The 57,671-nt window shown below is 61.4% G+C and carries 47 protein-coding genes (2 of these 47 cut by a window edge); 18 read left to right on the forward strand and 29 right to left on the reverse strand.

Going from position 1 to position 57,671, the window contains the following annotated elements:
- Nucleotides 1–604: the 5' portion of a DUF1826 domain-containing protein gene (locus A0U94_RS00260; protein WP_077802059.1), read on the reverse strand. The gene continues 2 nt to the left of window position 1, outside the view; the window shows 604 of its 606 coding nt (coding positions 1–604); it begins with the start codon at nucleotides 602–604; its stop codon straddles the left edge of the window (only 1 of its three bases is visible, at nucleotide 1).
- A 92-nt stretch (nucleotides 605–696) separates the two neighbouring features.
- Here A0U94_RS00260 and zigA point away from each other — a divergent pair, with 92 nt between their 5' ends.
- A complete protein-coding gene (gene zigA / locus A0U94_RS00265; protein WP_077802060.1) occupies nucleotides 697–1,899 on the forward strand; it encodes a zinc metallochaperone GTPase ZigA in 1,203 nt (400 codons plus the stop codon).
- On the opposite strand, the gene A0U94_RS00270 is transcribed toward zigA, so the two are convergent.
- Genes A0U94_RS00270 through A0U94_RS00285 form a run of 4 tightly spaced genes read right to left on the reverse strand, consistent with a single transcriptional unit; the run spans nucleotide 1,847 to nucleotide 7,076 of the window.
- On the reverse strand, nucleotides 1,847–2,506 hold the full coding sequence (locus A0U94_RS00270; RefSeq protein ID WP_077802061.1) for a sarcosine oxidase subunit gamma: 660 nt from the start codon (nucleotides 2,504–2,506) through the stop codon (nucleotides 1,847–1,849). The genes zigA and A0U94_RS00270 overlap by 53 nt on opposite strands.
- Entirely contained in the window at nucleotides 2,499–5,546 is a 3,048-nt protein-coding gene (locus A0U94_RS00275; protein WP_077802062.1) for a sarcosine oxidase subunit alpha family protein, read from the reverse strand. The genes A0U94_RS00270 and A0U94_RS00275 overlap by 8 nt, the downstream gene beginning before the upstream one ends.
- Complete coding sequence (locus A0U94_RS00280) at nucleotides 5,543–5,806, reverse strand: sarcosine oxidase subunit delta (RefSeq protein ID WP_062032322.1); 264 nt, start codon at nucleotides 5,804–5,806, stop codon at nucleotides 5,543–5,545. The genes A0U94_RS00275 and A0U94_RS00280 overlap by 4 nt, the downstream gene beginning before the upstream one ends.
- Nucleotides 5,807–5,816: 10 nt before the next feature.
- Entirely contained in the window at nucleotides 5,817–7,076 is a 1,260-nt protein-coding gene (locus A0U94_RS00285) for a sarcosine oxidase subunit beta family protein (protein WP_077802064.1), read from the reverse strand.
- 80 nt (nucleotides 7,077–7,156) lie between these two features.
- On the opposite strand from A0U94_RS00285, the gene A0U94_RS00290 reads away from it, so the two are divergent.
- Nucleotides 7,157–8,110, forward strand: a complete 954-nt coding sequence (locus tag A0U94_RS00290) for a LysR family transcriptional regulator (RefSeq protein ID WP_244178030.1) — start codon at nucleotides 7,157–7,159, stop codon at nucleotides 8,108–8,110.
- A gap of 13 nt (nucleotides 8,111–8,123) precedes the next feature.
- On the opposite strand, the gene A0U94_RS00295 is transcribed toward A0U94_RS00290, so the two are convergent.
- The gene (locus A0U94_RS00295; RefSeq protein WP_167369327.1) at nucleotides 8,124–9,425 is read right to left on the reverse strand and encodes an MFS transporter; all 1,302 of its coding nucleotides are present in this window, start codon (nucleotides 9,423–9,425) and stop codon (nucleotides 8,124–8,126) included.
- A 101-nt stretch (nucleotides 9,426–9,526) separates the two neighbouring features.
- Here A0U94_RS00295 and A0U94_RS00300 point away from each other — a divergent pair, with 101 nt between their 5' ends.
- The gene (locus A0U94_RS00300) at nucleotides 9,527–10,225 is read left to right on the forward strand and encodes an SDR family NAD(P)-dependent oxidoreductase (RefSeq protein WP_077802066.1); all 699 of its coding nucleotides are present in this window, start codon (nucleotides 9,527–9,529) and stop codon (nucleotides 10,223–10,225) included.
- 16 nt (nucleotides 10,226–10,241) lie between these two features.
- Here the strand turns inward: A0U94_RS00300 and A0U94_RS00305 are convergent, their stop codons facing one another.
- The 8 genes from A0U94_RS00305 to A0U94_RS00340 are packed head-to-tail and all read right to left on the reverse strand — an operon-like array spanning nucleotide 10,242 to nucleotide 20,639.
- Nucleotides 10,242–11,909, reverse strand: a complete 1,668-nt coding sequence (locus A0U94_RS00305; RefSeq protein ID WP_077802067.1) for a peptide ABC transporter substrate-binding protein — start codon at nucleotides 11,907–11,909, stop codon at nucleotides 10,242–10,244.
- 3 nt (nucleotides 11,910–11,912) lie between these two features.
- Entirely contained in the window at nucleotides 11,913–13,238 is a 1,326-nt protein-coding gene (locus tag A0U94_RS00310; RefSeq protein WP_077802068.1) for an NAD(P)/FAD-dependent oxidoreductase, read from the reverse strand.
- A 28-nt stretch (nucleotides 13,239–13,266) separates the two neighbouring features.
- Complete coding sequence (locus A0U94_RS00315; protein ID WP_062108281.1) at nucleotides 13,267–14,223, reverse strand: oligopeptide/dipeptide ABC transporter ATP-binding protein; 957 nt, start codon at nucleotides 14,221–14,223, stop codon at nucleotides 13,267–13,269.
- The gene (locus tag A0U94_RS00320; protein WP_077802069.1) at nucleotides 14,220–15,236 is read right to left on the reverse strand and encodes an ABC transporter ATP-binding protein; all 1,017 of its coding nucleotides are present in this window, start codon (nucleotides 15,234–15,236) and stop codon (nucleotides 14,220–14,222) included. The genes A0U94_RS00315 and A0U94_RS00320 overlap by 4 nt, the downstream gene beginning before the upstream one ends.
- Nucleotides 15,233–16,081 carry an ABC transporter permease gene (locus A0U94_RS00325; RefSeq protein ID WP_077802070.1) on the reverse strand — a complete coding sequence of 283 codons (849 nt, stop codon included), beginning with the start codon at nucleotides 16,079–16,081 and terminating at the stop codon, nucleotides 15,233–15,235. The genes A0U94_RS00320 and A0U94_RS00325 overlap by 4 nt, the downstream gene beginning before the upstream one ends.
- Nucleotides 16,078–17,037 (reverse strand): ABC transporter permease, encoded by a 960-nt coding sequence (locus A0U94_RS00330; protein ID WP_077802071.1) that lies wholly within the window; start codon nucleotides 17,035–17,037, stop codon nucleotides 16,078–16,080. Before A0U94_RS00330 ends, A0U94_RS00325 begins: the two co-directional genes overlap by 4 nt.
- Nucleotides 17,030–18,205, reverse strand: coding sequence for an NAD(P)/FAD-dependent oxidoreductase (locus A0U94_RS00335; protein WP_077802072.1), 1,176 nt, complete (start codon nucleotides 18,203–18,205; stop codon nucleotides 17,030–17,032). Before A0U94_RS00335 ends, A0U94_RS00330 begins: the two co-directional genes overlap by 8 nt.
- 25 nt (nucleotides 18,206–18,230) lie before the next feature.
- Nucleotides 18,231–20,639 (reverse strand): TonB-dependent receptor plug domain-containing protein, encoded by a 2,409-nt coding sequence (locus A0U94_RS00340; protein WP_077803748.1) that lies wholly within the window; start codon nucleotides 20,637–20,639, stop codon nucleotides 18,231–18,233.
- 210 nt (nucleotides 20,640–20,849) lie between these two features.
- On the opposite strand from A0U94_RS00340, the gene A0U94_RS00345 reads away from it, so the two are divergent.
- On the forward strand, nucleotides 20,850–21,575 hold the full coding sequence (locus tag A0U94_RS00345) for a helix-turn-helix domain-containing protein (RefSeq protein WP_158093543.1): 726 nt from the start codon (nucleotides 20,850–20,852) through the stop codon (nucleotides 21,573–21,575).
- A gap of 47 nt (nucleotides 21,576–21,622) precedes the next feature.
- The gene (locus A0U94_RS00350) at nucleotides 21,623–22,549 is read left to right on the forward strand and encodes a LysR substrate-binding domain-containing protein (RefSeq protein ID WP_062032537.1); all 927 of its coding nucleotides are present in this window, start codon (nucleotides 21,623–21,625) and stop codon (nucleotides 22,547–22,549) included.
- A gap of 12 nt (nucleotides 22,550–22,561) precedes the next feature.
- On the opposite strand, the gene A0U94_RS00355 is transcribed toward A0U94_RS00350, so the two are convergent.
- Nucleotides 22,562–23,293, reverse strand: a complete 732-nt coding sequence (locus A0U94_RS00355) for a class II aldolase and adducin N-terminal domain-containing protein (RefSeq protein WP_077802073.1) — start codon at nucleotides 23,291–23,293, stop codon at nucleotides 22,562–22,564.
- Nucleotides 23,294–23,554: 261 nt separating this feature from the next.
- Here A0U94_RS00355 and A0U94_RS00360 point away from each other — a divergent pair, with 261 nt between their 5' ends.
- The 3 genes from A0U94_RS00360 to A0U94_RS00370 are packed head-to-tail and all read left to right on the forward strand — an operon-like array spanning nucleotide 23,555 to nucleotide 26,707.
- Nucleotides 23,555–24,796 carry a flavin-containing monooxygenase gene (locus A0U94_RS00360; protein WP_077803749.1) on the forward strand — a complete coding sequence of 414 codons (1,242 nt, stop codon included), beginning with the start codon at nucleotides 23,555–23,557 and terminating at the stop codon, nucleotides 24,794–24,796.
- A gap of 15 nt (nucleotides 24,797–24,811) precedes the next feature.
- Nucleotides 24,812–25,990 carry an acetylornithine deacetylase gene (argE, locus tag A0U94_RS00365; protein ID WP_077802074.1) on the forward strand — a complete coding sequence of 393 codons (1,179 nt, stop codon included), beginning with the start codon at nucleotides 24,812–24,814 and terminating at the stop codon, nucleotides 25,988–25,990.
- Nucleotides 25,991–26,029: 39 nt separating this feature from the next.
- Complete coding sequence (locus A0U94_RS00370; protein WP_077802075.1) at nucleotides 26,030–26,707, forward strand: DUF1028 domain-containing protein; 678 nt, start codon at nucleotides 26,030–26,032, stop codon at nucleotides 26,705–26,707.
- 15 nt (nucleotides 26,708–26,722) lie between these two features.
- Here A0U94_RS00370 and A0U94_RS00375 read toward each other — a convergent pair whose 3' ends face one another.
- The 8 genes from A0U94_RS00375 to A0U94_RS00410 all read right to left on the reverse strand — a co-directional run bounded on the left by A0U94_RS00375 (nucleotide 26,723) and on the right by A0U94_RS00410 (nucleotide 37,260).
- Nucleotides 26,723–28,336 carry a GMC family oxidoreductase gene (locus A0U94_RS00375; RefSeq protein ID WP_077802076.1) on the reverse strand — a complete coding sequence of 538 codons (1,614 nt, stop codon included), beginning with the start codon at nucleotides 28,334–28,336 and terminating at the stop codon, nucleotides 26,723–26,725.
- A 5-nt stretch (nucleotides 28,337–28,341) separates the two neighbouring features.
- Entirely contained in the window at nucleotides 28,342–30,699 is a 2,358-nt protein-coding gene (locus tag A0U94_RS00380; protein WP_077802077.1) for a TonB-dependent receptor, read from the reverse strand.
- 71 nt (nucleotides 30,700–30,770) lie between these two features.
- A complete protein-coding gene (locus tag A0U94_RS00385) occupies nucleotides 30,771–31,184 on the reverse strand; it encodes a RidA family protein (RefSeq protein WP_062032396.1) in 414 nt (137 codons plus the stop codon).
- A gap of 147 nt (nucleotides 31,185–31,331) precedes the next feature.
- Nucleotides 31,332–32,723 (reverse strand): purine-cytosine permease family protein, encoded by a 1,392-nt coding sequence (locus A0U94_RS00390; protein ID WP_077802078.1) that lies wholly within the window; start codon nucleotides 32,721–32,723, stop codon nucleotides 31,332–31,334.
- 28 nt (nucleotides 32,724–32,751) lie between these two features.
- Complete coding sequence (locus A0U94_RS00395) at nucleotides 32,752–34,113, reverse strand: hypothetical protein (RefSeq protein ID WP_077802079.1); 1,362 nt, start codon at nucleotides 34,111–34,113, stop codon at nucleotides 32,752–32,754.
- Nucleotides 34,110–35,438 carry a histidinol dehydrogenase gene (gene hisD / locus A0U94_RS00400; protein ID WP_077802080.1) on the reverse strand — a complete coding sequence of 443 codons (1,329 nt, stop codon included), beginning with the start codon at nucleotides 35,436–35,438 and terminating at the stop codon, nucleotides 34,110–34,112. Before hisD ends, A0U94_RS00395 begins: the two co-directional genes overlap by 4 nt.
- Before the next feature lie 35 nt (nucleotides 35,439–35,473).
- Nucleotides 35,474–36,241, reverse strand: coding sequence for an SDR family NAD(P)-dependent oxidoreductase (locus tag A0U94_RS00405; protein ID WP_077802081.1), 768 nt, complete (start codon nucleotides 36,239–36,241; stop codon nucleotides 35,474–35,476).
- Entirely contained in the window at nucleotides 36,235–37,260 is a 1,026-nt protein-coding gene (locus tag A0U94_RS00410) for a zinc-dependent alcohol dehydrogenase (protein WP_077802082.1), read from the reverse strand. The genes A0U94_RS00405 and A0U94_RS00410 overlap by 7 nt, the downstream gene beginning before the upstream one ends.
- 265 nt (nucleotides 37,261–37,525) lie before the next feature.
- On the opposite strand from A0U94_RS00410, the gene A0U94_RS00415 reads away from it, so the two are divergent.
- The 5 genes from A0U94_RS00415 to A0U94_RS00435 are packed head-to-tail and all read left to right on the forward strand — an operon-like array spanning nucleotide 37,526 to nucleotide 44,176.
- Complete coding sequence (locus tag A0U94_RS00415; protein ID WP_077802083.1) at nucleotides 37,526–38,911, forward strand: purine-cytosine permease family protein; 1,386 nt, start codon at nucleotides 37,526–37,528, stop codon at nucleotides 38,909–38,911.
- Nucleotides 38,908–40,515, forward strand: coding sequence for an amidohydrolase (locus A0U94_RS00420; RefSeq protein WP_077802084.1), 1,608 nt, complete (start codon nucleotides 38,908–38,910; stop codon nucleotides 40,513–40,515). The genes A0U94_RS00415 and A0U94_RS00420 overlap by 4 nt, the downstream gene beginning before the upstream one ends.
- Nucleotides 40,502–41,650, forward strand: coding sequence for an alpha-hydroxy acid oxidase (locus A0U94_RS00425; RefSeq protein ID WP_077802085.1), 1,149 nt, complete (start codon nucleotides 40,502–40,504; stop codon nucleotides 41,648–41,650). The genes A0U94_RS00420 and A0U94_RS00425 overlap by 14 nt, the downstream gene beginning before the upstream one ends.
- Before the next feature lie 60 nt (nucleotides 41,651–41,710).
- The gene (locus A0U94_RS00430) at nucleotides 41,711–43,195 is read left to right on the forward strand and encodes an aldehyde dehydrogenase (RefSeq protein WP_077802086.1); all 1,485 of its coding nucleotides are present in this window, start codon (nucleotides 41,711–41,713) and stop codon (nucleotides 43,193–43,195) included.
- A 39-nt stretch (nucleotides 43,196–43,234) separates the two neighbouring features.
- A complete protein-coding gene (locus A0U94_RS00435; RefSeq protein ID WP_077802087.1) occupies nucleotides 43,235–44,176 on the forward strand; it encodes a 2-hydroxyacid dehydrogenase in 942 nt (313 codons plus the stop codon).
- Between the two features lie 12 nt (nucleotides 44,177–44,188).
- Here A0U94_RS00435 and A0U94_RS00440 read toward each other — a convergent pair whose 3' ends face one another.
- On the reverse strand, nucleotides 44,189–45,562 hold the full coding sequence (locus A0U94_RS00440; RefSeq protein WP_077803750.1) for an aminotransferase class III-fold pyridoxal phosphate-dependent enzyme: 1,374 nt from the start codon (nucleotides 45,560–45,562) through the stop codon (nucleotides 44,189–44,191).
- A gap of 105 nt (nucleotides 45,563–45,667) precedes the next feature.
- On the opposite strand from A0U94_RS00440, the gene A0U94_RS00445 reads away from it, so the two are divergent.
- A complete protein-coding gene (locus tag A0U94_RS00445) occupies nucleotides 45,668–46,462 on the forward strand; it encodes a LuxR C-terminal-related transcriptional regulator (RefSeq protein ID WP_062108238.1) in 795 nt (264 codons plus the stop codon).
- Nucleotides 46,463–46,470: 8 nt separating this feature from the next.
- Here the strand turns inward: A0U94_RS00445 and A0U94_RS00450 are convergent, their stop codons facing one another.
- The gene (locus tag A0U94_RS00450) at nucleotides 46,471–47,478 is read right to left on the reverse strand and encodes a 2OG-Fe(II) oxygenase (RefSeq protein WP_167369328.1); all 1,008 of its coding nucleotides are present in this window, start codon (nucleotides 47,476–47,478) and stop codon (nucleotides 46,471–46,473) included.
- 449 nt (nucleotides 47,479–47,927) lie between these two features.
- On the opposite strand from A0U94_RS00450, the gene A0U94_RS00455 reads away from it, so the two are divergent.
- The 3 genes from A0U94_RS00455 to A0U94_RS00465 all read left to right on the forward strand — a co-directional run bounded on the left by A0U94_RS00455 (nucleotide 47,928) and on the right by A0U94_RS00465 (nucleotide 53,331).
- A complete protein-coding gene (locus tag A0U94_RS00455) occupies nucleotides 47,928–50,318 on the forward strand; it encodes a TonB-dependent receptor (RefSeq protein WP_077802090.1) in 2,391 nt (796 codons plus the stop codon).
- A gap of 65 nt (nucleotides 50,319–50,383) precedes the next feature.
- On the forward strand, nucleotides 50,384–52,060 hold the full coding sequence (hutU, locus tag A0U94_RS00460; protein WP_149026782.1) for a urocanate hydratase: 1,677 nt from the start codon (nucleotides 50,384–50,386) through the stop codon (nucleotides 52,058–52,060).
- A 68-nt stretch (nucleotides 52,061–52,128) separates the two neighbouring features.
- Entirely contained in the window at nucleotides 52,129–53,331 is a 1,203-nt protein-coding gene (locus A0U94_RS00465; RefSeq protein WP_077802092.1) for an MFS transporter, read from the forward strand.
- Here A0U94_RS00465 and A0U94_RS00470 read toward each other — a convergent pair.
- Together A0U94_RS00470 and hutC are read right to left on the reverse strand one after the other, a co-directional pair.
- Nucleotides 53,270–54,778: an HAL/PAL/TAL family ammonia-lyase gene (locus A0U94_RS00470; protein WP_077802093.1), complete on the reverse strand. Its 1,509-nt coding sequence runs from the start codon at nucleotides 54,776–54,778 to the stop codon at nucleotides 53,270–53,272. The two genes, A0U94_RS00465 and A0U94_RS00470, sit on opposite strands and share 62 nt — an antisense overlap.
- Before the next feature lie 93 nt (nucleotides 54,779–54,871).
- Nucleotides 54,872–55,597, reverse strand: coding sequence for a histidine utilization repressor (gene hutC / locus A0U94_RS00475; protein WP_062032547.1), 726 nt, complete (start codon nucleotides 55,595–55,597; stop codon nucleotides 54,872–54,874).
- Between the two features lie 124 nt (nucleotides 55,598–55,721).
- On the opposite strand from hutC, the gene A0U94_RS00480 reads away from it, so the two are divergent.
- Nucleotides 55,722–56,306, forward strand: a complete 585-nt coding sequence (locus A0U94_RS00480) for a HutD/Ves family protein (protein ID WP_167369329.1) — start codon at nucleotides 55,722–55,724, stop codon at nucleotides 56,304–56,306.
- Nucleotides 56,307–56,309: 3 nt separating this feature from the next.
- Here A0U94_RS00480 and hutG read toward each other — a convergent pair whose 3' ends face one another.
- Both hutG and A0U94_RS00490 read right to left on the reverse strand, forming a co-directional pair.
- Nucleotides 56,310–57,113 (reverse strand): N-formylglutamate deformylase, encoded by an 804-nt coding sequence (gene hutG, locus A0U94_RS00485; protein ID WP_208611658.1) that lies wholly within the window; start codon nucleotides 57,111–57,113, stop codon nucleotides 56,310–56,312.
- A 19-nt stretch (nucleotides 57,114–57,132) separates the two neighbouring features.
- Nucleotides 57,133–57,671, reverse strand: the end of a protein-coding gene (locus A0U94_RS00490) for a formimidoylglutamate deiminase (RefSeq protein WP_077802098.1). Its footprint extends 832 nt past the window's final position; the window shows 539 of its 1,371 coding nt (coding positions 833–1,371); the start codon falls outside the window, past its right edge — the gene reads right to left on this strand; its stop codon occupies nucleotides 57,133–57,135.

Consider the following 57,671-nt stretch of genomic DNA (forward strand, 5'->3'; position numbering starts at 1 on the left):
AGGCAACCATATCGAACGCGGCATCCCCACAGGCATTCGCTTCGTCGATTGTCAGAAGCAGCCGGACACGCTCCGGCACCGGTCGACATAAGAGAGGGGGCGAGCGATGGAGAATTTTTTCCGCCTCGTCCCAGCCCGGAAAATGCTTTCCCTTCAGGAAAACAACAGCACCTGTCGGAGCCTCCTGCACAGTCTGCCCCTCGTCAGCAGTCCACTGAACGCCCGGCCCGACATAAGCGCGAAGCAGCCGCAGATCCACACAGTCCACGTGGAATTTCCGGCAACTGTCCGTGGTGATTTTCTCCAGCCGGACACGCAGGTTCCGGTGTCCGGACACCGCGCTGTAAACTTCCGCAAGCTCAAGCATGTCCGGAATCAAAAGCCGCGCAGACTCCGGGCAATGCGGAGTAAGCTGTGCGGCCATTTCCGACAGAGCCCCCTTTGCCATGAGCAGACGCGGCCCCGTCACAAGATAGGCTGACGCTGCCGCCCTCAGGCCTGGTGACACGTCCATCCGGTGCATCTCAAGGCTGCGATGCGCAGACAGGATGCCACCGAACGGCAACTGGCGCTCCAGACGGCGGCGTGTCGGACAGACAGACATCGCAGACAATTTCCCTTATCATTGATATGTTATATCATATCAAATAATGAGGGCGGATCAACCCGCTGCAACGTCCCAAGGATCTCCTCTACATGTCGGATACCCGATTGCCCGTGACTGTCCTTTCCGGTTTTCTGGGGGCCGGCAAGACAACGCTTCTCAATCATGTCCTCAATAACCGTGCAGGGCTGAAAGTTGCCGTCATCGTCAATGACATGAGCGATGTGAATATTGATGCGGATCTCGTTCGCAATGGGGGCAGCAACCTCTCGCGAACAGACGAAAAACTGGTCGAAATGACCAACGGATGCATCTGCTGCACCCTGCGCGACGACCTTCTGACGGAAGTGGACCGGCTGGCGCAGGAAAAGCGGTTTGATTATCTCCTGATCGAGTCCACTGGCATTGCCGAGCCTCTCCCTGTGGCCGCAACCTTCGAATTCCGCGACGAGGACGGGCGCAGCCTGAGCGACATCGCGCGCCTCGATACGATGGTGACGGTCGTGGATGCAGTGAACCTGCTCCGGGACTATGGCTCGACCGATTTTCTGCGGGACAGGGGTGAAGTAGCGGGAGAGGACGACGAACGCGCGCTCGTGGATCTCTTCGTCGATCAGATCGAGTTTGCGGATGTCATCATCCTCAACAAGATGGATACGGCCTCGCCTGAACAGGCAGAGGCGGCCCGACTGATCATCCGCTCCCTGAACGCAGATGCGAAGCTCATCGAAACACGCCAGAGCCAGGTTGCGCCGGACCAGATCCTGAATACGGGTCTTTTCGACTTCGACCGCGCGCACCAGCACCCGACCTGGTTCCGGGAACTGCACGGTCATGCCGAACATCGCCCCGAGACTGAGGAATATGGCATCACCAGTTTCGTCTACCGGGCCAAACGCCCCTTCAATCCGGAAGCTTTCGCCGCTTTCATCGAACAGTCATGGGAGGGTGTCGTCCGGGTCAAAGGCTATTTCTGGCTCGCAACACGACCGGACTGGGTTGGCGACCTGAGCATCGCAGGCGCTCTGGCCCGCCATCAGGCTGCCGGACGCTGGTGGGCCAGCGTTCCCCATCAGAACTGGCCGGACGACGCGGCATGGCGCGCCACACTCGCAGGCTACTGGGACGACATTTACGGAGACCGCCGTCAGGAACTCGTCTTCATAGGCGCCGGAATGGACGAAGCGGGCATCCGCGCGGCTCTGGACGACTGCCTTGTCCCGCCCTCACAGGACGAGGTGTTCATGCCCTGGCATTACGATCATCTCGCGGATCCATTTCCCCACTGGGAATAAAGTAATCCCTTTTGTCTGCACGGCTGCAGACAGGGTCAGAACCCGGAATCCCGCCCTTCATGGCGATATGAATATCGTCGAACAGGCTCTGCGCGAGACTCCGGGGCACCAGAAATTCGTATTCCAGCAACGCCTCCCGGCAGGTCAGAATGACCGGGATGTGCCCTGCAAGCGTCAGGGCAACGTAACTTTTGCCGAAAGCGGACGCCCGAAGATCCACGGGCACGAGCTTTGCCGCAATGGCCGCCGCACCAGGGCCACACAGGGAGAATCTGACCCGACTGTCGCTCTGATCCGTGACTGCTGCCCGGCCTTCACAAAGCGCCACCAGTCGCGCCTCCAGCATCCCGCCTTCCGGTCCGCGACAGAACCACTGACTGTGTCCCGCCCTGAAAACAGCATAGCCTTCCGGACTGTCCTGTTCCTGAAAACCGCTGGACAGACTGACGCCCAAAGCGGCTTTTACCGTGGCACTCACGGCGTCAGCCTGCCCCCGAAAAGGGCCGATACTGACCAGATCCTTCTGCGGCAGGAGGGCAAGACCCAGATCGCCAATCGTAACGCGCGCCTGTTTCACCGGAGACGCCGGGCGTAAAATGTCAGCCATGAAGGCGCTCTCCCTGCGGATCGACAAAAACGGGTGAAACGACAACGGCCTCCGTCACCGTTCCGGCAAGCGGGTTATGAACCGCCACAACGTCCCCCAGACGGGCCGGACCGTTCTGCAGAAAGCCGAGCCCAATCCACGCCCCCACGGTTGGCGACCACGCCGAAGAGGCAATCCACCCCTGATCGGAAGCCGCCGTCGCGGCTGCCCCTCTCGGCAGGAGATGCGCCCCGCAAACCAGTGGCGCATCCGCCCGCAGCGGCTTCAACCCGACCAATGTGGGACGCGCAGGATCGCGCAGCGCCGCACGGTCCGCCATACGTCGTCCGATGAAATCCTTTCTGCCGGACAGCAGACGCCCCATTCCCAGATCATGCGCCGTGGTCTGTCCGTTCAGTTCCGCACCAGCCGGATGACCCTTTTCAATCCGCATCACCCCCAGGGCTTCCGTGCCGTAAGGAGCAATTCCATAAGGCGCGCCTGCCTGCATCAGCCTGCGCGCCAGAGCATCTCCATACCGGGCGGGAACAGCGATTTCGTAAGCCAGCTCGCCGGAAAATGACAGCCGGAACAGACGCGCGCGCAAGCCTCCGCAAACTGTCACGTCCGCAGCCGCCATGAAGCCGAAAGCCGCGTTGGAAAGGTCAAAGTCCGGATCCACGATCTGTCTCATCACATCGCGGGAGTTTGGCCCCGCAACCGCGATCTGCGCCCATTCATCCGTGACGGAGATGAACTGGACATCCAGCTCTGGCCAGAGACACTGATGGCAGAATTCCAGATGCTGCATGACACTGGCGGCCTTTGCGGTCGTCGTGGTCATGACATAGTGGTTTTCGCCCAGCCGCGCCGTTGTCCCGTCATCGAACACAAAGCCGTCCTCGCGCAGCATCAGCCCGTAGCGCGCGCGCCCGACCGGCAGCTTCTGCCAGCCATTGACGTACAGACGGTCCAGAAAGACCCGGACATCCGGCCCCTGAAGGTCGATTTTCCCCAGCGTGCTCACGTCGCAGAACCCGACCCTGTTCCGGACCGTCTCCACTTCGCGATTGACCGTCTCAAGCCAGTGCGTTTCTCCCGGTCGCGGATACCACTGCGCGCGGAGCCACAACCCGTTTTCCGCAAACGCGGCGCCGTGTTCTTCCGCCCAGCGATGGGTTGGCGGAAGGCGGAAGGGTCTGAAATGCCTACCACGATGCGCGCCCGCCAGCGCGCCGAGCGCCACGGGCTGCACGGGCGGGCGGATCAGCGTCGTCCCGGTTTCCGAAATGCTTCGCCCGGTGATGTCCGCCAGCATGGCGAGGGCATTCACATTCGCCGTTTTGCCCTGATCGGTGGCCATGCCAAGCGTCGTATAGCGTTTGAGATGCTCGACCGACTGAAAGCCTTCCTGCGCGGCCAGCCGGATGTCCCTGGCCGTGACGTCGTTCTGGAAATCAACAAACGCCTTCCCCGCGCTCGGCAGGTTTCCCGTCCCCGGCCCCTGCCAGACAGGGGTGATGTCATAAGCCGCATCGTTCACATCCGGCAGACGCATCTTCCCGCTCCCGTCCGCCCCGGAGACTGCCCCGGAGACCCCCCCGGACGCCAGATATCCGGCGCGCAGCCCGCTCTCAAACGCCCCCCGGTCCGTCATCACGCCTGCCGCAACTCCCACCACATGCAGATCACTCCCGCCGACCCCCTGAGCGGGAACAAACGCAGCAAGATCGTCCCGGTAGACGGGTCGCGCGCCCTGATGGGTCGTCAGGGCAATATCGGGCGACCATCCGCCGGAAACGGCAATCAGATCGCAGCCTACCCGGTGTTCCTTGCCGTGAGCGTCCCGGATGACCGCCGCCGTCACACCCAGCCTCCCGAATGTATTGGCGATCGTTGCACCCGAAAAAAGCACTGTCCCGGTCTGGCGCGCCAGATCCTGCGCGGCCGTGGACGTCCCGGCTTCCACAATGGCCACGACCCGCACGCCCGCATGATGCAGATCGGCAACTGTCCGCAGACCGTCACTGTTATTGGTGTAAACGACGGCCCGATGACCCGGAATTACACCAAAGCGATGGAGATAGGTCCGCACACTTGCCGCGAGCATGATGCCAGGGCGGTCATTGTTCGGAAAAACGATCGGCCGCTCGATCCCTCCCGTCGCGACCACGCAGTGCTCCGCCACCACGCGCCACATCCGCTGGCGCGGCTGCCCCTCCCGCGGCGCGGGCAGATGGTCGGAGACCCGCTCCAGCACGCCATATGTTCCCCCGTCATACCGTGCAAAAACACAGCTCCGGGTCATGATCCGCACATTGGTCATGCCCGCGAGACGTCTGTGCGCATCCTGCGCCCACATCCAGCCGGGACGCCCGTCAATCAGGGTGCGCTCCCCGCGCAGACGGCCGCCTGGAAGAGCATCCTGTTCACAGAGAATGACCTGAACGCCACTTTCCGCCGCAGCCAGCGCAGCAGACAGGCCCGCAGGCCCGGCCCCCACAACCAGCACATCGCAGAATGCCGTGATCTTCTCATACCGGTCGGGATCAGCCGCGTCCGCCGCCCGCCCAAGCCCGGCCGCACGACGGATCAGCGGCTCGTAAACCTTTTCCCAGAACGATGCGGGCCACATGAACGTCTTGTAGTAAAACCCCGCCGTGAAAACGGGCGAAAAAAAACCGTTTATCCCCAGAACATCCAGCGCCAGACCGGGCCAGCGGTTCTGGCTGGAGGCGATCAGCCCGTCAAAAATTTCTGCTACGGTTGCGCGCGTATTGGGTTCGCGCGCCGCACCCTGCCGCAACTCGACAAGAGCATTGGGCTCTTCCGGCCCGGCGCTGAGCAGCCCTCGCGGGCGATGATATTTGAACGACCGGCCCAGCAGACGCACGCCATTGGCCAGAAGGGCAGAGGCCAGCGTATCGCCCGGATGGCCCAGATAGGATTTTCCATCAAACGTAAACCTGATCTGCCGCCCCGTCTCGAGACCGTTACCCGCGCCATGACGGAACGTCCGGCGTGCCTTTCGGCCCCGCCCCGCAACCCGCAACCCGCTCATGGCGTCTCCTCCCGGCAAACCGCACGCACATTGTGAACGACATGGGTAAGGGTATCGCGCTCCACCACGAGCCAGGCCCGGCAGCCAGCGCCATGATACCAGAGCTCCCGATGCGCTCCGCAGGGATTGTCCCGCAGATATACATAGGCAACCCAGTCCTCCTCCGGCGCCTCCAGCGCGGGCCTTTGGACCGTCGCATCCCCGCGATAGGAAAATTCTTCCAGACCGCGCGAACCGCAATGCGGGCAGGTCAGTCTCATGCCACGCTCCTCAATGCAGGTTGGGCTGCGCGCCCATGCCTTTTTCGTCGATCAGCGCCCCCATGCCGAACCGGTCGAGCCGATAGGCCCGCGCCACCTCATGGGGCTCGTCGCGCGCCAGCAGATGCGCAAAACAAAGTCCGGACGCAGGGGTGGCCTTGAACCCGCCGTAACACCAGCCCGCATTCAGGTAGAGCCCCGCCACGGAGGTCCGATCAATGATCGGGCTGCCATCCATGGACATGTCCATGATGCCCCCCCACTGTCGCAGCAGCCTGACGCGCCCGATACGGGGCATCAGCGCCATGCCGCTTTCCAGCACGTCTTCCACAACAGGCAGATTTCCGCGCTGGGCATAAGAATTGTACCCGTCGATATCCCCGCCAAAAACAAGGCCGCCCTTGTCGGATTGGCTGACGTAAAAATGCCCGGCCCCGAACGTTACGACACAGTCGATGAAAGGCTTCAGCCCCTCGCTCACGAAGGCCTGAAGCACATGGCTTTCAATCGGCAGCCGCAACCCGGCCATCGCCGCCACGCGGGATGAATTTCCCGCACAGGCCAGACCGACCTTCCGCGCCCCCACAAATCCACGCGTCGTCTCCAGCCCCAGAACCCGCCCGTCATGAACCCGGATGCCCGTAACTTCGCAGTTCTCGATGATATCGACCCCCAGCCGGTCGGCAGCCCGTGCATACCCCCACGCAACAGCATCATGCCGGACCGTCCCGCCACGCCGCTGCAAAAGACCGCCCTGAATGGGAAAGCGTGCATTCCCGAAGTCCAGAAACGGCAGTCTGGCCCGCACGGCCTCCCGGTCCAGCAGTTCGGCATCCACCCCGTTGAGGCGCATGGCATTGCCCCGCCGGATGGCAGCATTGCGCTGTGCATCGTTATGCAGAAGGTTGAGAACGCCGCGCTGGCTGACCATCGCGTTGTAATTGAGATCCTGTTCCAGCCCTTCCCAGAGCTTCATGGACTGTTCGTAAAACGGAATATTCCCGGAAAGAAGATAATTGGACCGAACGATCGTCGTGTTGCGCCCGACATTTCCGCCCCCAATCCACCCCTTTTCCACAACGGCAATTCTGGTCAGACCATAACGCCGCGCGAGATAATATGCCGTCGCCAGTCCGTGCCCGCCGCCGCCCACGATGACAATGTCATAGGTTTTTTGCGGAGCCGCCTTGCGCCATGCCGGTTTCCAGCCGCTATGGCCACGGAGCGTTTCGCGCAAAAGGGAGAAAACTGAATAGCGCTCGCCGGACATCTGCACCTTGCTCCAGGGAATAGGGACAGCATAGGGTGAGCATTCCGGACGGTAATATAATTTTTCCTTATGGTATGCCCGTGGCGCCCAGTCTCCCGCCTTTCGACGTCAATGCCCTGAGCGTCTTCCTCGCTGTCTGCGACAAGGGCAGCATGGCAGCAGCCGCGCGCAGTCTGGGGATCACGCAACCCGCCGTCTCGCAAACCATCGCGGATTTCGAAAGCCGGGTTGGCGTGACCCTGTTCGATCGCAGCGTCCGTCCCCTTGCCCTGACCGCCGCCGGAACGGTCCTGCGCCAGTACGCCGGAAATCTCATTTCTGAAATGCATCAGATTTCATGGCGCATGCGCGAAATGCAGAAAGGACGCGTCTCGCATCTCCGGATCGGAATTGTCGACTCCCTGTCCCGCGCCATTCTGAAGGACTTCTCAGCCTTCATGCAGGAGCGGGTGGAACATCTCGTCGTGCTTGCCGGCCTGACGGAGTCCCATGCCGCCGCCCTCCTGACCCGTCAGATCGACTTCATCATTGGCGTCGATGACCTTGAAGACGTTCCCGGCCTGGAACGCTGGCCCCTGTTCGAAGAGCCCTACGTCCTCGTCACCCCCAGCGGAACACCCCCACCCGAAAGCCGCGACAGTCTGGAAACGCTCCTAACAAACGCGCCCTTCGCGCGTTTTTCCCTCCGCTCCAGATCCGGTGCCGAAATCGAACGTTTTTTACGCCGCCTGCGCATTGATGTGGCCCTGGGACAGGAATTCGATCTCCCCTCCGGCGTTCTGGCTGCCTGCCGCAATGGCAGCGTCGCCATCTCCACGCCGCTATGCCTGAACGAAGCGGGCTACGACCCAACAGAAGGACTGTCCGTTCACCCTCTGCCTGTCGGAGGCTTCCACAGACGTCTGACACTCGTGTCGCGTCGGCGGGAATTCGGACGCCTGCCGCTCGAAATGGCCGAAATGCTGCGCCACGCCCTGCTGACGAAAACGGAGCCCGCCCTCAGAAACCTCTTCACGAATATCTACAGGACCTGAGGCTTTTCTCTCTTCACGCGGAGAGATTTTTCCCCTGCGTTTCAGGCGCCCAGATCCCGCAGATCACTGCGCCTGCGAACAAAAGAACGGCAATCGCCTCCAGAGTGGCCGACAGACCATAAGCCGCGATCGCTGCCGGAAAGAGCGCGGTGCTGACTGTCGCGACAAGACGGCTGCTGGACACCATCAGGCTGACCCCCGTCGCCCGCAGATCCGTCGGAAAAACCTCCGGCGGATAGACATAGGTCAGGCAATCTGCCGCCGTGAGAATGAAGCCAAAAGCCGTCAGAAGCGTGAGCGTGATGAAAGGCGGCGGATCAAACAGGCTGATGAGAAAAAGACAGCTCCCCTGAAGGATAAAACTGCCCATCATCAGCGAACGGCGCCTGAAACGGTCAACGATCCATAATCCGATGACGGACCCGCTCACAAGCAGCGCGTCATAGAACAGCCCGCTTCTGAAAGGATCATGCAGCCCCGCCCTGCGCAGGACATCCGGAAGAAAAGCACTCAGGACCAGATAGGGCACATTGTGCAGGACATAGAAAACTGTCGCGCCAAGACTGTGCCGTCCCTGAACTCCGGAGAATAGCAAGACCATGCGCCGCATGACGCCCGTCCTGCCGGAAACGGAGTCTCCAGAACCCCGGGCAGGAAGATCCACGGCACCGAAGTGCCGGTCTGCGATCTTCCGGGCCTCCCCAGAGCGGCGTTGGGATACAAGCCACAGAATGGATTCCGGCATCCCGTAGCGCAGAACCGCAGCACAAAGCGCAGGGACGGCCGCGCTGATGAAAATCATTTTCCACGTCCCCTGCGGCCATGCGAGATGCAGGACATATCCAATGGCGTAAGCGGACGTATATCCACCAACCCACGCCACGCTCAGCCAGCTCATCAGCCTGCCGCGGGATGCCGAGGGGAGGAACTCGCTCACATACAGCTTGCCCGCCACGTAATCCAAACCCAGCAGACACCCGATAATGAATCGCAGGACAAGCAGGCTGGCCAGATCCGAGACAAGCGCATGAAGAAGCGCGAGCACAACAAAAGCCATCATATCGAACGCAAAAGGAATCCTGCGCCCGATCCTGTCGAGAACCGGACTGGCCAGCAGGCTCCCGACCAGAAGCCCGGCCAGAGGCGCGGACGCAACCAGGCCGGTCTGATGCGGACCGAGATGTAATTCCGAAGTCAGACTGGGGAGGGCAGGGCTGATGGAGCCCAGAACATAACCATCCGTAAAAATGCCGCATGCCCCGGCGATCAGGACCCTGAAATGGAATTTCTGAACCGACAGTTCATCAAACAGCATTACATTATCCCGGTCAGTGGCTATCATTTCAGTTTCACATCGAATGCACTGCCCTGTCACTGCTATTTCGGGTCACGCCCTCAGGAAATACGGAGTTCCTCATGAATGAAGCCCCAGCCAGCCGCGTCGTCATGATTTCCGGCGCCAATCGCGGCATTGGAAAAATTCTCTCCGAACAGTTGCGGCAGACAGGCTGGCGCGTCAGCGCCGGCGTGCGCGATATTGCATCCCTGCCGCCCGGTCCCGGCCTTTTCGTGCATGAATTCGATGCGAAACGGCACCAGGAAAAAGACTGGGTCGACGCAACACTAGCCCATTATGGCCGGATCGACGCGCTGATCGCGAATGCCGGCGTCATGATCCCTGCGTCGATTGTCGATATCAGCGACGATGACATGGACACGATGCTGACGGTGAACCTGCGCTCGCCGATCCGGCTCGTGCAGGCGGCATGGCCGTTTCTCAAGGCCTGCAAAAGGGGACGTGTCATCATTTTGGCTTCCCTGTCCGGAAAACGCGTCAAATCGGCGCTCTCCGGCCCCTATGCCATCACCAAGCATGCGGCTGTTGCCCTCGCACACAGCATCAAGAAAACAGGCTGGGCAGACGGAATCCGGGCAACAGCTGTCTGCCCCGGCTTTGTCGCTACCGATATGGCCCGGAGCATCACGTCCAAAGACGATGCTGAGATGACGCAGCCGGACGATATCGCGCGCATGATCCTCGCTGTTCTGGATCTGCCGAACACCGCCAATGTTGCCGAACTGTCAATCAGCTGTTCGGAAGAAGACCTCTACTGAACACGGCCGCGCAGCGTCATGTCCAGTGCCATCCGGACAGGTTCCACAGATTGGAACGGACATTGACGTTGCTCTCATACCCCGCAAGAGTGTCCTTGATGCCTTCGATATTATTGATCTGATAAAAAGGCAGCATCGGCAGATCGTTCCGCAGGATCTGCTGGATCCGCCGATAGCAGCGGATGCGGGCCGTGCGGTCGAATGTTCTGTTTCCTTCCTGAAACAGTCTGTCCACGTCCGGATTGGCGTACTGGAACACATTCTGGCCGCGGCCGCCTTTTGCGGGAGACGCCGTGGACATGAAGAAACTGGAAGCATCCGGATCGGACCCGGTCATGTAGTCCACGGACACAAGCGCACTGTCAAATTCGGAATGGACCCAGTAACGCCCCCACATTACGGCTGCCGGACGGTCTTCGATCCGCATGATGATGCCGATATCAGACAGATACTGCTGGATGATTTCCTGTGCCTGCGTGCGCAGGGCATTGCTTGACGTGGTCGCATTCGTGAATTCCAGCCGAAGCCCGTTACGCGACCGGACCCCATCCCGGTTTTTGCGCCATCCCGCGCGTTCAAGCTTTTCCGCCGCGGCATCCGGGTCAAACCGGTGCGGGGGCAGGTCGGGGTCAAAGAAGGGAGATTCGGCAGGCAGAAAGGATTCCGTCGGAATCTCGATGCCCTGAAAAAGGGTTTTGAGCATGGTCTCCTTGTCGATGGCCTCATAGATCGCCTGACGGACCGCCAGATCCTGAAAACAGGGCCGCCCCATGTTGAAAGCGAGCCCCTCCACAAAAGGCTGGGGGGCCTGAATGATGGTCCGGTTCTGAAGGGTCCTGGCCTGTGGATAGCGGTCCGGAAGAATGCCCTGCATCCCGAGATAGTCGATCTCGCCGGTTTCGAACTGCGTGAACATCACCGTCAGATCGGGAATATAGCGGATGATCGCATCCTCGATCTCCGCTTTGGGGAGATGGTAATGCGGATTGGCCTTCAGGCGGATCTCTTCGGACGGAATCCGCTCTCCCCACCGGAACGGCCCCGAACCGACAGGCGCGCGCGAAAACGCGGACACATCCGTTTTGCCCTTCAGCAGATGCGAGGGCACGATCATCGCGCTTGCAAGCACAGCATGGAACGGCGCGTAGGGTTCACGCATATGCCAGCTCAGCTCAAGAGGTCCGGTCTGCTCGACATGGTCGATCAGGTCGAAGCCGCTTCGGGTATAGGCCGGGAAGGCGGGGTCCCGAAGGGTCTGGAGCGTGAACAGCACGTCGCCTGCCGTAACAGGCTGCCCGTCATGCCAGAGCGCATCGCCCCTCAGCCGGATGCGCCAGGTCCTGCCATCCGGGGAAATGTCCCCGTTTTCAAGAGACGGAATGACCGTCACCAGATCCGGGATGAACGCGCCTTTGGCATTGATCCGCCAGAGCGGGCTGAACAGGTTCATCAGAACCCCGTCATCCACTTCGATATGCGGCAGAAGCGGATGAAAAACGGTCGGCTCCTGGGACAGCCCGACAATGACCTGCCTCTGGCTGGACGGCGCATCGCCCCCCGTCGTAACCGGGACATCGGCGGCCACGGCCTGTCGCGGAGCCAGTGCCGCACGCGTCAGGTGCCCCAGAAACCCGGCCCCAAGGGTCAGGCTCTGGCGGCGGGAAAGCTGAAAAGAGCCTGCCATCCCTCAGAAACCGCCGATCAGCCGGATGGGCGTGCCGTCCGTAAAGCGGGAGAGGCGGAACGGCGTGGGGTCCACCACAGGCGTCGCCCCCGTCACCAGATCGGCGGTGAGCTGCCCGGCCCCCGGACCGATGCCGAACCCGTGCCCCGAATACCCGGTGGAAATGGTCAGTCCGGGCACTGAAGACAGCGTATCAATGACCGGCACGGCATCAGGTACAACGTCGATCAGGCCGCCCCAGTGCTGCAGGACCGGAATATGCCCGACCGAAGGAAAGAACGCCTCCAGCTTCGCCACCATGGAGCGCGTCAGCTTGACGTTGGGACGCGGATCGAGGGTCCGGGTTTTCTCGAAAGCCGTCGGCATGTCGAGGTCCCACCGCGTCGGCGTCAGGAGTTCGGTCAGGAAGCGGTTGTCGAGACGGGGCGAGACAGCCTTGCGCTCGGCGCGGAAGGCCGGAAGATATTGCAGCCCGAGCCTGAACATGTCCGGCACGATCGGCACGCTCAGCCCGACGCTGGGCGCAATATTATAGCCCCCGTCATCGCGTTTACGGAAAGCCACGGAGCCCAGATACGCCGAAACATCCGGAAGTCCCTGAACGGGCGCCGTCCGGCAGACCGAGGACAGGACCTTCATCTGCGGCAGGGACACACCCAGATTGCCGCAGAAAAGCCGGGACCACGCGCCGCCGGCCACGACCACCTGGCTCGTGCGGATATAGCCCAGCTCCGTCACCACACCGCAGATGCGCCCGCCCTCCTTGTCGATGCCGCGCACCGCGCAGTTCTGCACGATGCTCGCCCCCATCTCGCGTGCCGCCAGCGCAATGAGCGGGGCCGCACGCTGCGGCTCGGCCCTGCCATCCGTGGGATTGTAAAGCGCGGACCTGAACGTCCCGACCAGACCGGGAAGGATGGTGCTGATCTCCCGCCCGCTCACCACACGGCTGCCGATCTGATAGGGCTGCGCGTCAGCGACGAATTTCTCGTGCCGCGCCTGATCCGCCGCCGTCTTCGCAACCGACAGCACACCACAGGCGGTAAATCCCGTGTCGATCTTTTTGTCGGAAAATTCCTTCCACAGCCGGAAGCTCTCCATCATCAGCGGCAGCTCGCGCGGATCGCGCCCATTGCGGCGCACCCATCCCCAATTACGGCTGGACTGCTCCCCGCCGACATGCCCCTTCTCGCACAGGACCACCGAAACGCCCCGTCTGGCGAGCGCATAGGCCGTGCTGACACCCACGATCCCGCCGCCGACAATGACGACATCCGCGCTCTCGGGAGGAAGCTGATCGGTGATGATGGCTTTGACTTCAGGTCCCATAACACTTGTCCTTTGCTGTCATGAACATTCAAACACCGCCCAGATGCAGCTCTGTCCGAAGACAGGCCGACTGATGCGCTGGGCCGACCTCGCTGAGGTCCGGCTGCCTGCTGAGACATTCGGACGTCATGTGAGCGCAGAGCGACGCAAAAACGCACCCCTCCGCCGCCCGTGAAACCTGTGAGGGCGCGGGCTCCGGCGGCAGCGGAGCGCCATGCCGGGGGGCCGCCGCGAGAAGCTGCGCCGTATAGGGATGGCGCGGACGGCGGAAGAGATCCGCCGTTCTGGCCACTTCCACCAGCACCCCCCGATACATCACCCCCACCCGGTCGGAGACCACGCCCACAACCGCCAGATCATGCCCGATAAACAGGACGGAAAGCCCCAGCCGGTCCCGCAGGTCCACGAACAGATTGACCACCTGCGCCTGAACACAGACGTCCAGGGCAGACACGGCCTCATCGGCCACCAGAAGCTCCGGCTGCATCAAAAGCGCGCGCGCAATGCTCAGCCGCTGCCTCTGCCCGCCCGAAAACATGGCAGGCGTGCGGTTCAGGATATCGGGCGACATCCCCACGAGCGCGAGCGTCTCGAGAATTTCCTGATCGTTGTCGATCCCGCGCAGCGCCAGTGGCGTCCTGAGAATGCGGCCGATCGTCTGTCGGGGATTCAGCGAGGCCGAAGGGTCCTGAAAGATAAGCTGCATCTTGCGCCGCACAGCCCGCAGACGGGCCTGCGAATAGGCCGTGATATCCGTCCCCGACAGCACAACCTGCCCCGATGTCGCCTCCAGAAGACGCATGGCCATGCGCCCCACGGTCGTCTTCCCCGACCCCGACTCCCCCACAAGCCCCAGGATTTCGCCGCGTCCCACATCGAACGAGACATTCCTGACCGCATGCGTCTCCTTCACCGCGCCGAACAGACCCTTCCGCTGGACATAGGTTTTCGAAAGCCCGCGCACACTCAGAACAGCCGTGGTCATGGTGCAAGCTCCTCCCAGCGGGCACAGCGAACAGTATGGTTTGTCTCTCCGGGTCCTGCGATGGAAACAAGCGGCGGCATGGCAGCCAGACAGACCCCCTCCCGCACATCGTCGCAGCGGCTGGCAAAGCGGCAGGCCGTTCCTCTCTGCCCCGGCGAGGGCACCTGCCCACGCGGCGCTTCGAGATGGCCATATCCCCCCATGACCGCCTCAAGCCGTGGCGCGGCAGACAGCAGCGCCCGGCTGTAGGGCATGGCGGGTCGCCGAAAAAACACCTCCGCCGGAGCATCCTCCACCACCTGACCGGCATAGAGAACGATCACCCGATCGGCGATGGCGGATGCGACGGCCAGATTATGCGTGATGAACACCATGGCCATCCCCGTCTGGTCGCGCAGTCCCTTCAGAAGGCGCAGAACCTGCGCCTGTACCGTGACATCGAGCGCGGTCGTGGGCTCGTCCGCAAACAGCAGATCAGGCTCCGCCGCAATGGCCAGAGCGATCATGACACGCTGCCGCATCCCGCCGGAAAGCCGCTGGGGCAACAGCGTCAGACAGCCTTCCGGATCGACAATCCCGACCTGCTCCAGAAGGGCGATCGCCCGTGCGCGCAGGGCCGGCCCTTTCAGGGGCGTATGGGCCTTCAGAACCTCCCGGATCTGGCTTCCGATCGTCTGAAGAGGGTCCAGACTGGACAGGGGATCCTGAAAGATCATGGAAATCCGCCGTCCCCGCAAAGCCCGCATCTGGCGGGCGGGAAGACCGACAAGTTCGGTGTCCCCCCCGGCCCCCTGCGCGCCCGCCAGACAGGCCGAACCCCGGATGTCCGCATTCTCCAGTAGCCCCATGACCGCCAGGGAGCCGACACTTTTCCCAGACCCGCTCTCGCCAACAAGCGCCACGATCTCACCATGCCCGATCTCGAACGACAGATCGTCCACGATATCCGGGCCGCCGAAACTGACGGTGAGGTTACAAACGCTCAGGAGGGGAGAGGTCGTCTTCCGGGTCATGAGCCGCGCCTCGCTGGATCAATCGCATCCCGCAGCGCATCTCCCAGCAGATTGAACATGACAACCGTCAGAACAATCACCGCACCAGGGATGATGGCAAGCCAGGGATCGGATTCCAGATATTCCTGGGCATTGTTCAGCAGGTTTCCCCAGCTCGCATCAGGCGGCTGGATGCCGTATCCCAGATAACTCACATAGGATTCCAGCAGGATGGCCCGGGCGATGTTGAGCGTCGCGCTGACGATGATGGCCGGAAGGATGTTGGGAAGGATTTCGCGGAACAGAACCTGAGCGTCTCCCGCCCCCATGGCGACCACGGCCGTCACATAATCCTGCTGCCGCACGATACGGGTCTGGGCCTGCGCGACGCGGGCAACTTCCATCCAGCTGACCAGCGTGATGATCCCGATGATCGTCCCGATCCCCGGATGCAGGACGGCCGCAAGCGTCAGCAGCAGAAACACCACCGGAAAACACAAAACGGCGTCAATCACGGTCGTGATCAGGAAGCGCGACAGACCGGCATGATACCCGGCAACGATCCCCACCGTCGTACCGATCAGGGTGCTGATCGCGGTCGAAACCACCCCGACCAGAAGCGAAACCCGCCCCCCCATCAGAACCCGGCTCAGAACATCCCGCCCTATTTCATCCGTCCCAAGAAGATGCCCGTCGCCCAGCGGCGGGAGGAAACGATGATAGAGATCGACATGCAGCTCCCCGAAAGGCAGAAGCCACGGGCCAATCGCGCACAGCACGATAGTGGCAGGCACATAGAACGCAGGCACCATTCCGCGCGGATGGGACAGCAGGCGTCGCAGAACCGAAGGAAGCCGCATCGTCATGCCCTCAGCCTCGGATCGGCCGCATGATGCACCAGTTCCGCCAGCGTGCTGCTGAGCAGAACAAGAATGGCGCTGAACATCAGAACACCCATGACAACAGGATAGTCGCGGTACTGAAGACTATCGAGGAACAGACGCCCGATACCCGGCCAGCTGAACACCGTCTCCGTGACAAGCGCGCCGCTGAGCAGCGTCGGCAGATAGATCCCCGCCACCGGAATCATGGGCAGGAGCGCGCCCCGCAACAGGCGGTGCACGATGATGCGACCGGAAGACAGACCCAGGGCGCGTGCCGTCCGGATCTGGTCCTGCTTCAGGATTTCTCCGGCGAATGTGCGCATGTAACGGCTCCAGACGGGCACGGAAACCAGCCCGAGCGTCAGCGCCGGAAGCGCAAGATGCCTGAGATATCCGACCACAGACCGATCCCCCGGACTGCTGACATTCCCCGTCGGAAACCAGTGCAGGCGCACGGAAAAAACATAGATGAACACCAGCCCGAGCCAGAAGGTCGGAAGCGAGAACAGCACGATGGACACAACGGACGTCACATCGTCCAGAACCCGCCCGGACCGCAAAGCCCCCAGCAGCCCCATGCCCACCCCGAGCGTGAACGAGATCATCAGCGCCGCCAGCCCGAGTTCCACGGTCGCGGCCAGATGCGAGACAATGATGCCCAGAACCGGAGCCTGATCCCGGAAAGAGCGCCCCCAGTCGCCCGTCATGATACCGTACAGCCAGTGCAGGTACTGCCGCCACAAAGGCTGGTCGAGCCCCATGCCATGCGCGATCTGCGCAAGCCGCTCCGCCGTCATGCCGGGCGCGAGCGTGAACTGTGAGAGGGGATCACCCGGCGCGAGATGCAGCAGCACGAACCCCGCTATCGAGACCAGAAGCAGCAGCAGGAGTTTCAACCCGCCCAGCCGCAGGACATACAGGATGTTGCCACTACCCATGAAGCGTCACGGGAGCGCTGGAGAGCCCGGCCGGAGCGGAAAAACGGCTGAACGCAAAGGCGGAAATATCCACTGCAGACACCTCGCCCTGAACAAGGGCGGCCATGATCTTTCCGGTGAGGGGCCCCAGACAGAACCCGTGCCCGGAAAATCCCCGCGCCATGACCAGCCCTTCCACGCCCGGAACATGGTCCAGAACCGGCAGCGCATCCGGGGTCTGATCGACAAGACCGCACCAGTACGCGTCGATCTCCGCGTCCCGAACGGCAGGGACGACATCCCCAAAGCTCTGAAGGGTTTCAAGCAGGCTGCCGACAGTCGGGACAACGACCGGCCTGCCACGCTCTTCGCGCATCAGGCCGTCCCAGATTTTGATCCCGCTCGTAAAGCGGAACGCCCCATCCAGCTGCTGCCGCCCGGCACAGGCCGCATCGGAATTGCAGGCACTCGCAACGGACAGAACCTGCGAGAGCAGGGGCGGGAGGGGCCGTGTCCGCACAACCGTCACGTTCCTCACATCGACCGGAAGGGCGCAGCCGAACGGCGCCAGAAGGTCGTTGCCGCGAATGCCCGTCGCCAGCACGACACCGCCCGTCGGAATACTTCGCGAGGCCGTGCGCACGCCACAGATGCGGCCGTTCCGCGTCTCCAAAGACAGCACAGCCTCACCAAAAAGGGTCTCAACGCCCAGCCGCCGGGCTGCGGTGACATAGGCATTCACCGTGGCGTCCGGGTCCGCATGTCCGTCCGTCGGGCACCATGTCGCACCGGCAATCGCGGGAGACAGGGCGGGGGCGATATCGCGAACGGCCTGTGCGTCCGAAAGAACCTCAACAAACAGGCCCGCCGCCTGACCCTCCTTCGCAATGACCTGCAAGGCAGGCAGATCTTCGGGGATCAGACCAATCCTGAGATTACCCTTCTGGGTATAGCCGGTGGACGCTTCAAGCGCCTCATCCAGCCCCTGCCAGATTTTCACCGCTTCCATGGCCAGCGGCAGTTCGGCAGGATGACGCCCCGACTGCCGGACCCCGGCCAGCGTCCATCCGCTGGCCATGGAGGCCGGTCCGTACTGATCCACAAGGGTGACGGACCGGCCGGCTTTCGCAAGTTCCCAGGCCGTGGCCGCGCCACTGATTCCACATCCGATGACAACAACATCCGGCATTCGGCTTCTCCCGCCTGTAAAGACGTTATTTCATGCTGTAGTTGATTTGGAAGAAGTAGTATCCGCCATTGAATCCGATCTGCTGGACATCGAAATTATAACGCTGCACTCCAAGGTAATTCGTGTTCTTCGGCACGATGGGCTGCTTGGCATTGAAAAGATTGTTGGCCCCCAGCGAGAGGCGCCATTGCGGCGAAACCTGGTAGCCTACGAGAATGTTCGTCTGCTGGTTCGCCCCGTTGTTGAAGGGAAGATAGACCGTGTTGGAATAGGCATAGGGGCCGGTCACATACTGCTGTTGCGAAACCACGTTGCCGTAATGGATTTCATGGATCGCGACCGACCATTTGCCCTTGCGCCATGTCCCGCCGATGATTTCCTTGCTGTGCGGCGTGTAGCTCGTGAGGAACCCGCGATAGAGCGCATTCAGCAGGGAATTTCCGTTTCCGTCCGTGGCCGTGCGGGTGATGACCGGGTCGTTGAGATTGATCGCAACATCCCAGTTGACGGTGCCAAACCTTCCGAAAGGCGTTTCGTAATTGGCGCTGATGTCCATACCGCGTGTGCGGGTATTGGCCGTATTGGCGAAATACTGTGCCGTCACATCCTCGGGGATCAACCCGCCCGGCAGGCCGAACCCACCGGCTTCCAGCGCATCAATGGCTGTCTGACCATTATAGACGCCTCCCAGCGTGATGCGGTTACGCAGGGAAATCTGATAGACATCCACACTGATATGCATGCGCGGAAGCGGATTGATCACGATCCCGGCGGAATAGTTCATGGACCGCTCGGGCCGCAGAGGACGCGAGCCCAGAAGTCGCGCAGCGGCTGAGGAAACGGGCAGAATTCCCGAAGCGCCAGTGGGGGAGACCCCCATGTTGGAATAATGCTCCTCGGCCAGCGTCGGAGCGCGGAACCCGTTGCTGATCGTCCCGCGCAGGCCGAACATCGGATTGATGTCGTAACGCATCGACGCCTTGCCGGTCTCGGTATTGCCGACATCCGTATAGTGCTCGACGCGCCCGGCAAGATCGAGCTGCCACCCCTTCATCAACTGTGTGGACAGATCCATATATCCCGCCGTTACGTCGCGGAAATTCTTGGACGCCGACATGGGGGAGAGACCATCATCGGCGGAAGGACCACCACCGTAATAAGACGCCGGCTCACCCGCACCCACCTGGTAGGTGTCGTAACGGTACTGCGCGCCCAGTGCGAAATTCAGCGGCCCCGCCAGAAGCGGAACATCGAAGCCGCGACGAATGCCCGCATCGGTCGTCCACTGTGTGTCATTGAAGGTCATCATGGGATAAAAACGGGTCGGCGTATGACCTGTCGCCTTGTACAGATCGGGATTGACCGTATCGAACATGCCGACATCGGCCACGTTGCCGCCATAGGTCGTGCTGACATCCCAGTCCCAGCCGACGAACTTGCCCTTGAAACCGCCAGTGAAGCTGTAATCGTTCTGCGCCAGCGTGATCTGAGGCGAAAATCCGTTGGGATAGACTTCGGGCAGAACGGTCGGCAGACGATAGTTCTGGTAGCTTTCCCCGTTGACGTGCCCAAAGGACGCGAAGGAATAAGCCTGAATATTATCGGTAATATGATAGCCCATATTATAGGAAAGCGTCTCGCGCATCTGACGCGGATTGCCCATGATATGGTTGTCGTAATCGCCCGTACGGTTGTCCCTGCCGCCACGGTCGGTGTGGTCCATGTATTTGTATTCGGCGCTCAGATCAAAGAAACCTCGTCCTTTTCCAAGGTCGGTGCCCCAGTTGAAAGATTCCCCTGACGTAAATCCGTCGCCCGCATAGTAACCGCCATTGATGGCCTGCGCCGTCAGGGCATGTGCGGAATGCTTGAGGATGATGTTGACCACACCCGCAATCGCATCGGACCCATACTGCGCTGCCGCACCATCCTGAAGAATTTCGATGTGATCCACCGCGGAGACGGGGATCATGTCGATATCGACCGGGATCGAACCCTGCTGCGGCCCGGTATAGTCGGTCATCACCGACGTCGTATGACGGCGCTTGCCATTGACCAGAACCAGCGTCTGGTTGGGCGTCAGGCCCCGAAGCTGTATCGCATCCGTCATGTTCGAATTGCCGATATTCATGTTCGAACGCGTCATGGACGGCGCCATCTGGATCAGCGCATCCCGCAGATCGGCCTGTCCCGTCTGCTGCAACTGTTTCGCTGAAATCACGACGATGGGGCTGATGCTCTTCTGGGCAGTCTGATGCGGATCACGCGTACCCGTTACAATGACCTGCTCATCCTCCTTGCTGGCAACCTCAACGGGCTTGCGCGCCGTTTTGAGAACCGAGGTCTTCGTGGTTCTGGTCGCCGGGGTCTCCGTCGTGGCCGGAGATGGGGCTGCGGCTGAAAATTCAGGCAGAATTCCTGCAAGACCGGTCATCAGAAGCGCCATCTTACGCGTTGTAAGAAGACGTTTTTTATCTATGCCGGGACCACAACACACTGACCTCATTGAACTTCCCTTTCGCGGAGTTCCTGATGCCTTCAGGAATTTCTCATAACGATTCCGATACGAGATTGTTGAAATAGACTGACAGAATCAATCGTCTTGGATTAATCTTTCAAAGAATTCCAAATGGTGGAACGGCAGATGCGAAACGAATCGAAAAACGCAGTTCGCAAGGCAGCCTGTATCCTGAAAGCGCTGTCCTCTTCCGGTATAAGCGGGGAGGAACTGGGAAATCTGGCCACACTCTGCGAACTTCCAAAAGCCACCACACACCGGCTTCTGGCCTCCCTGATGCAGGAACATCTCGTCACCCGCGTCCCACAGACGAGACGTTATATTCTCGCTCCAGCCGGACAGTTTCACCTGACGGAGACACAGTTCCACCTGATCCACAGTCGCCGTCTGCGCCGCGTCATTGCGGGACTGCCCCTGCGGGAAAACGACGCCGCTTTCCTTCTCGCCCGCTCCAACGACTGCGCGATCTGCATCGACGCTTATTTTGGGGACGAAATAATACCCTCTCTGACACAGGGTGTGGGCGGCCGGGTGCCACTGGGTTTCGGCCCCGGTGCCACCATGATCCTGGCCGGCTGCCCTGACGAAACCATCAACGGCGTCCTGCAGAAAAAAAGACCAAGGCGTCACTCCGAAATCCTGCTTGAAAATATCGCCCGCGCCAGAAGTGCCGGATACACGACGGATCAGGGCACCCTCATCAGCGGTGTCGGAGGCGTCGCGGTGTCGATCCCCCAGAGCAGCGTCGAGACGACGGGGCTGGTTCTGGGCGTGGCTTTCTCCATCAAGGGTCACCCGCCGGGCATTTGTGACAGTCTGGGAAAAATCCTTCTGGATGCGGTCCAGTCCTGACGATATTCCGGTTATGCGTCCCGCACCGGATGCGTTATGCTGCCTTCATGCGTTATACACTCCGCCAGTTAGAGTATTTTGTCGCCGCCGGAGAGGCAGGCTCGATCCGGCATGCGTCCGAGCGCCTCTCGATTTCGCAGCCGTCCATCTCGACGGCGATTTCCCATCTGGAACTCGAACTGAACGTCCAGCTCTTCATCCGCCACCACGCACAGGGCCTGTCCCTGACATCCGTGGGGCAGATCCTGATGGAAGAAGCCAAGCGCGTTCTGGGAATGGCTGAAAATCTCTATTCCCTGGCTGCGGAAACCACGGATCAGGTGAGGGGAACGCTCTCGGTCGGATCAATGGTCACGCTCGCGCCCATGATCATGCCTGAACTCGTCCACAGCTTCTGTACGCGCTACCCCGCCGCCGAAATCCGGCAGGTGGCGTCCAATCACGAATGGCTGGCCGAAAAACTCAAACAGGCTGAAATCGACATCGCCATTACCTACGACCTTCATCTCCCTACCGGGATCGAGTTCGTCCCTCTGGCGAGCCTTCCGCCCCATGTCCTCGTCAGCGAAAACCATCATCTGGCGCAGCGTTCGTCCGTGGATCTGGCCGAGCTTGCCGCCGAGCCGATGATCTTCCTCGACCTCCCCCTTAGCAGGCAGTATTTCAACGCCCTCTATCACCATGAGGGCCTGCAACCCAATATCTACGCCCGCTCCGCCGAACAGGAAGTGGTGCGGACCATGGTCGCCAACGGCTACGGCTATACGCTGGCAAATGTCCGCCCCTGTTCCGACATGGCCCTCGACGGCAAGAAGGTCGTCCGCGTGCGGCTGTCAGGCGATCACCGCCCGATGGTCATTGGCATGGCAACATGGCAGGGCGTCCGCAAATCGCGCCTGCTGGACCTTTTCGTCCATCACTGCCGTTCCTCGATTTCCGACACGGCAATCCCCGGCATGAAACCCCTGACCTAGACCCGGCCCCGATTACTCGGCGTAATCGGGTTCTTCACGATCGAGGATAAGCTTCATTTCCTCGAAATGCCTGATGGAAAAATCCCGGATCTTTTCCCAGTCCTGCGCCGTTCTTTCCGCCACGTCGTCCGACAGGACGGAAAGTTCACGTCCCGTGGAATAGGCGGTCACGAGAATCTGGCACGCGCGTTCGATCGTGTACATGTCGTCAAACGCCTCTCCAACCGTTTCCGCAACGATCAGCACGCCGTGATTGCCCATCATCAGCCGTGTTCTGTCTTTCAGAAGAGATGTCAGGCGCGCGCCTTCCGCCTCGCTGTCTGCCATGCCTCCATACTGGGTGTCCACGGCAACCCGGTTGAAATACCGGGCCGTATTCTGGTCGATCGGTAAAATCCTGGGGTCGCGCAGCGTGGAGATCGTCGTGCTGTAGACCGGATGCAAGTGCATCGCGACCTGTGCCGCCGGATTAAGACGATGCAACTGTCCGTGGATCGCCCATGCCGTCGGGTCCAGATCGCAGGACGCCAGACTGTCGGCATCGTTCGTATCGACCAGGATCAGATCGCTCGCCCGGATCCGCGAGAAATGTCGCCATTTCGGGTTGATGAGAAACCGCGAGCCGTCCGGCGAAACCGACATGCTGAAATGGTTTGCGACGGCCTCATGCATGCCAAGCCGGCCCGCAAGACGGAAGGCGGCAGCAAGATCAATCCGTGCTTTTTTCTCGTCATGCGCGGTCATGAAGGCGGTCCCTGAGCAAGATGGTCTGAAATATCGGTCTTCCTGATCTTCTAGAGAGTCGCCGATGGACGGCAAAGACGGATTTATCAAATTCATCCCCCCGTTTTTCCGATGCAGCACGCAGGAAAACTCTTAGGAAAAGACTAAGCAACGATAATCAATTCGATTGTTTCTCGAGGCATATCGTTTCCATAAAACAACGGAGAGGTCTTCCTGAGTTGTGGAAGAATTCTTCTGTCAGTCCAGTAGGAAATGTCCAGCATGACAACGGAAAACGTCGATACCCTCATCATTGGCGCGGGCCAGGCCGGCGTGGCGATGAGCGAACACCTGGGCAAAAGAGGGGTGCCACATCTCGCCGTGGAACGCGGAAACATTGCCCAGAGATGGCGTGCCGAACGCTGGGATTCCCTTGTTGCCAACGGCCCCGCCTGGCACGACCGTTTTCCGAACCGGACATTCGACAAAACAGCCCCCGACGGCTTTGCCCCACGTGCCCAGATTGTCGACTATTTCGAATCCTACGCGACCCAGATCAACATGCCCATTCGCTGCGGCGTCGAAATACGCCATCTCCGAAAATCCCCGGACGGCATCGGATTTGAAGCGCAAACGGCAGACGGCACCATCAGGGCACAGAATGTTGTGGTTGCGACAGGGCCGTTCCAGAAACCATCCTTCCCCGACATCATTCCCGCCGAGTTCGATGTGCTTCAGATGCACTCGAACAGCTACAAAAATCCGCAGCAGATTGCCGATGGCGGTGTTCTGGTCATCGGGGCCGGCTCGTCCGGTGCGCAGATAGCAGACGAACTGCGGGCTTCGGGGCGGGACGTCTGGCTGTCCGTTGGTCCTCATGACCGTCCGCCCCGCCGCTACCGCGGCCGCGATTTCGTCTGGTGGCTCGGCGTTCTGGGATTGTGGGACATGAAAGTCCCCAGCCCCGATACGGAACACGTCACCATCGCCGTCAGCGGCGCTCATGGCGGCCACACCGTCGATTTTCGTGACCTCGCCGCCAGCGGCATGACCCTGCTGGGCCGGACCGAGAGTTTCGAGAACGGCTGCCTGCATTTCGCTCAGGATCTCCGGAAAAATATCGAAGGCGGCGACGCCAACTACCTGTCGATGCTCGACGCCGCAGATGCCTATGTCACGGCAAACGGGCTGGACCTCCCCGAAGAGCCCGAAGCCCGCAACATCGGCGCCCTCCCGGCGTGCGCCACAGACCCGATCCTGAGCCTCGATCTGAAAGCAGCCGGGATCAAAACCGTCATCTGGGCCACCGGCTACAAGTTCGATTTCAGCTGGATCGACATCGACGTCCTCGATGCCCGTGGCGCCCCCCGCCACGACCGTGGCGTCTCCGTTGTGCCGGGCCTCTATTTCCTGGGGCTGGCCTGGCTGTCGCGGCGCGCTTCTCCGTTCATCTGGGGCGTCTGGCACGATGCGGACTATCTCGGAGAGCATATCGCAGACCGCCGCCTGGCTCTGGCAGGCTGACGGCGGAGGCGCCCGGTGTCCGTTTCCGAAATCGAGAGCATCCTCTCGTCGCTCGTCGGCTTTCCCAGCGTCTGCGGGCTGCCGAACGGAGACATCATAGACTGGATCGAGGCGCATCTTCTGGCCTCTGGCGCGCGGGTGCGCTGCATCCCCGGAGACACCTCCAACGGTGTTCCGGGGCGCTACAGCCTGTTCGCCACAATTGGCCCAAAGACGGCAGGCGGCATCGTCCTGTCCGCCCATGCGGACGTGGTGCCGGTCACCGGCCAGAGCTGGTCGTCGGACCCGTTCGTCCTCACACGGCGCGAAGACCGGCTGTATGGCCGGGGCAGCAGCGACATGAAAGGCTTCCTGGCCTGTATGCTGAACCTCGCCCGCAAGGCTGGCGCGGAGGGTGCGCCGCCGCTCAAACGCCCGCTTTACCTCGCCATTTCCCATGACGAAGAGCTCGGCTGCCTCGGGGTCCGCTCTCTGATCGCAGGCATCCGCGAAGACGGCGAATTCGACGATCAGGGTGCGCTCGGCTGCATCGTGGGCGAGCCGACGGGCATGCAGGTCGCGCTCGCCCATAAAGGGAAAATCGCGTTCGAAATCATCTGCCACGGACAGGCTGCCCATTCCGCAAACCCGTTCCTTGGCAAAAGCGCCATCACCCTCGCAGGCGACATGGTCGCGGCGCTCTCGCGGTTGCAGGACCATATCCGCCAGACCGAACGGCACGACACACGCTTTGGCGTTCCGTTCTCCACCGTGCAGGCAGGCCTGATTTCCGGTGGAGCGGCGCTGAACATCGTCCCGGACCTGTGTACGATCACAGCCGAACTGCGCCTTCTGCCCGGCTATGAAGGCGCGCCCTATCTGGCCTGGCTGGAAGACGCCGCCCGTCAGGCCACGGAAAAACTCGGCGGCGGCGAGATCGAACTGCGGATCACGAATGCCTATCCCGGCCTGAACGCCACCGCATCGAGCGACATCTGCTCTCTTGCCCTGCACGAAGCCGGGCAAAATCAGGTCAGCGTTATTGATTTCGGCACTGAAGCCGGGCTTCTGGGGGAACAGCTTGGACTGGACTGCATCGTCTGCGGCCCCGGTTCCATCGCGCGCGCCCACAAGGCGGACGAATACATTACCCTGCCCGAACTTGCCGACGCAGAACGCTTCCTTGACGGGGTGCTCGACCATCTCAGACGATAAGCGGCCCAGACGCCGCGCGTTTCATGAAAGACACCGCCCATGACCTTTTCCATTGTCGCCCGCTGTGAACGCACCGGCCAGTTCGGGATGGCGGTTTCGTCGTCCTCTCCCGCCGTGGCCAGCCGCTGCGCCTTCGCCAGAGCCGGTGTCGGCGTCGTCGCCACCCAGAACATCACCGATCCCCGCCTCGGTCCCGCCGGGCTGGACCTGCTGGAGCGGGGCGCAACGGCAGCGGAATGCCGGGACATTCTGGTCCGCGGCAACGCTTTTGCGGCGTTCCGACAGCTCGTCGTCCTCGACCGCATCGGCAGCACCGCACTCTGGGCCGGAGAGCAGGTTCTGGGCTGTCACGCCGAGATTGCCGGAACCAATGTCGCCGCCGCAGGCAACATGCTGGCCAGCACGAACGTCCCGGCTCTCATGAAGGACGCCTTCAACGCCTCCAGCCCGTCGCTGGAGCTGGCCGAACGGCTGATCCTCGCCATGGAAGCCGGTCTCGCAGCAGGCGGAGAAGCCGGTCCGGTCCACTCCGCCGGGCTGATCGTCGTGGAAGAGCAGAGCTGGCCGCTGGTGGACCTGCGTGTGGACTGGAGCGACGCCCCGCTCGTCGATCTGCGGAGCCTGTGGACGCTCTGGCAGCCCCAGATGCGCGACTACGTCACACGCGGCCTCAACCCGCTTTCCGCACCTTCATACGGTGTGCCGGGGGACCGTTAAGGCCCCCCATTTTTCTCAGGCGACGTCCTGCAGAATCATCCGCGCCGCCTTCGCCCCGATCATCATGCTCGGGGCGCTGGTGTTGCCGCTGATGAGCGTCGGCATGATCGACGCATCCGCCACCCGCAGCCCCGAAATCCCGCGTACCGTCAGGCGCGGCGTCACAACCGCATCGTCATCCACGCCCATGCGGCATGTCCCGGCGGGATGAAAGACCGTGGCTGCACTCCGCCGCAGATACTCCAGGATCTGGGCGTTGTCCGCCACGGCCTCGCCGGGCGCGACTTCCGTGCCACGGGTTCCGTCAAAGGCCCCCTGCGCCAGAATGTGCCGCGCGGCGCGGATGCCTTCGCACAGAACGTCCAGATCGTGCGGGTCTGATGCGAAACTGAAATCAATGACCGGCTGGTTTGAGCCATCCGTTGCCAGCCGGATGCTGCCCCGGCTTTTGGGCCGCAGAACACAGGTATGGATCGCGATCCCATGCCCCCATTCAAACAGCCGCCCGCGCGGACTGCGATAGCCGGGCACGAAATGAAACTGGATATCCGGCACGCCATCGCGGGCAAGGGACGTGCGCGCAAATCCCCCGGCTTCGACATAATTCGTGGTCAGCCACCCCTTGCGCCCGAACAGGAACCGGAGCGGAGACATCAGCACGGACGGCAGCGACCGGCCGGAAAATCCCAGCGTCCGATGATCGTTCGAGCGCACCGTGACCAGCCCGTCCAGATGATCCTGAAGGTTCTGGCCCACGCCCGGCAGGTGATGCACCGGCGAAATCCCCGCCGCGATCAGATCCGCGCTGCGCCCGATCCCGGACGCCATCAGGATCTGCGGAGAGCCGATCGCCCCCGCACACAGCACGATTTCCCGCTCCGCCCGCAGCAGTCGGGCCGTGCCGTCCTGAACGACCACGACGCCCCGCGCCACCCGGTCCTCGATCACCAGATTGCGGACCTGAACGCCCGACATCAGGCTGAAATTCGGCCGCTTCAGGATCGGATGAACAAACGCCCGATACGCACTCAGCCGATAGCCGTTGCGCTGGGTCACGTCATACAGGCCCACGCCTTCCAGCGTCGCACCGTTGAAATCGGTATTCTCCGGCAACCCCGCGCTGACACCGGCCTGAACGAAACGTCGCGACAGCGGATTGACGTCGCGCGGCGTCGTGACATCCAGCTCGCCCCTGAAGCCGTGATACGCCGGATCAAGCTGCCGGTGACAGTGTTCGAGGTCCCGGAACTCGCGCAGAACGTCGTCCCATCCCCAGCCCGTACAGCCCAGAGCCTGCCAGTGATCGTAATCCGTGCGGTCGCCCCGGATATAGATCATGCTGTTGAGCGTGGTGGACCCGCCCAGCGCCTTGCCACGCGGCACATGAATGCGCCGCCCCGCCAGATGCTCCTGCGGGGTTGAGTGGAACTGATAGGCGAAGCGCCGGCTTTTGTAGAGCGTTATCGTCCCCGCCGGAACGCGGATTCTCGGCGTATGGTCGCCGCCCCCCGCCTCCACGAGACAGACGCTGAAACGCCCGTCAGCACTGAGACGGTTGGCAACCACGCATCCCGCAGAACCAGCGCCCACGACGATGAAATCGAAAGAGCGGGACAGATCGTTCTGCATGATCCTCAGAACCCTGTGGAAACGGTCGCAAGACAGGCAAAGGACGGCGCCACGTAATAGCTGGACGTCCCCGCAACCGGCCCCGTGCTGTAAACGCCCGACAGGTAGTGGCTGTCGCCCAGATTGACGATGTTCAGGCGGATGCTCGGCTTCTTGAAAAACCCGATGTCATGCGTGCGCGCACCCAGCATCATATCCACCTGCTTGTGGCCCGGAATGCGCTCGTCATTCATGAACGTGCCGTATTCCTTGTCGACATATTTCATCGACACGCTGCCGAAGAACGTGCCGTCATCGTACTGAACGCCAATCGCCGCCATCCAGCGCGGCGCGGAGGTCGCGATCTTGCCCTTCGTGGCATAGGTCACGCCGCCCATCGTGATGTTGTTGTCGTTGGTCGCATAAAGATATTCCGCCGACACATACGGAGAGAAGTGATGCCAGGGCGTAAAGCCCAGTTCCGCATCCACACCCCGCGACGTCATTCCACCCGCATCGAGGAAGTACGGAACGGCATTGATGTACTGGTTGATGGCGTGGTGAACGAAGTTGTAGTTGAACAGCGTCACCGACCCCATGACCCAGTTGTTGTGATACCGCGCGCCCAGTTCCTCGGCGATGCTGTATTCGTCCTTCAGATGCGTGTTCGCCGTCTGGTAAAGGCTCGCATCATACGGGCTGTTATACTGGTTGTAGAACGCAGACCCCATCGGCACGCGGAAGCTCGTCGTCGCATTGGCGAAAAGCTGGATGTTGTCATTCACCTTGTAGCTGATCGACATGCGCGGCAGCGGCTCGGCCGAGTTGTAGCCGACGGCATACTGCGGACCGGGCTGCTGGAGCGTCCCGTTACGCGCGGTCATGACTTCCTTGAACCCGACATTGATATGCAGCCGGTCATTGAGCAGCCGCACCTCGTCCCCGACATACAGCCCTACCATCTGCGTGATCGTATGATACCGCCAGCCATTCAGAACGGTCCCGTCCGTCAGCTTGAGCAGGGAGCTTGAAACATTCCCCGCTTCATCCAGCCCGGAGAACGGCTCGCTCACATTCATGTCGCTGTACCCGTACCACGCACCAGCCACCAGATGATTGATGCCGGAATCGTAATGCAGGGCCGCATTCAGCCCGGTATAGCTCTCGCGTCCATACCAGTCCCATTTCGCGGCGACATTGCCATCCTGGGAATAGGTGTTGCCCGCAAGCTGGCCATTGATGGGCTGCGTGCCGTCATAATAGGTGCCACTCGTCGGGATCGTATAGACGCCCAGCGGGTAATTGCCCGACCCGTGATAGAAATAGGGCGTAATATCCAGCGAAAGCTTGTGCGTCAGCGCGAGATGGGACTGGCTGCTCAGGAAATAATCCGTCCAGTTCGTCTGGAACCCCTTGTAATAATTGGAATCGCCAAACTTGTAGGTGCCGTCCAGATTGATCCCGCCGCCAAGCCCGCTCTTGTTCCAGGCAGCCAGAGAAGGCGTGCTGTACCAGGCCGTGTTCTCGTTGTTATACGTGAAAGACAGGGACGTATAGCTCTCCGGCGCCCAGTCCTTGATCGCCTTGAAATCCATATGCCGGCGCAGGTTCCGCCCCGGCCCACGCCAGGCCCGGCTGGTCAGGTTCGAAAACGACGCAAACGCCCGCAGCCCCGTATGCCCGATCTCCCCGGTATCATACCGCAGAAACTGCCGGTTCATCTGATGCGACCCATAGCTCACATCCACCTGTCCCGAACGCGTATATTCCGGGTTGCGGATCCGCACATTCATCGTACCACCCGCAGAATAAACGGTCGGAATTTCAATATCCGGCGCGCCCTGCTGAAGCTGGACACTCTCCATGTTCTCGCTGTCCACCCATTCCGACGAGTTCGGGGTGTAATTGTCCGGGTCGTTCATCGGCGCGCCTTCGAAGATATAGCCGATTTCCTGCTGGTTGAGGCCGCGGACGCTGACGGAGGACTGGTCGGTGACGCCGAAGGGGTCTCCCATGGCGACGTTGGCGCCGGGGGAGAGGGTGACGAGGGCCAGGGTGTTGGAGGCCGGGGACTGTTTGGCGATGAATTCGTGCGACACGGTGCTGACGGAGCGGGCTGCGGTTTCGCGTTTGATCAGGCCGCCGCCCGGTCTGTGGCGGCTGACGGAGACGTTGATCGTTTCTCCGGGGCCGGTGTTGTCCACGGCAGTGCGTTTTGGGCGCGTCGGGGCTGGGGCGGGCGTTGCAGCATGGGGCTGGGTGCTATGGGCGGGGATGTGGTGTTTTCCCGGGGCCGCAAAGGCTGTTTTCGTGCCTCCTCCCAGCAGGAGAATTGTCGAGGAGAGAAGCAAACAATGGCGTGAAAACAGGGATTTCGTCTGCATGGCGGTACCTCGGCATGAATGGCCCGTGCGGCGCGGGACGTGCGTTAGGGAGGAGGGCTTGAGGTGTGTGGTCAGCCGGGGATGACGGCGATGACGTCCACTTCGATCAGCCATTCCGGCCGGGCGAGGGCGACGACGACCAGTCCCGTGAAGACGGGAAAGACCCCTTTGAGGTGTTGCCCGAGGACGCGGTAGGTGGCTTCGCGGTAGCGGATGTCGGTGAGGTAGACCGTGACCTTGCAGATATGGGAGAGGTCGGAGCCGGATTCCTTGAGGAGAAGGGTGATGTTTTCCATGACCTTGTGGGCCTGTCCGACCGGGTCGCCGACGCAGACGTTTTCACGCGTGTCGAGATCCTGCGGCACCTGTCCGCGGACATAGACAGTGTTGCCTGCGACGACGGCCTGACAGAGATCGTTGTCGAGGGCCTGTTCGGGGTAGGTGTCCTTCGTATTGAAGGGGCGGATTCGGGTGTGGACGGGCATGGAACTGTTTCCTCAAACTCTTCGCATCTCATGCGGGGTTTGGTGCGATAGAGGAATGGTCGCAATTCGGTGCGATGAGTTAAAGAACGGATGTATGGGGAAGCGCTTCGGAAAAACCGAAGAAGGCGTCCGCAGGCCGATGGAGCGTCAGTTCCGGTTGCGGGACAGGGCCAGGTAAAGGCCGCCGGGGACGAGAATTCCGATGATCCATGAGACGTCGATACCGCCAAGGGCGCGGGCGAGCGGGCCGGTATAGAGGCCGTTTGACAGGAACGGAATCTGGACGATGACGCCGATGGCGTAGCACAGCAGAGCCGGGCGGTTGGCGCGGCCGTAGACGCCGCCGTCATGCCGGAACAGGGAAGGAATATCGTAGGCCCCGTGCCGGACTAAATAATAATCAACGAGATTGATGGCCGTCCACGGAGACAGGACGGCGAGGAGCAGCGCGATGACGTTGTCGAGGATTTCCAGCACGTTTCCGGTCAGATTGATCGTGATGACGGCGCAACACAGGCACAATGTGAGCGCGGCCAAGGCGCGGGAGCGGCTGGTCGGGGTCCAGTTGGGGCGGAATGTCTGGAGGAAGGTCAGGGACGAGAGGGCGGCGCAGTAGATCTGCATGGTGCAGCTCACCAGCGTCGAGACCATGATGACCGCGAACAGGGCCATGGGCAGCAGTGGGGACCAGGGCCTGACGGCGTCGTACATGGTTCCCGAAAAGCCGGTGCTGCCGAGATAGGAGCCGATGAAAGTGGGGAATGCGGTGCCGATGACGCTGCCGGTCAGGCAGACGAGAAACGCCGTGCGCTCTCCGGTCGCGGAGGGGAGATAGCGGGTGTAATCGGAAACATAGGGGGCGTAGGCGATCTGCCACAGGACGCCGAGCGACAGGGCCGTCAGGAAGTCGTGGGGTGTGGGGGACTGCCAGAACGGCTGGGCGAGATGGCCGCCGGATGCGGACATGTAGGCGAAGGCCAGCAGGACGAACGTAATGGCGGCGACGGGAATGAAGCCGGAGATGAAGCGTTCGATCACGTCATGACCGATCGCGCAGAGGGCGCCGATGACGAGGACGGAAATCCAGATGGGAAGCTGGCTGACGGAAGGGCCGAAGACCTGCACGATCTGTTCGCGGCTGATGGCGAAGAACGTCGCGGTGAAGCCGACATACATCAGGATGATGATGGCAATGATCAGCAGGCTGCCGGTGGAGCCGAACTGACCGCGGGTCTGCTGCATCTGCGGGATGCCGAGATGGGGACCCTGTGCGGCGTGGAGAGCCATGAAGACTCCGCCCAGCAGGTTGCCCGAGAGAATGGCGAGGAGGGACCAGCCGAGGGAGAGGTGGCAGATGGTCGGGTACAGCAGGCCGGTCATGACGGCCATGATGTTCTGGTTGGCGCCGATCCAGACCATCAGCAGCGACCAGGCGTTGCCGTGGCGGCGGTCTTCGGGGATGGGAAAGATCGTTTCGTTTTCAACGGCAAAGGCCGATGTTGCGGTTTCCTGAACGGTCTTGTTGTGGGACGGGTTCATGAAGGCAGGATCTTTCCCGTTTTCTGGTTCAGAGATCGTTCCACTCTGGCATTGTACTGGACGGGTCGATAGTCCCCAGAAAGCGTGAGATTACGTCCGCGCTTTCGGGTTCTGCCCCGCACATCAGGGCGATGGCCAGACCGGTCAGGGAGGAGGCGGGCGTGTGGCGGCTTTTGGGGTTTTCTTCCGACCGGGCGCAGAGATCCATGACGAGGGTGGGGCAGCAGAACAGGCCGGAGCGGATTGTTTCGCGCCAGTTGTCGGGAAGTGCATCCCGTTGCGCCAGACCTTCGAGCAGGGGGCGCCACAGGAGGCGGGCCTTGTCCTGAAGGAAGGCCTGTCGCAGGGGCGGGAGCGACCAGTTTGTCGTGACGAACGCCGTTCCGTTGCTGATCCGGATTTCGGGGCGGGTTTTCAGCTCTGCGGAATGATAGAGCCAGTCCGCATGGGCGAAAATGTTGTGAAACGTGGCCTTGATTTCGGCCAGCAGCGCCGGGATGTGGCGTCCGGCGAAAGCGGGGTCGAACAGGGTGAGGCTGGTGGTGTCTGGGTTGAACCAGACATTTGCGTTATGGGCGTCTCCGTGAGCCACCACGCCGCCGCTTTGGGCCAGTGCCTCGGGCGACAGGTTTTTCAGCGCGTTGTAAAAGCAGTCTTTCAGGGTGCGGTCGTAGCGGATGCCGTCGATCACCCAGTGCAGTTCGAGAAGCTCGTGGCCGGTCAGGGTTGCGTCCGGAAATGTGAAAGTCCGTTCGGGAGCGAAGAATTTCGTTGCGCGGCTGCCGAGCGTGCCGGGTGGTTGATCCGGGGTGGTGAGGCGATGGTGAAAGAGCTGGTGGATGGGTTCGTCCGCGCTCTGTTGGCCGGTGATCGGGTGCCATGAGCGCAGGTAGAGCGTGGCGCTCAGCGCGTCCAGGTCCTGCTGGGCGTGTCTGAGGGCCGGGGCATCCGCGCCGGGCAGGGGCGTGTCACCGTCAGCGGCGCGGGCGGCATCGGCGAGTTTCGGGATGGTTTTGAGCGGGTAGAGCAGGATCTGCCGCCCGACGCGCCGGCAGACATGGGCGGGCATATCGACCGGAAATCCGGCTTCGAGCAGGATTTCGCCCCTGTAGAATTCCTGAAGGACGGAGTCTTCGTTTTCTTCATGGTGGAATTTGAAGAAAAAGCGTTCTCCGGTGTCACGGGTCATGAACCCGTTGACGGAGTTCAGGCTGTAATCGTCTGCGCCGAGTGTGACGTCCGTGATGTGGAAGCCGAATTCTTCCGCGATCATGCGCGACAGGAGGTCTGCAGCCAGAGCGGGGTTTCCGCTCCGGGCCGCGGCGAGGATGCCTGCCGCGTTGACGGGGCCGGTGCTGGCGGGTGTGTTGCTGGCCGCTTCGGGGCTCATCGGGGTTGGATCTTCCGCATGGGGCGGGCCGAGGAGACGGCGCGGGCATGGCCTGAGAAGTTTTCGTACCGGGCGAAACGTTCCGCATGGCGCGCGGCTTCGGGGTACGCTTCGGGCGAGACGCGTGCGAAGGACATGCGCTTCATGAAGTCATGGACCGAGAGCGGGGAGTGGGTGCGGGCGGCGCGGTTCGTGGGGAGCACGGCGTTCGGGCCGAGGACGTAGTTGCACAGTGTGACGGGCGACGCCGTGCCGAGGAGGACTTCGCCTGCGTTGCGGATGCGGCCGAGATCCGCCATTGGATCGACCGTCAGGATTTCGAGATGTTCGGGTGCGTAGGCGTTTGTGAAATCGACGGCGGCGCTGAAGTCTTTGGTCAGGATCACGCCGCCATGGGCGCCGCCCAGAACAGTGCGGGAGAAATCGGCGCGTTTGGGGTCCATTTCGGCCCAGTGTGCGGGCAGGGCGGCGATGACACCTTCGGCTACGCGGCGGCTGCTGGTGACGAGCCAGGCGGAGGAATCCGGGCCGTGTTCGGACTCGATGATGAGGTCCAGCGCGGCCAGAACCGGATCGACGCTGTCATCGGTCAGGATGATGCTTTCGCTGGGGCCTGCGGGGATGCCGGGGTCGATCCGGTCGGACAGCAGGCGCTTGGCGGCGACGACATACGGGCTGCCGGGGCCGACGATCTTGGCACAGGCGGGCACGGTTTCTGTGCCGAAAGCCACGGCGGCGACGGCCTGTGCGCCGCCGCATTTATAGACTTCCTCGACCCCGATGAGGCGGGCCGCCACGAGGGTTCCGGCGTCGACAGTGCCGTCGGGGGAGGGCGGTGTGACGATGATCAGGCGCGGGACGCCGGCCACTTTTCCGGGGATGGTCGTCATGTTCACGACGCTGGGGAAGCTGCCCTTGCCGCGCGGGACGTAACAGGCCACGGAGTCTATGGGGATGTTGCGGTCTCCGGCCCAGATGCCGGGCTGGACCTCGATCATCCAGCTTTCTTCCGGCTTCTGGGCTTCGTGAAAGCGACGGATGTTCCGGATGCCGTATTTGATGGATTCGAGGACATCGGGCTCGATGCTGGCGAAGGCGGCGTCGAACTCTTCCGGCGTGGCCCGGATGCTCATTTCGGGGGCGGTCACGCCGTCGAAAGCCTGTGCGAAATGACGCAGGGCGGCGTCGCCTTCGGTGCGGACGCGCTCGATGATCGGTTTGACGCGCTCGAAGAAGACCGACAGGTCGCTCTCTGTGCGTTGCAGCAGGGCTTCGGGGATGGTCCCGGTCTGGGTCAGATCATGGAAGGTGATGTTTTCAGACATCGGGTCTCTCTTTTCGGGTCGGAGGGTTGGAAGGATCAGAGCGCGGCGAGTGTTCCGCCGTCCACGTACAGGACCTGTCCGGTGATGTAGGCGGAGGCTGTGGAGCAGAGGAATTGCAGGGGGCCTGCGAGGTCGTCAGGCAGGCCGAAGCGTGCGAGGGGAATGCCCGCCAGCATCTTTTCGCGCCATGCATCGTTGCGGAAGAACGTGTCTGTCATGTCCGTATGGAAGTAGCCGGGCGCCAGGGCGTTGACCCGGATGCCCCGAGGCGCCCATTCGACGGCGAGGCTGCGTGTCAGGCCGAGGATGCCGGATTTGGAGGCGCTGTAGGGGACGGCCTTTGCGACGCCCGCTGCCGAGGTGAGGGAAGCGAGGTTGATGATGGTGCCTCCGTCCGGCATCAGGCGGGCGGCCTGCTGGGCCACGAAGAACGGCCCTTTCAGGTTGGTGTCCAGAAGGCGGTCCCACAGGGCTTCGTCCACGTCGTCGCAGGCGCGGAGGGTTTCGTCGCCCGCATTGTTGACGAGGATGTCGAGCGTTCGGCTTTTGTGGGCGATCCGGGAGAAGGCCTCGCGGATCGTGTCGAGGTTGCTGACATCCATGACAAGCGGATGCACGGTCAGGCCGTCGGAGAGGGCCTCGGAGCGGGCTGCATCGAGGGTGTCGGCGTTGCGTCCGGAGATCCAGACGTTCGCGCCGCAGCGGGCGAGGTGGAGGGCCATGGCTTTCCCCAGGCCGCGCCCGCCGCCGGTGATGAGGGCTGTTTTGCCTGCCAGCGAGAAGAGGGGAGAGATGTTTACCATGTTCCGTCCGTACCGTTGGGGGCGATCAGGGTTTTCAGGCGCTTTTCCGCGCCTGAGAGCAGATGGGTATAGAGGGCCGGCAGATCGGTGAGGGCTGCGGCCGGAGTGATCAGACGGTCGAGAAACGGAACGAGGCCGGGGAGACGCTGGATGGCCTCGGGCATTTCGTCTGCGAAAGCGCTGACGCCCCGGATGTCGAGTTCCCGTTCCACGATCAGGTTGAGGTCGATCCGGGGTGTGTGATGGAAAATGCCGGCCAGCACGAGCCTGCCGCCCGGAGCGAGGCGCTGGCAGGCCATTTCCACAACGGGGGCGGCGCCGGTGGCGTCGAGAATAAACGCGGGGCCTTCTGGGCCGAACAGGGTGTTCCAGTCTTCTGCGTCCGGAGGGAGGGGAAGCATGCCGATGGTTTCCGTGAGGAGCGTCTGGCGCCCGATGTTGCGTTCAAGCAGATGGACGTCATGGCCCTGCTGCCGAAGCAGGAGGGCGGCCAGCCCGCCGATCGTACCGCCGCCGCAGATGACGACCGGAGAACCGGGTGTCGGGGCGAGGCGGTGGACGGCGTGGAGGGAGACGGAGAGCGGTTCGACAAGGGCCCCGTATCTCAGGGGGAGAGTGTCGGGGAAAGGCAGGACCTGAGTGGCTGGCAGAATGACGTCTTGTGCGAAGCCGCCGTCGCAGCTTTCTCCGACGAAGCTGAGGTTCCGGCACAGGTTTTTCCGGCCGGAGCGGCAGGACTGGCAGGTTCCGCAGCCGACTCTTGAATCCGCGATGACGGGTGTGCCGACTGTCAGTGAACCGCAATTGCCGCTGGTCTGGGTGATGGTTCCGGAAAATTCGTGGCCCGGTGTGACGGGACAGCGGGAAAGCCACTGCCCGGTTTGGAAATTGTGCAGGTCGGACCCGCAGATCCCCGCTGCTTCGACCCGGATGCGGACACAGCCGTCCGGCAGGTCCTGCGATATCGGGACAGGGAGAACCTTAATGTCTCCGATGCCGGAAAAACGGGCAGCAAGCACGAGATTTTTCCTTTCCCATCAGACTGAGGCCGGGCCTCGTTTCTCTTTCCGGTATAGATATGATGAAGCCGGAATGAAAAGACTGATCGAGAGGAACTGCGCGTAGCTTTTTCCGGGGTAGGGCTTCAGGAAATATACACCAGAAACACATTACCAATACGGAAAAATGTATGTTTTATAATGATCTGATATTGCAATGGAGCGTGGCAGTATCAGCATCTTTCCGCATGGCGGATTGACTGGCAGAAGGACGGAGAGTGGCACGATGGAGACCATTGGCACACTGGAAACAGAGACGATTTACCCCATTTCTCCGGATCGCCGTCATGGGAGTGCCAGGGACCTGTTTACGGTCTGGTTCGGGCCGAACCTCATGATGCTGACGGTCGTGACCGGGGCGCTGGCGACGACGGTTTTCGGACTGTCTCTGGTCCCGGCGCTGCTAGCGCTTCTGGCAGGCAACCTGGTGGGCGGCATTTTCATGGCGCTGCATGCGGCTCAGGGGCCACGGCTGGGTGTGCCGCAGATGATCCAGACGCGGGGGCAGTTCGGGCTGTTCGGGGCGGTTCCGGTTACGGCGGTGATCGTGCTGATGTATGTCGGGTTTGCGGCCTCGAACCTTGTTCTGGGGGCGGAGGGGCTTCAGTCCTGTTTTCCGGGTCTGGGGCGGTTTCCGGCCATTCTGATCATCCAGATCCTGTCCATTGTTCCTGCCATTCTCGGGTATCATGTGATCCATGTTGCGGCGCGTCTTCTGACGCTGCTGTGCGGGGCGGCCGTGCTGGTCTGTCTGTGGCAGGTCATGGGCGTGCACCCGGCGGTGCATGATGTTGTGGTGCCGTCATGGGGCGGTACGGGTATTCTGCGCACCCTGTCGCTGGCGGCTTTGTGGCAGATTGCCTATGCGCCTTATGTTTCGGATTCTTCGCGATATCTTCCGGCGGGGCCGAAAAGCGAAAAATATGCATTTCTGGCGTGTTTTTCGGGGTCCGTTTCGGGGTCGATGCTGGCCATGGGGCTGGGGGCTGCGATCGGGATCGTGGCGGGTGGGGCGCATGTCATTCAGGCGCTTACGGCGATCCTGGGCGTAACGGCGGTGCCGGTTCTGCTGGCGCTGTCCATCGGCATTGCGGTGGCGAATGCGATGAATGTCTATTGCGGGGCGCTCTCGACGCTGACCGTGGCGCAGACGTTCACGCCGGACCGTCATTACGGCAAAGGCGCTCGGCTTGTGGTGACGGTGGGGCTGCTATCGCTGGCTTTTGGCATGGCCACGCTCATGGCCGACCAGTTCATGACGGCTTACAGCGAGTTTCTGGAGCTTCTGATGTCGGTCATGATCCCGTGGACGGCGATTAACCTGACGGATTATTATATTCTCCATCATGGAGACTATGACGTCGCTTCTTTCTTCAAGAAAGACGGCGGAATTTACGGGTATTACAACACGCCAGCCCTGATCTGTTACGGGGTCGGGGTTGCGGTACAGATTCCGTTTCTGGCGACGAATCTTTATACGGGAAGCATGGCCAGAATGCTGGGGGGCGTGGATGTTTCCTGGGTGGTGAGCCTCATTCTGACGCCGGTAATCTATATTGTTGCGGAGCGGACGTTCCGGCGGAAAGTTCTGCCTGCGGGAGAGCGGGCATGACGCTTTTGTACAATGCGCGGATTGCGCTGCCGGGCCATGAGCGGTTTGAAGGCGCGGTTCTTCTGCGCGATGGGCGGATTGCGGCGATTGGTGAGCGTCAGGCGTTGCTCGACGGCTGCGGGGCGGATGTGGAGCAGGTCGATCTGGGGGGCGCGTGTGTTCTTCCGGGGTTTGTGGACAGCCATCTTCATCTGTTGATGGGGGCGGAATATCTGTCGAATATCGGCCTGCGGGACGCCAGAACGATGGCGGAAGTCGTGGGGCGGGTGGAGGCGTTCGCCGCCGCGCATCCGGAGCGGGAATGGCTTGTGGGCCTGGAATGGAGCTACGGCTATCCGGATCTGCCGCCGGAAGGTTTTGACCGTGCGATGCTCGATGCGGTGGTGCCGGACCGGCCGGTTTTTCTGAGGTCCGGCATGGCGCATGCGGCCTGGGCGAACAGCAGGGCGCTCGAACTTGCGGGCATTGATGCGTCAACGCCGGACCCGGAGGGCGGGGAAATCGTGCGCCGTCCGGATGGGTCTCCGACGGGGTGGCTCAAGGAAGAGGCGGGCAAGCTGGTCGGGGCGCATGTGGTGCCCATGGATGAGGCGCTGGTCCGGGACGGGCTTGAGCGCGTTCTGGCGGAAATGGCGCGTTGCGGGATCACGCGGGTTGAAAGCGCGGCCTATGATGAAGGGCTGTTTCCGGCGCTTGCGGACATGGAAGCCTCCGGCGCGCTGACCTGTCGGGTCGGGGTGATGGTCGAGATGCCGCCGCCGGAGCTTTCGGAAAAGCGGCTGGCCGAGATCGGGGAGCTGCGTCGGCGGTATCATTCGCCGATGCTGAGTCTGGACGGGGTAAAGTTCTTTCTGGATGGCGTTCTGGAATCGCACACGGCCAGCATGCCGCAGGGTTATGCGGACCGGCCGGACGAGACGGGAACGCTGGTCTGGAAGCCTGAGGCCTATCACTCCGCTGTGCGGCGTGTGTCCGAGGCGGGGTTTCAGATCTGGACGCATGCGATCGGCAGTGGGGCGATCCGGCTTGCGCTGGATGCCTATGCGCAGGTTCCCGAAGCGACGCGCTCTCTGCGGCATCGCGTCGAGCATGTGGAAATTCCGTTTGCCGGGGATATTCCCCGGTTCAAAGAGCTGGGTGCGGTTGCCTGTCTTCAGCCTGTGATGGTTGCGCCGTCCGATGAATGGATGGGGATGGACGGGGTGTGGGCGCAGCGGGTGCGCGAGAGCGAGCAGGAGCGGGCGTTTCCGAACCGGTCGCTTCTGGATGCGGGCAGTGTCGTGGCGTTCGGGACGGACTGGCCGATCGTGTCGCTGTCGCCGCTTCGGGGGATCGGCAAGGCCGTGACCCGCCGGAGCCTTGCGGGAGGCGCGGCGTTCGTTCCGCAGCAGGCCATCAGCGTTGACGAGGCGCTGTATGCCTATACGGCGGCGGGGGCTTTTGCCTGTCATCGTGAGGGGCAGGAAGGGAGCATCGAGGTCGGGAAGCTGGCGGATCTGGTGGTTCTGGATGCGGATCCGGCTGATGTGCCGCCCGAGCGGATTTCGGAAATTTCGGTTCTGATGACCGTTCTTGGGGGACGGGTCGTTTATGACGCGCGTTGATGACGGTGTCTTTTCCGGTGTTGCGGCGTCCGCGCGCCGGCGTCTTCCCCGGCTGTTTGCGGATTATGTCGATGGGGGCGCGCATGGGGAATGGACCATGGCGCGGAACCGCGAGGCTTTCCGCAAATGGGGGATCGTGCCGCGGGGGCTGAAGAACGTCGAGACCGTGGATGCGGGTGTGCGCTGTTTCGGGCAGGAGTGGGCAGCGCCGTTCATGCTCGCGCCGGTCGGTTTTGCGGGGATGCTGCATCCGGACCGCGAAGTGGGCGCCGCGCGTGCCGCGCTGCGCTGCGGGGTGGGGATGGCCGTTTCCACCTTTTCCATTGATCCGATGGAAGCGGTTGCGAAAGTGGGGGGCGCGCCGCTGGCGCAGATCTATGTTTTCCGGGACCGGGGTCTGACGCGGGACATGCTGGCCCGTGCGGCGCAATGCGGCATGGACGGCATTATCGTGACGATTGATACGGCTATTACGCCCGTGCGGGAGCGGGATGTGCGGAATGGATTCCGCCATCTTTCGCGGCCCACGCTGACGCAGATGGCGGGGATGATGGCCCATCCGCGCTGGTGTCTGGGCATGGCGGGGCGTGGGACGCCGGCGATCGGAAATCTGGCCGCCTATACCTCGGCGCACGGCATCATGGGGCAGGCCAAGGATATGGCCGCGCAGATTGATCCCACGCTCGACAGGGCCGGGCTTGAATGGCTCCGGAGCGAATGGAAGGGGCGGCTTGTTGTGAAGGGCGTCATGCACCCGGAAGACGCAGGGAACGCCATTGCGGCGGGTGCGGATGGGGTGATCGTCTCCAATCATGGTGGACGGCAGATGGACCCGTCTCCGGCGACGCTGGACGTTCTGCCGCAGATTGTGGACGCCGTTGAGGGCAGGGGCGATGTCGTTCTCGACAGTGGCATTCGCCGGGGCGGGGACGTTGTGACGGCGCTGGCGCTGGGGGCGACGGCCGTTTCCATCGGGCGTCCGTGGGCCTGGGCGCTGGCCGCGGGCGGTGAGGCCTCCGTGGAGAAAGCCATCCGCGCGCTGTCTCAGGAAGTGGTGGATATTCTGGGGCTGGCCGGTCTTGAAGACATCGCCGCCCTGCGCCGGCGCGGGCCGCAGGCTCTGTGGAAATTATAGTCCGACATGTCCGGGCCTGAGGGTCCGCAGGATGTCTGAAGACGGAAGAGAGCAGACCGGATGACAAAAAATACCGAGTTTTATACGAAGCGTGCTGCCGAACTGTCGTTGCGCAATGATTGCTGGATTGACGGGCGGTTTGTTCCGGCTCTTTCGGGGCAGCGGTTCGAGACCGTCAATCCGGCGACGGGCGCTGTTCTGGCGCAGGTGGCGCGGGGCGATGCCGGGGATATCGACCGGGCCGTTGTCAGCGGGCGGGCCGCCTTTGAAAGTGCTGTCTGGTCTGGCCTGACACCGGCGGAGCGCAAGGCCGTTCTGCTGCGCTGGGCGCAGCTTGTGCGGGACAATCTTGAAGAACTGGCCCTTCTGGACACGCTGGATGTGGGCAAGCCGATTTCCGATACGCTCACGATTGATGTGCCGGGTGCTGCGGCTATTCTGCAATGGCATGCCGAGGCCATCGACAAGCTGTATGACGAGATTGCGCCGACGGGCGGGCGGGATCTTGCGATGGTGCGCCGGGTGCCGCTCGGGGTTGTGGGTGTGGTGGTGCCGTGGAATTTTCCGCTGGATCTGGCGATCTGGAAAATTGCACCGGCTCTGGCCGTGGGCAACTCGGTTGTGCTCAAGCCTGCCGAGCAGTCTCCGTTGTCCGCGCTGCGCCTGGCGGAGCTTGGGTCTGAGGCTGGTCTGCCAGCGGGTGTGCTGAATGTCGTGACGGGGTTCGGGCATGAGGCCGGGCGCGCTCTGGGGCTGCATCCGGATGTGGACTGTCTGGCTTTTACCGGTTCGACGGAGATCGGAAAGCTCTTTCAGGGCTATGCCGGTGAGAGCAACATGAAGCAGGTCTGGCCGGAGACGGGCGGGAAGAGTCCGTGTCTGGTGTTTCCCGATGCCGATCTGGAGGCAGCGGCTGACAAGGCGGCCTGGGGGATTTTCTTCAATCAGGGGCAGGTCTGTTCGGCGAATTCGCGTCTGCTGGTGCATGAAACGATTGCGCAGGACATGATCGGGCGGCTGAAGGCCAGGGCCGAGGCTCTTGTGCCCGGTAATCCGCTGGACCCGTCCACGCGGCTGGGTCCGATGGCGACGGTGGAGCATGCGGACCGTGTTGCCGGGTTCATTGAAGCCGGACGTCAGAGCGGCACGCTTGTGACGGGGGGCGGGCAACTGACCCATGGGGCATCGCGGGCCTATATCCAGCCGACGGTTTTTGCGGATGTTGCGTCGGACGCGACGATTGTGCGCGAGGAGATTTTCGGGCCTGTTCTGGTTGTCCAGACGTTCCGGGACGAGGATGAGGCGGTGGCTCTGGCCAATGATACGCCTTACGGTCTGGCGGCGTCCGTCTGGACCCGGGACATCACGCGGGCTTTGAGCGTTTCGGACAGACTGAATGCGGGAACGGTGTCGGTCAATACCGTTGATGCGCTGTCTCCGATGACGCCGTTTGGGGGCATGAAGCAGTCCGGTTTCGGACGTGACCTCTCGCTTCACAGTTTCGATAAATATTCCGCTCTGAAGACGGTCTGGATCAAATACTGAACCATTTGGGCGCGTGTTGGGGCTTTGCGGAGAAATCTTATGGTAACGCTTGCAATCAGTGCAGAAGGGCCGGGCGTCTGGGAAAACTGGCGGAATGCTTTTTGTGAGGTGGCGCCCGGTATCCGGACGGTGTCGTGGTTCGATCCGGCGTTTGATCCGTCCAAAGCTGATTATGCGCTGGTCTGGGACCCGGCTCCTGGAGAAATGGCGAAAATGCAGCATATGCGCGCCATTTTCTGTAGTGGGGCGGGGGTGAACCATCTGGTGGGTCGGGAAGATTTTCCGAAGGATGTCATGCTGGTCCGCATGGGCGGAGACCAGACGGCGGTTCTGATGGCGGATTATGTGCTGTGGGCGATTGTTTCGCTGCTGCGTGATGCGCGGACCTGGGCGTTGCAGCAGGAGAAGAAAATCTGGCGTCGCAATCTTGAATACCGCACGAGTGCGGAGACCACGATCGGGATTCTGGGATATGGCAATCTGGGGTCGGCTGTGGCGCGACGCCTGTCAAAGGCCGGGTTCCAGGTTTCGGCCTGGTGTCGCCGGGTGCGGCCGATTGAGGATATTGCGCTGTATTTCGGAGAGGACGGCAAGGTCGATTTTCTGGGAAAGACAGATATTCTGGTCAATCTTTTGCCCAGTACGCCGCAGACGCACGGTCTGATTGATGCGGAGTTTCTGTCCCATCTGAAGCCGGGGGGCAGTCTGATCAATGTGGGGCGCGGCGAGCAGGTGGTGGCGGAAGACCTGATTTCCGCTCTGGACAGCGGGCGGATGCTGGGGGCTGTGCTGGATGTCTTTGCGCAGGAGCCACTGCCGCAGGATGCTGTTTTCTGGGAGCATCCGAAAGTTTTCGTGACCCCCCATGTCGCGGCGGAGGCGTCCTGTAAAATGCAGGCGGCTTATGTTGCCGGGGCTATCGGGGAGATCGAGGCGGGGAAGACCCCCGCCCTGACTTATCACCCTGACTGGGGATATTGAGACCGCTTCCCTTCAGGATTTTGAAAGGTCGTGCATGACCTCCGTGATGCTTTCGCGGAGGATGTCTCCAATTCTGGCAATCTGCTCTTCCGACAGGATCAGCGGGGGGGACAGGATCAGGATATGTCCCAACGGCCGGGCGACCAGGCCTTTTTCCTGAGCCTTGCGCGCGACCAGCATGCCAATGTTGAGTTTGGCATCGAAGAGGGCTTTGCTGGTCCTGTCCCTGACGAATTCTATGCCCATCATGAAGTGGCTGCCGCGGACTTCGCCGACGATGTCGAGATCTTCCAGCGCGCGCAATGTGTTTTCAAACAGCTTGCCGGTGACGCGTACCCGTTCCGGGATCTGTTCGGCTTCCATCAGGGCGATATTCGCCAGACCAGCGGCAGCGGCGGCCGGATGGCCGGCATAGGTCATGCCGTGGGTGAAGACGCCGTCCGGGCCGGACACCACGTCGTAGATTTCGTCGGTCATGATCGTGGCGGCGAGGGGCTGATAGCCGGAGGTGACGCCTTTTGCGATGGTGATCATGTCCGGCTGGGTATCGAAAACCGCTTCGGAAGCGAAGAAATGTCCGAGACGTCCGAACGCCGTGACGACTTCATCGGCTACAAACTTGATATCGTATTCCCGACAGACGTCCTGAACGCGTCGGTGGTATCCTTTGGGCGGAACGATAACGCCGCCAGCGCCCATGATGGGTTCACCAATGAAACAGGCGATGTTTTCGGGGCCGAGGCGTTCGATTTCATGGCGCAGGTCGGCGATGAGCAGATCCGTGAAGTCCGCCTCCGTCATCCCGTCGCCTTCGCGCCAGTAATGTGGTTTTTTCAGGTGATGGACGATCCCTTCGGCTTTTGACCAGCCTTTGGAATAAGCGGGGGTGGTCATTGCGATGGAGAGATAGGTCGAGCCGTGATAGGCGCCGTGGCGGCTCAGGACGAGTTTCTTTTCGGGCTTGCCCAGACGCTCGTAATAATGATGCAGGATGCGCACGGCGCCGTCATTGGCGTCCGATCCCGAAGTGGAAAAATGGACCCGGTTCAGGTTACCAGGTGCCAGTTCCGCCAGTTTTCTGGCCAGGGCGGCGGCTGTGGGGTGGGTGAAAGTGTAGAAGGTGGAATAGAAATCCAGCGTTGAGAGTTGGCTGGAGATGGCATCAATGATTTCGGGGCGTCCGTGACCCATGTTGACGCACCATAAACCCCCAATTCCGTCAATCAGGTCCTGACCGTTGCTGTCGCGGACCATGGCGCCTTTTGCCGCAACGATTGCGGTGCGGGCATGGGGTTTTTTCAGGCCGTCGAGGTCGGCCCAGGATTGGACGAGATGGGTATCTGCCGCGAGAATGTCTTCAGTGGTGTGGGGTAGTGCAGGCGGCATGTTCAGGTCCTCCATCCATAGGGGCTGTGCGGGGTGCAGCTTCTGATGTGTGATGGTAGGGTCTGTGTGGATGGGACGTATATTGCCCTGAAGGGGTATAGAAGGGTGTTTTGTCAGCAGGAACAGCAGCTTGGTGCGGTAATTTCGGCGCTGATGACGCCTGCGTTCGAGCAGCGGCTTGTGGCATGGTTTGAGAGCTGTGTTCCGATTGATAACCTGACGATCCTTGCCTATGGGGGGGAAGGGCGGCCGAGATGTCTGTTGACCCATTCAAAGGAAAAAAGCGTCCACGCCCGTTTTGACAGTGCGTATTGCACGGGGATCTATCTGCTTGATCCGTTTTTTGTCGTGGACAGGGCGGGGGCGCCTTCGGGGCTGTATCGTCTTGAGGATATTGTTCCCGATCATTTTGCCGCGTCGGATTATTACCTGAAATATTACCGTGATACGCATATTCTGGATGAGATGACGTATCTGGTCCGGATATCGGCGGATGTTTCCATTCATATCTGTCTGGGGCGGGATACGAGTTCGGGAGAGACATTCGTTGCGGCGGAGTGGGAGAAGGCTCTGGCCATTCAGCCTGTTGTAGCGGCGCTTGCGGGGCGGCACTGGTCGGGGCTTGAAGCTGCGCAGACCGCAAATGCGCAGGATGCCATGGCGGAGTTCCGCGAGCAGTTTGAAAAGACGTATGGCATCGTGCTGACGGCGCGGCAGTCACAGACGGCTTTGCTGATTTTGCGGGGCCATTCCTCGCGTTCGATTGCAAGGCTGATGGGTGTGAGCGTGCAGACGGTGAAGGTGTTTCGCAAGCAGATCCATACGCGCTGTGCCATTTCCTCGCAGGCGGAGCTTTTTGCGATGATGATGCCCATTCTGGTCAGGCTGGGTGAGCAGTAACGCTCCGGTTAGTAGACGAAGGGCAGGCAGGCGTATCGCCGGCCGGATGTGACGGGCTGGACGGCATGCAGGAGCGCGCAGGAAAATACGACGGCTCCGCCAGCATTGGGGCGGAATGTCTGTGGCCCGGATTCGGGAAAAATCAGTTCTCCGCCCATGTAGTCGTCATTGAGGGCGAGAGAGACGGCGAACTGGCGGTGGGCGGAACTGGGGACGGTATTGTCGCGATGGGCGTCGAAAAAGCCTTTATCGGTGGCGTCGTAGGAGCTGACGAGCATTCTGTCCATTTGTGTCGCCGTGAAGCGGAAAGCCCGGAAAATCTCGGGGACGACGCGGCGGATGATGCGGTTTTGCAGCGCTGTGACGATGCCCCGGTCGCGCAGGGGCGTGTCCCGCCGACGTTTGAAATCCGGGGCGACGGTGCGGACCGGATGTCCTGCGGCATTGGAGGTCAGGATGGGAGAGGGCTGGGGATTGTGGGTGTCGTGATACCGGATCAGGTCCTGACAGAAGGCCGGTTCCAGAACGTGATCCAGCATGAGGACCGGCGCAGGCATGCTGCGCTGGGGGGCGGTGGCTTTCTGGAGTAACGTCGCGAAAAGCGTTTCTTCCAGACCGGGGCGGTGGAGTTGCGTGTGGACGACATGCATCATCGGGTCGAGTTCTATCCAGCCCGGTGGCGCGTTTTCAGCAATTCCGAACGTCCGATGGCAGATGCGGTCGGTATCGTAAAGGAAACAGACCGATCTGAGATCGGACCGGTTTTTGAGGACGTCCGTGTCGGCCCTGTCGAGGGTGACGCCCAGAAACAGGCAGTCTCTGCGATTCAGGACATCCGGATGGTGGGAAAGGCGCTGAAGGACGCTTTTGACCGCGGGATTGGTCGAAGAATCAAAGAAAAAGAGCAGGATTCTGCGTCCGCCCACCATGTCAAAGGACAGGGCCCCGGAACTGGTGCTGGCTTTTTGTACGAAGGGCGGGATGGGGTCGCCGGTTTCAGCCGTGGTCCAGGACATGCGCGCTCTCGGGAAGGGGCAGATGTGGCGAGCATGCCCAAGAGGGACGCTCATCGCAAGGAGGATTTGCCTATACAATTTTACAGGGGAGAAAGGGTAGGTCTCTGCGAATCTTGTGAAGGGGATTTTTCTCTGAAATTCTGTGTATAAAAAAATGAATTAACTCAATGAGTTAATGACTTTTCTTTTTTGAGAAGTGTGGTCGACGAGCCTGATTGTGTGTTCCTGAGGGCTGGTGGGAAGGTTTTTGCTGGGCGGTGTGGACCGGGTTGAAAGAATTTTTTCGGAGGGAAGCGAGTTTTTTCTAAGACATTGTTATATTGGAATTATTTTTATGGATCTTTGGGAATTTTAGACATGTCTTTGTCATGTCGGTGTAAAATGAAGGTTGCATATGCAACCAGACATGACATTGTGACTTCGATACGAAATGATTCCGAGCAGGTACCATGCCAATCGCAAAACGCCGTCGTGCTTGTGTAGCCCTTTCCACCATGACGTTTCTGGCGTCGACCTCTCTGGCTGGAGCCGCGTCGGCAACACATGCGCGTTCGCGGTTGCAGGCGCATGCCGCCGGGGCACCGGTGAAGCGGAAGTCTCATTCTGTCAGTGCGCGGGGGCCGGAGGTTATTTCCGTGCATGCGGCGGGTGAGGACGGGGCGTATGGCAAGGTCCGGCACATTGCGGGCGGGGGACTGATGGCCGTTCAGACGGGCGGCGACATGCGCAGTACCGTGACTTCGGAATATATCAACAAGCAGGCGTCGACGACGACGGCCTATCAGGCTGTTTCGCTGGCGCCGGGCGCCAATCTTTCCCAGAGTGATCCTTACGGTTTTGCGGCCAATTCGATGCTGAGCGTGCGCGGGTTGGGGGGCAACGAGATCGGGCAGGTCTGGGAAGGCATGCCGGTCAACGATATCGAGACCTATAACGGCTATCCGACATACTGGGCGGACGGTGAAGATATTGATTCCGTCAGTCTGACGCAGGGGTCTTCGTCCATCACAGCGCCTGTGGTCAATGCTTCGGGCGGCCAGGTTACAACGCTGATGCGCGATCCGTCTCACAAGATGGGCGGACTGGTCGATTACAGTTACGGCACGCTGAACCTTCAGCGGTTCTTCGGACGTTTCGATACCGGGGATATCGGGAATACGGGTCTTTCGGCCTATGTGTCGTTTTCCAACGGAACGGCCAAGAACTCCCTCGGGCCGGGGCGGCAGATGCGCCGGCATATCGACTTCGGCTTCAAGAAGGAATTTGCAAACGGCGACCGGATGAAGCTAGTCGGGTCGTATGTTGACATGAACTACATGTACAATCCGAACCCGACGCTTGCCGACTGGCAGACTTCGGGGCGGAGTTATGCATGGAACGGGACATTTACGCCCGGAAGCTCGGATTACTGGCGGCAGAACCGCTGGAAATGGGAGCAGATCATGATGAGTCTGCCCTCCGACTTTACGCTTCCGGGGAAGGTGAAGCTCAATGTGACGCCTTATTTCCTGTATGCGATGCAGAATTCTCCGGCGTCTTCCACGCTGTCGTCTGACGGCAACTATTACGGAACGGAACCTGTTTCCGTGACCATTCCGGATGCCCAGGCGTCGGGCAGGAGTGTGAGAAGCGATTACGTGGGCGTGCAGTCCGTAGGCGGGTTCAACGCGTCCCTGTCCCGCCAGTTCGGGGTGCAGAAAGTGACGCTGGGATACTGGTATCAGTATAGCGTTGATGATCTGTCGATGCCGTTTTCGTCGGTCGATGCTTCAGGCAATCCGGCTTCGGCCTGGAGCCTGCGGAACGTGACCATGAGCAATGGTCAGCCGTATCTGGCGGAGAAGGAGCATACCGTCACGCAGACGAATGCGCTCTATTTGCAGGACGAGATTTCGCTTCTCAATGATCGTCTGAAGATTGTTGGCGGCATCAAGACGCTGATGATGAGCAAGGCCGGGACCAATGGTCTGCCGGGCACGCAGTATCATGTCGGGGCCAATAACTTCCAGCCGCTGCCGCGCGTTTCGGCGACGTACAAGATTGATTCCCACAATCAGGTCTTCATCAATGCCAGCACCAATACATTGATGCCGATTGATGACACCCTGTACAATTCCTATTCGGGTGGGGCGATTTCAACGCAGGGCAATCCGGGGATCAAGCCTGAATATTCGATTTCCGAAGAGCTGGGATATCGCTATCAGGACCGGATCATTCATGCCAGTCTGGCCCTGTTCAACTACAACTTCACAAACAGGCAGGTGTCCAGCCTGCGTTACGTCAATAACGTTCCGGTCTATTCGACGATCAACGGCGGCGGACAGACGTCGCGCGGTGTGGATTTCGAAGCAGGGCTGATGCCGTTTCATGGCTTTTCGCCTTATGTGTCTGTCGAATATCTTCATGCGACGATCGACAACAATATTCAGGTCGGAAACGATTATCTGCCGACGGCAGGGAAAACGGCGGTTCGCAGTCCGTCGTTTCAGGGATCTTTCGGTCTTGTCTATGATTACAAGAATTTCTTCGGAACGTTCTCGTTCAAATACACCGGGTCGCAGTATTCGACCTTTATGAACGATGAAAAAATGCCCGCTTACAAGACGTTCAACCTGTCTCTGGGGTATCGTCTGCCGAGCGTCGGTTTTGTCAAACATCCGGAAATCCGGGTCGCGTTCATCAACCTGACGGATGAGAAAGTCCTGTCCGGTATTGCGTCGCCGCAGCTGAATGCCCAGACCACCCGTGGCATTTACGGGACATCCATTGATGGAAGCTCCCCCGGATATTACATCGCGCCGCGATTTACGACGGCGATGACCGTGGCTGCGGGCTTCTGAACTTTTCCAAACCTCTTTCTGTTTTTCTGAAAATGGAGACCTTACTCATGGTCAATTCTCCTTCCGTGTCGTCCCGTCTGTCGAATGATCGTGTGATCCGTGCCGACCATGGCTCCGAAATCAGTGCGAAGTCGTGGCAGACCGAAGCGGCCATGCGGATGCTGATGAACAATCTCGATCCGGAAGTCGCGGAGAAGCCGTCGGAGCTTGTGGTTTATGGCGGGATTGGAAGGGCTGCGCGGAACTGGGACTGCTATGACCGGATCGTGGAAGCCCTGCGGGAACTGGGGGATGAGGAGACGTTGATCGTTCAGTCCGGCAAGCCGGTTGGTGTGTTCCGGACGCATGCCAATGCGCCGCGGGTTCTGATTGCGAATTCCAATCTCGTGCCGCACTGGGCGACCTGGGAGAAGTTCAACGAGCTCGATCGGGCGGGGCTGATGATGTACGGCCAGATGACGGCCGGGTCCTGGATCTATATCGGAAGTCAGGGGATTGTTCAGGGGACGTATGAGACGTTCGTTGAGATGGGGCGCCAGTATTACGGTGGCGACCTCAAGGGGCGCTGGATTCTGACGGGTGGTCTGGGGGGGATGAGCGGTGCGCAGCCTCTGGCGGCCGTGATGGCCGGGGCGTCCATGCTGGCGGTGGAATGTGAGCCGTCGCGCATTCAGAAGCGTCTGGAGACGGGCTATCTGGACCGGCAGGTGCAGGATCTGGATGAGGCGTTGCAGATCATTCATGAGGCCTGCGCGAAGGGCGAGGCGGTTTCCGTGGGGCTGCTGGGCAATGCGGCTGAGGTCTTTCCGGAGCTGGTGCGCCGTGGCATCCGTCCGGATGGTGTGACGGATCAGACATCCGCGCATGATCCGCTGAATGGATATCTTCCGGCTGGATGGTCGCTGGAGAAGGCCGAGAAGCTGCGGATTACGGACCCGGCGGCGGTTGAAAAAGCGGCACGGGAGTCCATGCGGCTTCAGGTCGAGGCAATGGTGGCGTTCCATCGGATGGGGGTGCCGACCTTCGATTACGGCAACAACATCCGCCAGATGGCGCTGGAAGAAGGGCTGGAAGATGCCTTTGCGTTTCCGGGATTTGTGCCGGCCTATATCCGTCCGCTGTTCTGCCGGGGGATCGGTCCGTTCCGCTGGGCGGCGCTGTCGGGCGATCCGGAGGACATCTACAAGACGGATGCGAAGGTCAAGGAGCTTCTGCCGGACGACAAGCATCTGCACAACTGGCTGGATATGGCACGGGAGAAAATTCAGTTCCAGGGTCTGCCGTCCCGGATCTGCTGGGTGGGGCTCGGGGACCGTCACCGGCTGGGTCTGGCGTTTAACGAGATGGTGGCCAAGGGTGAGCTGAAGGCGCCGATTGTGATCGGACGGGATCATCTGGACAGCGGTTCGGTGGCCAGCCCCAATCGTGAAACGGAGGCCATGCGCGATGGGTCCGATGCTGTTTCCGACTGGCCTTTGCTGAATGCGCTGCTCAATACCGCCTCGGGCGCGACCTGGGTGTCGCTGCATCATGGTGGCGGTGTGGGCATGGGTTTCTCGCAGCATTCGGGCATGGTGATTGTGGCCGATGGTACGGACGATGCCGCTGCCCGTCTGGAGCGCGTGTTGTGGAATGATCCGGCGACGGGTGTGATGCGTCATGCTGATGCGGGCTATGACATTGCCGTGGCTTGTGCGCATGAAAAGGGCTTGAACCTGCCCATGATTACGACCAGGGAATAAGGTTTCGGAGGTGCATCTTTTCGGGGATGCGCCTTTTTTTTGCTTCTGACAGGATAACTGCGATCATCATGACAGGAATACAGGCTGTCCGTTATCTTCCGGGGCGGCAGCTTCTGCTTCTGGCGCTGGGGCTCAGCATCTGCTCCGGCTGTGCGTATCTGGGCTCGTCCGTCATGCCCTTTCAGATTGATGCGCTGATGTCGGGGCTGCATCAGTCCGCCAGTCGGGCGGGGATGTTCGGCTTTTTCGAAATCATGTCCTTTGCGGTTTTCATGGTGGTGCTGTCCCGTCTGACGGGGCGCGTTTCGGTGGTCATGACGGCGTTTCTGGGTGCGGGGCTGGCGGTTCTGTCGTCCCTGCTGACGGCGACGGGTCTGTCGTCTTCGGCATGGACGTGGGGTTGTGCGCTTCTGTTTGGTCTGGGGGAGGCGCTGCTGGGGCGGTCCTATGTCTGTGCGGCGTCGGCGAGTGAAAACCCTGACCGGATGTATGCCATTTCCAATGGCGGGGGACTGATCGTTCTGGTGGCGGTGATCGACGCCATCCCTTACGCCACGCGCAGTTTTGGCGAACTGGGGGTTTTTGTCGGGATCGCGGTTATTGTTGCGGTGATTGCGCCGTTCATGGCAACGCTGCGCCATGCGCCGCCATTGCCGGTCCGGCAGAGTACGGAAAAGATGCGTCTGACGCGTGGCGGGGTGGCGCTGCTGTTTATCTGGGTGGGGTCGTCTCTGGGATCGAGCATGGCGTGGTCCTTTGCCGAGCGGGTCGGACGGGCCATTGATCTGTCAGCCGATTATATCGTTTTTCTCTCGACGGTGGGTATCGTTTCGAGCGTTCTGGTCAGCTTCATTGTCGGCGCGCTGGCGCAGCGGCTGCGGCGGGAGATCATTCTGCCGCTGACGCTGGTGGGAACGGGCGTGGGCGGGTTGCTGGCGTGTTGCGCGTGGGATTCCTGGAGCTACACGGCGGGCGTCATCATCTACTGGAACTGTTCCATGCTGTCTTATGCGTGGCTGCTGGGAAGTGCGGCTGCGCTGGATCATACGGGCAGGGTCGGGACGTTCTGCGGCGGCATGGACCGTATGGGATATGCCCTGGGGGCACCGCTTGGGGGGCTGATTGTTGATCATGCCTCTTTCACGATGCTTGGCATTGCCGGGTGTGTGGCCTGTGTGGTCAGCCTTCCGTTCGGGCTGCCTGTTCTCCTCAGGGAGATCCGGGCGTCCGGCACGGAGGGTCGGCCTGCATCAGGGCTTCAAGCCGGGTGATATCGTCCGCCAGCGGGTGGTCTTCCTCGTAAAGGGGAAGGATGGCCCGTACGCTGTTGTAAAGCTCCAGCGTTCGGGGGGCGATTTTTCTGGTGAGGCCGGCGAGGTCCACGGCCTGACAGAGGGCCAGAAGTTCGATCGCGAGAATGGATCGCGTATTGGCGACAACGTCCCGTGCCTTGAGAGCCGCTGGTGTGGCGTGGACGAGAATGTCTTCCTGAAGACCTGAGGTAATGCCGCCATCCAGACTGGCGGGGAGGGCGTTGCGGCGGTTGGCGCTGACAAGCGAGGCCGCCGTGTATTGCGCGATCATGAAGCCGCTTCCCGTGCCGGAATCGCTCGACAGGAACGCCGGGAACGGGCTGAGCAGGGGGTTGACCATGCGGTCCAGACGGCGTTCGGAGACGGCGCCCAGAGAGGCCAGCGCGATGGCGGCTTCGTCCATGACGCGGGCGATGCTGGCGCCGACGGCATGGGCTTCGGAGAATGCGCCGATGCCTGTTTCGTCCTCAATGATGGCGGGGTTGTCGGACAGGCTTTGCAGTTCCTGTGTGACGGTGTGATGGATGCCGGTCAGGGCGTCGTGGACCGATCCATGAATATGGGGGATGGCGCGCAGGCTCAGGGCGTCCTGTGTACGTTGGCCACGGGCGTCCGCGAGGCGGGCGGAATCTGCCAGATTCTGGTTGAGGGTTTGTGAGACGGCGCGATGGCCGGGCGGGATGCGGAGGTTTGCCGAGCGTGAATCGAAGGCGCGCTGTTGTCCGCCAAGGACGTCAAAGGTCGCGGCGGCGATCCGATCTGCCCAGTGGAGGCAGGCGGCGGTTTCTTCCGTGACGAGGCTGGCAATTCCGGTGGCGCAGGAGAGGCTGTTGACCAGACACAGCCCTTCCTTGGCTTCAAGAACGAGCGGCGCAAAACCGAGCCGTTCCAGCACCTCGGCGGCGGGCTGTTCCGTGGCATTGGTCCGGAGCGTTCCGTGACCGATCAGGGTCAGGGAAATATGGGCCATGTGTGTGAGATATCCGACCGATCCGTCTCTTGGCACGATCGGCAGGCAATCGTGGTTGAGGAAAGCGACGAGGCGATCGACGATCTCCGCGCGCAGGCCGGAATAGCCCAGACAATACTGGTTGACGGCGCAGGCCATGATGGCGCGCGTTGCTTCGGCACTGAGGGGCGGGCCGAGCCCCGTGGCATGGCTGAAGAGAATCTTGCGGGAGAGAGTGGACTGTTTTTCGGGCGTGATGCGCGTGTCCGACAGGCCGCCCACGCCCGTATTGAGGCCGTAAGCGGCGGCCTCGCTCTCGACCAGAACGCGCAGGCGCCGGTTAGCGTCCTCAAGCCGCTGCCGCGCCGCCTGCGACAGCCGGACCGTTTTTCTGTTCCGGGCAATGTCGCAGATGTCCTGCGGAGAGAAAGGCTGATCGAGCAGAAGTTCGGTCACGGCGGGTCTCTTGGTTGTCTATACAAGAGAGAACTCTAGAGGCGGCGTGTCGGGGGCGTCAATCCGCCGGGCGTTGTTTTCAGGGTGTTGTCTTTAGGGGCGGTAGCGCCCGCCGAAGCTGTAGCGGTTGCCGGAATAGGTGAAGATGCCCTTCATGACGACGCGGCCGTCGACCCATGTGCGGCGCATCAGTTGCAGGCAGGCTTCCGGTTCGTCGAGTTGCAGAAGGGTGCAGATCTCCTGCGGCGGCGTGACGGCGAAGACCACATGTTCGATCTCTTCCGGTCCGGCAATTCCGTAGAGATGGCGGTGCGGATTGATGTGGGTGAAATCCTGTTCCAGATAATCCGGGGCGAAATGCGGAGAGACGTAGCGCTCTTCAAGCTGAAGGGGCACATCGTCTTCGTAATGGACGATCAGGGAGCGGAACAGACGTGTGCCGGGGCGCTGTTCGAACGCCGTGGCCAGATCGCTGTCGGCGCGCACCGTCTCCACGGCGATGACTTCGGCGCGGTGCTGGTGGCCGCTGGCGACGATGTCGTCGATGATATCGCGGATTTCCAGAAGTTCGACGCGTTTGGCGGGCTGGGCCACGAAGGTGCCGACCCCCTGTGCCCGGCGGACGATCCCTTCGGCTGTCAGTTCCCGCAGCGCCCGGTGGATCGTCATGCGGGAAATGCCGAGCTGTTCGACGAATTCATGTTCGGAGGGGAGGCGGTGGCCGACTTTCCATTCCCCGCAGTCGATCCGTTCGATGATGAAGGCTTTCACCTGCTCGTAACGTGCGATGGTCTTCGTCTTGTCCAGGATCTGCGACACGGCGCCCGCTGCCTTTTCTTCTCTTGAGGACTGGTCTGCCCTCTGTGGGCGGGAGAGCATTTCTGATCCTGCCGGGTTGTTGTACTTACATATGAGACACACCCCTAAGCAGGCGTATGACCATATGAAGCCGGATCCGGAAAATGACAATCTTTTCCCGCTGTTCCGTGGGCCGCAGCCGGTTGAAAACCTTGTCGCGCAGGCGTGGAAAAACGGTGGTGGCCTGACGCGGGTCATTGTTTCTGGCGAAGAGTGGCGTCTGAGCGTTGCGGAGATTACGCAGGATGGCGCTTTCTCGCGGTTTCCGGGGATTTCGAGGCAGATTGCGCTGCTGACGGGGCAGGGCGTGCGGCTTCGTCTTTCGGACGGGACGGAGCGGGAAGTCGTCCGGGCCGGGGAAATTCTGACGTTTTCCGGTGATCTGGATGTGGAGGCTGTTCTGGTGGACGGGCCGGTTCAGGTGGTGAACCTGATGCATCCTGCGGACCGCCCGTGGCGGATGGAGGCGGTTCGGGGCGGGGACGCTTCGGGTTTCGAAGTGTCTGCGGCGCGCGCGGTGGTTGTCGCACGGGGGTGCTGGGTGTTTGAGGGGGCGTCGGGACAGCCCCGGACCTGCGTGGCCGGGGCGTATCTGGTGCTGCCGGAAGGGAGTGGCGGGCGGCTGGAATCGGACGGGGACGGCCTTTTGTATTGCGTTGCCCCCGGCTGATGTTCAGGAGCTTTCGGGGCGCCAGTCTGCGGCTGTTGCCAACAGGGGTTCGATGGCGGCCGAGAGGCTGGCGGCGGCATGAAGGTCGATGGGCCAGGGGGCCTGCTCTGAGGCGAGATAGGTGGACTGGGCGATTTCGAGCTGGATGGCGTGGATGTCGTCCGCTGGCTGGCCGTAATGGCGCGTTGTGTAGCCGCCTTTGAATCGGCCGTCGCGGACATGGGTGTAGGCGGTGAGCGTTTCTGCGCGGGCGAGAAGCGCTTTGGCCAGTGAGGGTGCGCAGGAGGCCCCGCTGTTGGTGCCGAAGTTCAGGTCCGGCAGGCGCCCTTCGAACAGTCTGGGAATTTCCGAGCAGATGGAATGGGCATCCCACAGGATCGCCCATCCGAACTGTTCCCGGAGGCGCGTCAGTTCGGCCTGTACGGCGTCGTGATAGGGCTGCCAGTACTGCTCTGTCCGTGCGGCGATTTCGTCGGCATCCGGTGCCTGACCGTCCTGATAGATGGGCTGTCCGTCAAAGCCCAGCAGCGGCACCAGACCCGTGCTGGGCCGTCCGGCATAGAGGGCGGCGTCATCCCGGCCTCGGTTCAGGTCCACGACATAGCGGGAGAAATTTGCGCGCAGGATGCCGATCCCTTTTGACAGTGCGAAGGCATAGAGATGTTCCATATACCAGTCGGTATCGGGCAGTTTTCTGCCGCGCGGGGTCATGCGCTCGTCCATGCCCGGCGCCAGACGGTCGCCCGCATGGGGGATTGTGATCAGGATCGGGAGGGTGCCGGGAGTAAAGGAGAAAACGGTCGTCATGGTTGTGATCCGGGAAATCTCAGGCAGCCATCAGGGTGCGCAGGGTTGCATGAAAAGCCTTGGTCAGGCGGGCTTCGTCAGGGTGGTGGCCATCGGTGATGCGCCATTGTCCGGCGCACATGACGTGCCGGACCGGAGGGCTTGAGGTCGCGAAAATGGCAGAGTCGAGAATGTCGTCGTTCTGAAGGTCGGGCAGGGACAGGGCCTGTTCGTCGAGGACGCACAGATCGGCACGGGCGCCGGGTTGCAGGCCGCTGAGGGGCAGGCCGCTGGCCTGCGCCCCCCCGGCGAGGCTCTGGCGATACAGCCACGCACCGATTGACCCCTTGTGGTCCGGGGGGAGGGCCACGCAGCGTTTCTGGCTTTGCAGGCGCAGGCCATATTCCAGAAGGCGGAGCTCTTCCCACGGGCTGAGCAGGACGTTGCTGTCGCTGCCAATGCCGAAGCGACCTGATTGCGCGACATAGGCTTCGAACGGGAAAATGCCGTCTCCCAGATTGGCTTCCGTGATCGGGCAGAGACCGGCCACGGCCTCGGAGCGGGCGATGGCGGTGACTT

Source organism: Gluconobacter albidus (genome assembly GCF_002005485.1).
Classification (GTDB): Bacteria; Pseudomonadota; Alphaproteobacteria; order Acetobacterales; family Acetobacteraceae; genus Gluconobacter; species Gluconobacter albidus.

Coding starts and splice junctions, on each gene's coding strand:
- A0U94_RS00330 (WP_077802071.1), bottom strand. CDS start 17,037: ATGGGTAGTGGCAACATCCTGTATGTCCTGCGGCTGGGCGGGTTGAAA.
- A0U94_RS00395 (WP_077802079.1), bottom strand. CDS start 34,113: ATGAGCCCCGAAGCGGCCAGCAACACACCCGCCAGCACCGGCCCCGTC.
- A0U94_RS00335 (WP_077802072.1), bottom strand. CDS start 18,205: ATGCCGGATGTTGTTGTCATCGGATGTGGAATCAGTGGCGCGGCCACG.
- A0U94_RS00405 (WP_077802081.1), bottom strand. CDS start 36,241: ATGGTAAACATCTCTCCCCTCTTCTCGCTGGCAGGCAAAACAGCCCTC.
- A0U94_RS00275 (WP_077802062.1), bottom strand. CDS start 5,546: ATGAGCGGGTTGCGGGTTGCGGGGCGGGGCCGAAAGGCACGCCGGACG.
- A0U94_RS00345 (WP_158093543.1), top strand. CDS start 20,850: ATGCGAAACGAATCGAAAAACGCAGTTCGCAAGGCAGCCTGTATCCTG.
- A0U94_RS00390 (WP_077802078.1), bottom strand. CDS start 32,723: ATGAACCCGTCCCACAACAAGACCGTTCAGGAAACCGCAACATCGGCC.
- A0U94_RS00375 (WP_077802076.1), bottom strand. CDS start 28,336: ATGCAGAACGATCTGTCCCGCTCTTTCGATTTCATCGTCGTGGGCGCT.
- A0U94_RS00305 (WP_077802067.1), bottom strand. CDS start 11,909: ATGGCAGGCTCTTTTCAGCTTTCCCGCCGCCAGAGCCTGACCCTTGGG.
- A0U94_RS00360 (WP_077803749.1), top strand. CDS start 23,555: ATGACAACGGAAAACGTCGATACCCTCATCATTGGCGCGGGCCAGGCC.
- hutG (WP_208611658.1), bottom strand. CDS start 57,113: ATGACGACCGTTTTCTCCTTTACTCCCGGCACCCTCCCGATCCTGATC.
- A0U94_RS00325 (WP_077802070.1), bottom strand. CDS start 16,081: ATGACGATGCGGCTTCCTTCGGTTCTGCGACGCCTGCTGTCCCATCCG.
- A0U94_RS00425 (WP_077802085.1), top strand. CDS start 40,502: ATGACGCGCGTTGATGACGGTGTCTTTTCCGGTGTTGCGGCGTCCGCG.
- A0U94_RS00455 (WP_077802090.1), top strand. CDS start 47,928: ATGCCAATCGCAAAACGCCGTCGTGCTTGTGTAGCCCTTTCCACCATG.
- A0U94_RS00420 (WP_077802084.1), top strand. CDS start 38,908: ATGACGCTTTTGTACAATGCGCGGATTGCGCTGCCGGGCCATGAGCGG.
- A0U94_RS00370 (WP_077802075.1), top strand. CDS start 26,030: ATGACCTTTTCCATTGTCGCCCGCTGTGAACGCACCGGCCAGTTCGGG.
- A0U94_RS00310 (WP_077802068.1), bottom strand. CDS start 13,238: ATGGGACCTGAAGTCAAAGCCATCATCACCGATCAGCTTCCTCCCGAG.
- A0U94_RS00350 (WP_062032537.1), top strand. CDS start 21,623: ATGCGTTATACACTCCGCCAGTTAGAGTATTTTGTCGCCGCCGGAGAG.
- A0U94_RS00315 (WP_062108281.1), bottom strand. CDS start 14,223: ATGACCACGGCTGTTCTGAGTGTGCGCGGGCTTTCGAAAACCTATGTC.
- A0U94_RS00320 (WP_077802069.1), bottom strand. CDS start 15,236: ATGACCCGGAAGACGACCTCTCCCCTCCTGAGCGTTTGTAACCTCACC.
- A0U94_RS00380 (WP_077802077.1), bottom strand. CDS start 30,699: ATGCAGACGAAATCCCTGTTTTCACGCCATTGTTTGCTTCTCTCCTCG.
- A0U94_RS00270 (WP_077802061.1), bottom strand. CDS start 2,506: ATGGCTGACATTTTACGCCCGGCGTCTCCGGTGAAACAGGCGCGCGTT.
- A0U94_RS00465 (WP_077802092.1), top strand. CDS start 52,129: ATGACAGGAATACAGGCTGTCCGTTATCTTCCGGGGCGGCAGCTTCTG.
- A0U94_RS00300 (WP_077802066.1), top strand. CDS start 9,527: ATGAATGAAGCCCCAGCCAGCCGCGTCGTCATGATTTCCGGCGCCAAT.
- A0U94_RS00355 (WP_077802073.1), bottom strand. CDS start 23,293: ATGACCGCGCATGACGAGAAAAAAGCACGGATTGATCTTGCTGCCGCC.
- A0U94_RS00280 (WP_062032322.1), bottom strand. CDS start 5,806: ATGAGACTGACCTGCCCGCATTGCGGTTCGCGCGGTCTGGAAGAATTT.
- A0U94_RS00435 (WP_077802087.1), top strand. CDS start 43,235: ATGGTAACGCTTGCAATCAGTGCAGAAGGGCCGGGCGTCTGGGAAAAC.
- A0U94_RS00430 (WP_077802086.1), top strand. CDS start 41,711: ATGACAAAAAATACCGAGTTTTATACGAAGCGTGCTGCCGAACTGTCG.
- A0U94_RS00440 (WP_077803750.1), bottom strand. CDS start 45,562: ATGCCGCCTGCACTACCCCACACCACTGAAGACATTCTCGCGGCAGAT.
- A0U94_RS00295 (WP_167369327.1), bottom strand. CDS start 9,425: ATGCTGTTTGATGAACTGTCGGTTCAGAAATTCCATTTCAGGGTCCTG.
- hisD (WP_077802080.1), bottom strand. CDS start 35,438: ATGTCTGAAAACATCACCTTCCATGATCTGACCCAGACCGGGACCATC.
- A0U94_RS00340 (WP_077803748.1), bottom strand. CDS start 20,639: ATGACCGGTCTTGCAGGAATTCTGCCTGAATTTTCAGCCGCAGCCCCA.
- zigA (WP_077802060.1), top strand. CDS start 697: ATGTCGGATACCCGATTGCCCGTGACTGTCCTTTCCGGTTTTCTGGGG.
- A0U94_RS00415 (WP_077802083.1), top strand. CDS start 37,526: ATGGAGACCATTGGCACACTGGAAACAGAGACGATTTACCCCATTTCT.
- A0U94_RS00385 (WP_062032396.1), bottom strand. CDS start 31,184: ATGCCCGTCCACACCCGAATCCGCCCCTTCAATACGAAGGACACCTAC.
- A0U94_RS00450 (WP_167369328.1), bottom strand. CDS start 47,478: ATGTCCTGGACCACGGCTGAAACCGGCGACCCCATCCCGCCCTTCGTA.
- A0U94_RS00285 (WP_077802064.1), bottom strand. CDS start 7,076: ATGTCCGGCGAGCGCTATTCAGTTTTCTCCCTTTTGCGCGAAACGCTC.
- A0U94_RS00480 (WP_167369329.1), top strand. CDS start 55,722: ATGAAGCCGGATCCGGAAAATGACAATCTTTTCCCGCTGTTCCGTGGG.